This window comes from Marinomonas sp. KMM3893, assembly GCF_004352855.1.
GTDB lineage: Bacteria > Pseudomonadota > Gammaproteobacteria > Pseudomonadales > Marinomonadaceae > Marinomonas > Marinomonas arenicola.
Genome location: NZ_SJSC01000002.1, coordinates 690,873 through 741,717 on the forward strand (window position 1 = coordinate 690,873; position 50,845 = coordinate 741,717).

General features: G+C 45.7%; 42 protein-coding genes and 4 tRNA genes. 34 read left to right on the top strand and 12 right to left on the bottom strand.

Annotated features, from left to right (window positions below):
- Positions 1-47 precede the first annotated feature (47 nt).
- The gene (gene ccsA / locus E0D71_RS07670) at positions 48-815 is read right to left on the bottom strand and encodes a cytochrome c biogenesis protein CcsA (protein ID WP_133002709.1); all 768 of its coding nucleotides are present in this window, start codon (positions 813-815) and stop codon (positions 48-50) included.
- Positions 816-945: 130 nt separating this feature from the next.
- Between ccsA and ffh the strand changes: the two genes are divergently transcribed.
- The 10 genes from ffh (at position 946) to E0D71_RS07720 (ending at position 10,210) form a co-directional block, all read left to right on the top strand.
- Positions 946-2,328, top strand: a complete 1,383-nt coding sequence (ffh, locus tag E0D71_RS07675) for a signal recognition particle protein (RefSeq protein ID WP_133002710.1) — start codon at positions 946-948, stop codon at positions 2,326-2,328.
- A gap of 177 nt (positions 2,329-2,505) precedes the next feature.
- Positions 2,506-2,754, top strand: coding sequence for a 30S ribosomal protein S16 (gene rpsP, locus E0D71_RS07680; protein WP_012071436.1), 249 nt, complete (start codon positions 2,506-2,508; stop codon positions 2,752-2,754).
- Between the two features lie 15 nt (positions 2,755-2,769).
- Complete coding sequence (gene rimM, locus E0D71_RS07685; protein ID WP_133002711.1) at positions 2,770-3,315, top strand: ribosome maturation factor RimM; 546 nt, start codon at positions 2,770-2,772, stop codon at positions 3,313-3,315.
- 21 nt (positions 3,316-3,336) lie between these two features.
- Entirely contained in the window at positions 3,337-4,089 is a 753-nt protein-coding gene (gene trmD, locus E0D71_RS07690; protein WP_133002712.1) for a tRNA (guanosine(37)-N1)-methyltransferase TrmD, read from the top strand.
- Positions 4,090-4,157: 68 nt separating this feature from the next.
- On the top strand, positions 4,158-4,520 hold the full coding sequence (gene rplS, locus E0D71_RS07695; RefSeq protein ID WP_133002713.1) for a 50S ribosomal protein L19: 363 nt from the start codon (positions 4,158-4,160) through the stop codon (positions 4,518-4,520).
- Between the two features lie 104 nt (positions 4,521-4,624).
- A complete protein-coding gene (locus tag E0D71_RS07700; protein ID WP_133002714.1) occupies positions 4,625-5,344 on the top strand; it encodes a thioredoxin fold domain-containing protein in 720 nt (239 codons plus the stop codon).
- 146 nt (positions 5,345-5,490) lie between these two features.
- Positions 5,491-6,792, top strand: a complete 1,302-nt coding sequence (locus tag E0D71_RS07705) for a homoserine dehydrogenase (RefSeq protein ID WP_133002715.1) — start codon at positions 5,491-5,493, stop codon at positions 6,790-6,792.
- Positions 6,793-6,804: 12 nt separating this feature from the next.
- Positions 6,805-8,190: a threonine synthase gene (gene thrC / locus E0D71_RS07710; RefSeq protein WP_133002716.1), complete on the top strand. Its 1,386-nt coding sequence runs from the start codon at positions 6,805-6,807 to the stop codon at positions 8,188-8,190.
- 88 nt (positions 8,191-8,278) lie between these two features.
- Positions 8,279-9,004, top strand: coding sequence for a 16S rRNA (uracil(1498)-N(3))-methyltransferase (locus tag E0D71_RS07715; RefSeq protein WP_133002717.1), 726 nt, complete (start codon positions 8,279-8,281; stop codon positions 9,002-9,004).
- 93 nt (positions 9,005-9,097) lie between these two features.
- Positions 9,098-10,210, top strand: coding sequence for a GGDEF domain-containing protein (locus E0D71_RS07720; RefSeq protein ID WP_165942967.1), 1,113 nt, complete (start codon positions 9,098-9,100; stop codon positions 10,208-10,210).
- 53 nt (positions 10,211-10,263) lie between these two features.
- Here E0D71_RS07720 and E0D71_RS07725 read toward each other — a convergent pair whose 3' ends face one another.
- Positions 10,264-11,496 (bottom strand): sugar MFS transporter, encoded by a 1,233-nt coding sequence (locus E0D71_RS07725; RefSeq protein ID WP_133002719.1) that lies wholly within the window; start codon positions 11,494-11,496, stop codon positions 10,264-10,266.
- A gap of 248 nt (positions 11,497-11,744) precedes the next feature.
- Positions 11,745-14,129, bottom strand: coding sequence for a methyl-accepting chemotaxis protein (locus tag E0D71_RS07730; protein WP_133002720.1), 2,385 nt, complete (start codon positions 14,127-14,129; stop codon positions 11,745-11,747).
- Between the two features lie 185 nt (positions 14,130-14,314).
- On the opposite strand from E0D71_RS07730, the gene recJ reads away from it, so the two are divergent.
- The 7 genes from recJ (at position 14,315) to E0D71_RS07765 (ending at position 22,697) form a co-directional block, all read left to right on the top strand.
- On the top strand, positions 14,315-16,039 hold the full coding sequence (recJ, locus tag E0D71_RS07735) for a single-stranded-DNA-specific exonuclease RecJ (RefSeq protein ID WP_133002721.1): 1,725 nt from the start codon (positions 14,315-14,317) through the stop codon (positions 16,037-16,039).
- Between the two features lie 114 nt (positions 16,040-16,153).
- Complete coding sequence (gene folD / locus E0D71_RS07740) at positions 16,154-16,996, top strand: bifunctional methylenetetrahydrofolate dehydrogenase/methenyltetrahydrofolate cyclohydrolase FolD (protein WP_133002722.1); 843 nt, start codon at positions 16,154-16,156, stop codon at positions 16,994-16,996.
- Positions 16,997-17,183: 187 nt separating this feature from the next.
- Positions 17,184-17,774, top strand: a complete 591-nt coding sequence (locus E0D71_RS07745) for a UPF0149 family protein (RefSeq protein WP_133002723.1) — start codon at positions 17,184-17,186, stop codon at positions 17,772-17,774.
- A gap of 77 nt (positions 17,775-17,851) precedes the next feature.
- Positions 17,852-19,165, top strand: a complete 1,314-nt coding sequence (locus E0D71_RS07750; protein WP_133002724.1) for an aminopeptidase P N-terminal domain-containing protein — start codon at positions 17,852-17,854, stop codon at positions 19,163-19,165.
- Positions 19,166-19,201: 36 nt separating this feature from the next.
- The gene (locus E0D71_RS07755) at positions 19,202-20,407 is read left to right on the top strand and encodes a UbiH/UbiF/VisC/COQ6 family ubiquinone biosynthesis hydroxylase (protein WP_133002725.1); all 1,206 of its coding nucleotides are present in this window, start codon (positions 19,202-19,204) and stop codon (positions 20,405-20,407) included.
- Positions 20,408-20,535: 128 nt separating this feature from the next.
- The gene (locus E0D71_RS07760; RefSeq protein ID WP_133002726.1) at positions 20,536-21,363 is read left to right on the top strand and encodes an HDOD domain-containing protein; all 828 of its coding nucleotides are present in this window, start codon (positions 20,536-20,538) and stop codon (positions 21,361-21,363) included.
- A 137-nt stretch (positions 21,364-21,500) separates the two neighbouring features.
- On the top strand, positions 21,501-22,697 hold the full coding sequence (locus tag E0D71_RS07765) for a class I SAM-dependent rRNA methyltransferase (protein WP_133002727.1): 1,197 nt from the start codon (positions 21,501-21,503) through the stop codon (positions 22,695-22,697).
- Positions 22,698-22,803: 106 nt separating this feature from the next.
- Here the strand turns inward: E0D71_RS07765 and E0D71_RS07770 are convergent, their stop codons facing one another.
- Positions 22,804-23,460: an HAD family hydrolase gene (locus tag E0D71_RS07770; protein WP_133002728.1), complete on the bottom strand. Its 657-nt coding sequence runs from the start codon at positions 23,458-23,460 to the stop codon at positions 22,804-22,806.
- Positions 23,461-23,595: 135 nt separating this feature from the next.
- Between E0D71_RS07770 and E0D71_RS07775 the strand changes: the two genes are divergently transcribed.
- Genes E0D71_RS07775 through lgt form a run of 3 tightly spaced genes read left to right on the top strand, consistent with a single transcriptional unit; the run spans position 23,596 to position 27,245 of the window.
- Positions 23,596-24,099, top strand: a complete 504-nt coding sequence (locus tag E0D71_RS07775; RefSeq protein ID WP_133002729.1) for an RNA pyrophosphohydrolase — start codon at positions 23,596-23,598, stop codon at positions 24,097-24,099.
- A gap of 30 nt (positions 24,100-24,129) precedes the next feature.
- Positions 24,130-26,418 (top strand): phosphoenolpyruvate--protein phosphotransferase, encoded by a 2,289-nt coding sequence (gene ptsP, locus E0D71_RS07780; RefSeq protein WP_133002730.1) that lies wholly within the window; start codon positions 24,130-24,132, stop codon positions 26,416-26,418.
- A gap of 29 nt (positions 26,419-26,447) precedes the next feature.
- The gene (gene lgt / locus E0D71_RS07785; protein WP_133002731.1) at positions 26,448-27,245 is read left to right on the top strand and encodes a prolipoprotein diacylglyceryl transferase; all 798 of its coding nucleotides are present in this window, start codon (positions 26,448-26,450) and stop codon (positions 27,243-27,245) included.
- 124 nt (positions 27,246-27,369) lie between these two features.
- On the opposite strand, the gene E0D71_RS07790 is transcribed toward lgt, so the two are convergent.
- Positions 27,370-28,221 carry a thymidylate synthase gene (locus E0D71_RS07790; protein WP_133002732.1) on the bottom strand — a complete coding sequence of 284 codons (852 nt, stop codon included), beginning with the start codon at positions 28,219-28,221 and terminating at the stop codon, positions 27,370-27,372.
- Between the two features lie 165 nt (positions 28,222-28,386).
- On the opposite strand from E0D71_RS07790, the gene folA reads away from it, so the two are divergent.
- Positions 28,387-28,896 (top strand): type 3 dihydrofolate reductase, encoded by a 510-nt coding sequence (gene folA, locus E0D71_RS07795; RefSeq protein ID WP_133002733.1) that lies wholly within the window; start codon positions 28,387-28,389, stop codon positions 28,894-28,896.
- A gap of 353 nt (positions 28,897-29,249) precedes the next feature.
- Positions 29,250-30,527 carry a sodium:proton antiporter gene (locus tag E0D71_RS07800; RefSeq protein ID WP_133002734.1) on the top strand — a complete coding sequence of 426 codons (1,278 nt, stop codon included), beginning with the start codon at positions 29,250-29,252 and terminating at the stop codon, positions 30,525-30,527.
- 157 nt (positions 30,528-30,684) lie between these two features.
- On the opposite strand, the gene E0D71_RS07805 is transcribed toward E0D71_RS07800, so the two are convergent.
- The 3 genes from E0D71_RS07805 to ilvD all read right to left on the bottom strand — a co-directional run bounded on the left by E0D71_RS07805 (position 30,685) and on the right by ilvD (position 34,705).
- Positions 30,685-31,917 carry a sensor domain-containing diguanylate cyclase gene (locus tag E0D71_RS07805; protein WP_133002735.1) on the bottom strand — a complete coding sequence of 411 codons (1,233 nt, stop codon included), beginning with the start codon at positions 31,915-31,917 and terminating at the stop codon, positions 30,685-30,687.
- 22 nt (positions 31,918-31,939) lie between these two features.
- A complete protein-coding gene (gene rlmJ, locus E0D71_RS07810) occupies positions 31,940-32,782 on the bottom strand; it encodes a 23S rRNA (adenine(2030)-N(6))-methyltransferase RlmJ (protein WP_133002736.1) in 843 nt (280 codons plus the stop codon).
- Between the two features lie 78 nt (positions 32,783-32,860).
- Positions 32,861-34,705, bottom strand: a complete 1,845-nt coding sequence (gene ilvD / locus E0D71_RS07815; RefSeq protein WP_133002737.1) for a dihydroxy-acid dehydratase — start codon at positions 34,703-34,705, stop codon at positions 32,861-32,863.
- Here ilvD and E0D71_RS07820 point away from each other — a divergent pair.
- The gene (locus tag E0D71_RS07820; RefSeq protein ID WP_243711977.1) at positions 34,696-36,057 is read left to right on the top strand and encodes an HDOD domain-containing protein; all 1,362 of its coding nucleotides are present in this window, start codon (positions 34,696-34,698) and stop codon (positions 36,055-36,057) included. The genes ilvD and E0D71_RS07820 overlap by 10 nt on opposite strands.
- Positions 36,058-36,586: 529 nt before the next feature.
- Here E0D71_RS07820 and fdxA read toward each other — a convergent pair.
- A complete protein-coding gene (gene fdxA, locus E0D71_RS07825; RefSeq protein ID WP_115898851.1) occupies positions 36,587-36,910 on the bottom strand; it encodes a ferredoxin FdxA in 324 nt (107 codons plus the stop codon).
- A gap of 124 nt (positions 36,911-37,034) precedes the next feature.
- Complete coding sequence (gene mutS / locus E0D71_RS07830; RefSeq protein WP_133002738.1) at positions 37,035-39,650, bottom strand: DNA mismatch repair protein MutS; 2,616 nt, start codon at positions 39,648-39,650, stop codon at positions 37,035-37,037.
- Positions 39,651-39,729: 79 nt separating this feature from the next.
- Here mutS and E0D71_RS07835 point away from each other — a divergent pair, with 79 nt between their 5' ends.
- Both E0D71_RS07835 and recA read left to right on the top strand, forming a co-directional pair.
- The gene (locus E0D71_RS07835; protein WP_133002739.1) at positions 39,730-40,230 is read left to right on the top strand and encodes a CinA family protein; all 501 of its coding nucleotides are present in this window, start codon (positions 39,730-39,732) and stop codon (positions 40,228-40,230) included.
- An 88-nt stretch (positions 40,231-40,318) separates the two neighbouring features.
- Positions 40,319-41,368, top strand: a complete 1,050-nt coding sequence (gene recA, locus E0D71_RS07840; RefSeq protein WP_243711970.1) for a recombinase RecA — start codon at positions 40,319-40,321, stop codon at positions 41,366-41,368.
- A gap of 104 nt (positions 41,369-41,472) precedes the next feature.
- Here recA and recX read toward each other — a convergent pair whose 3' ends face one another.
- Positions 41,473-41,925 carry a recombination regulator RecX gene (recX, locus tag E0D71_RS07845; protein WP_133002740.1) on the bottom strand — a complete coding sequence of 151 codons (453 nt, stop codon included), beginning with the start codon at positions 41,923-41,925 and terminating at the stop codon, positions 41,473-41,475.
- Between the two features lie 203 nt (positions 41,926-42,128).
- Between recX and E0D71_RS07850 the strand changes: the two genes are divergently transcribed.
- The 9 genes from E0D71_RS07850 to E0D71_RS07890 all read left to right on the top strand — a co-directional run bounded on the left by E0D71_RS07850 (position 42,129) and on the right by E0D71_RS07890 (position 49,508).
- Positions 42,129-43,382 (top strand): D-amino acid dehydrogenase, encoded by a 1,254-nt coding sequence (locus E0D71_RS07850; protein WP_133002741.1) that lies wholly within the window; start codon positions 42,129-42,131, stop codon positions 43,380-43,382.
- Between the two features lie 12 nt (positions 43,383-43,394).
- A complete protein-coding gene (gene alr, locus E0D71_RS07855) occupies positions 43,395-44,492 on the top strand; it encodes an alanine racemase (RefSeq protein WP_133002742.1) in 1,098 nt (365 codons plus the stop codon).
- 213 nt (positions 44,493-44,705) lie between these two features.
- Positions 44,706-47,324, top strand: a complete 2,619-nt coding sequence (gene alaS, locus E0D71_RS07860; protein WP_133002743.1) for an alanine--tRNA ligase — start codon at positions 44,706-44,708, stop codon at positions 47,322-47,324.
- Positions 47,325-47,368: 44 nt separating this feature from the next.
- A complete protein-coding gene (locus tag E0D71_RS07865; RefSeq protein WP_133002744.1) occupies positions 47,369-48,610 on the top strand; it encodes an aspartate kinase in 1,242 nt (413 codons plus the stop codon).
- Positions 48,611-48,770: 160 nt separating this feature from the next.
- Positions 48,771-48,959, top strand: a complete 189-nt coding sequence (gene csrA, locus E0D71_RS07870; RefSeq protein WP_133002745.1) for a carbon storage regulator CsrA — start codon at positions 48,771-48,773, stop codon at positions 48,957-48,959.
- A gap of 57 nt (positions 48,960-49,016) precedes the next feature.
- Positions 49,017-49,106, top strand: a tRNA-Ser gene (locus E0D71_RS07875).
- Positions 49,107-49,166: 60 nt separating this feature from the next.
- Positions 49,167-49,243 (top strand) — tRNA-Arg (locus tag E0D71_RS07880).
- Between the two features lie 54 nt (positions 49,244-49,297).
- Positions 49,298-49,374, top strand: a tRNA-Arg gene (locus E0D71_RS07885).
- Between the two features lie 57 nt (positions 49,375-49,431).
- Positions 49,432-49,508 (top strand) — tRNA-Arg (locus tag E0D71_RS07890).
- 100 nt (positions 49,509-49,608) lie between these two features.
- Here the strand turns inward: E0D71_RS07890 and E0D71_RS07895 are convergent.
- Positions 49,609-50,601 (bottom strand): tRNA-dihydrouridine synthase family protein, encoded by a 993-nt coding sequence (locus E0D71_RS07895; protein ID WP_243711972.1) that lies wholly within the window; start codon positions 50,599-50,601, stop codon positions 49,609-49,611.
- Positions 50,602-50,845 lie beyond the last annotated feature (244 nt).

Below are 50,845 nucleotides of genomic sequence, written 5' to 3' on the forward strand. Positions count from 1 at the left end.
ATTAGTGCTTAAAAAGTCGCTGTCAAACGACTTTCATGCATCATGAATTAATGGAGTAAAATTTGTAAGACAATCTTGCTACCAAAATAGGCAAGCATCAACAAAAAGAATCCGCTGATGGTCAGTTTAACCGCCAATTGGCCGCGCCAACCAGCAAAATGACGTCCTAACAAAAGCCCTGCAAACACAAACCAGGATGCGATAGTGAAAAATGTCTTATGCACAAGGTGCTGAGCAAACATATCTTCAATAAAGTAGAAGCCAGTTGCAATGGTTACGGTTAAAAGAATGAAGGCGGCCCAAATGAATTCGAACATCAGGCGCTCCAGTACTTGTAATGGTGGTACTCGTAGCAGCTGTTTTAGGCGGTGGTGTTTGAGTTGGTACTCTTGGATTGCGAGCAGTATGCCGACGCCGCAGGCCGCGGTAAATAAACTATAAGCGACCGACGCAATAAGGATGTGAACGCTGGTCCCCCACGATTCACTGTGCAGCTGTTTTAGGTTCCAAGGCTCAATGGCATTGAGTGCAATAATGATGGCGGTTAAAGGAAAGGCAATGGCAATGAGCAGTGATAAGTCTTTGTCTCTATTGCTTAACCAAAGAAAAGCATTACCAATAGCGGCAATCAATAACCCAATGGTAAGAAAGTTAAAACCATCTTGGCTAAATAATGTCTGGCTCAAAGACAGGGTGTGCAATGCTATCGCTGCGGCACCGAACAGTTGTGTTGAGCGGGCTTGAGGGCGGAAGTAGTAGGCTAAACTAGCCACTATACAAGCAAAACAAGCGAGCCAAAGCGATAATTGAGTCATGAAACTAAAGGATCCATAGAGTAAAGGTATAGGGTGACAATCATTTATCCGTTATAATAGGGGGAATTTCACCTTGGATAAACCGTGAAAGTCGGTTTTTTCCATATAGGACAAAAAATTTGAGGGCAATATGTTCGACAATTTATCGAATCGCTTAACTTCCTCGCTTGATCGTATTCGAGGTCGCGCCAAATTAACAGAAGACAATATTAAAGATGTGCTTCGTGATGTGCGTATGGCACTTCTTGAAGCCGATGTTGCGCTGCCTGTTGTTAAGGATTTCATCGCCGCTGTCAAAGAGCGCGCGGTTGGAACCGAAGTTACAAAAAGCTTAAGCCCTGGCCAAGTTTTCTTAAAAATCGTTAAGCAAGAACTTGAAAAAGTCATGGGTGAAGCAAACGATGGGTTAAACCTTCGTGTGGCTCGTCCAGCGGTTATCTTGCTTGCTGGTCTGCAAGGGGCGGGTAAAACCACTTCGGCGGCGAAACTGGCGAAATACTTAACGGAGCGTGAGAAAAAATCCGTCTCGGTTGTCAGTGCGGATGTGTATCGTCCAGCGGCGATTAAACAGCTTGAGACGTTGGCGGGTGAAGTCGGCGTTGACTTTATTCCTAGTGATATTTCTCAAAAGCCAATCGACATCGCGAACAACGCGATCGATTATGCGCGTAAAGCACATAAAGATGTATTGATTGTCGATACGGCAGGCCGTTTGGCCATTGATGATGCCATGATGGCAGAAATCAAAGCGCTTCATGGTGCGATTAATCCGATTGAAACCTTGTTCGTTGTCGATGCAATGACAGGTCAGGATGCGGCGAACACGGCGAAAGCGTTTGGTGATGTATTGCCTTTAACGGGTGTCATCCTAACCAAAACAGACGGTGATGCTCGCGGTGGTGCAGCACTATCGGTTCGTCACATTACCGGTAAGCCAATTAAGTTCTTGGGTGTGGGTGAAAAAACCGACGCGCTTGAACCTTTCCATCCAGATCGTTTGGCGTCTCGTATTCTTGGTATGGGCGACATGCTTTCCCTAATTGAGGAAGCTGAGCAAAAGATCGATAAAGAAAAAGCCGAGAAGCTTGCAGGCAAGCTGAAAAAAGGCAAAGGCTTCGATCTAGAAGATTTTAAAGAACAGCTTCAGCAAATGAAAAACATGGGCGGCATGAGTTCCATGTTAGATAAGCTTCCTGGAATGGGGCAGCTGGGCAATATTCAAGACAAGGTGAACGACAATATGTTCGTTCAAATGGAATCATTGATTAATTCAATGACGCCAGCGGAGCGTCGTAATCCGGATGTGATTAACGGTTCTCGTAAAAAACGTATTAGCAAGGGTGCCGGTTTACAGATTCAAGATTTGAATCGTCTTTTGAAGCAGCATAAGCAAATGCAGAAGATGATGAAAAAAATGACGGCCAAAGGCGGAATGAAAAAAATGATGCGTGGTTTAGGTGGAATGATGCCGGGTGGTGGTATGCCAGGTGGCGGTGGATTCCCTAAGCTATAGCCGTATCTTGTTGTTTTTATTAACGGCAGTTAAAAAACTGTCGTTTTTAATGTCTGGGCGAGCAATTCGCCCTTTTGTTTTTCTGGTTAATCGACTAGAATATGCCGCCCTCTTGTAGTATGAGTCAAAAATCGACTCGGCAAGAGGCGTTTCGTTAAGCAATAAGGAACCAATAATATGGTAACTATTCGTCTTTCTCGTGGTGGCTCTAAAAAGCGCCCATTCTATCATTTGAACGTGGCTGATAGCCGTCGTGCACGTGATGGTCGTTACATCGAGCGTTTGGGTTTCTTTAACCCTGTAGCTCGTGGTCAAGAAGAACGTCTACGCATCGATCTAGATCGCGTAAACCACTGGGTTAGCCAAGGCGCTCAACTTTCTGACCGTGCTGCGCAGCTTGTAAAAGATGCTAGCAAAAACGCTTAATACTGAGGTAATGCTATGTCTGAATTAAAACAAGCGGCCGCTCCTGAGCAAGCCCTTGTGGTTGGACGCATTACATCGGTTTACGGTGTTAAAGGGTGGGTGAAGTTATATTCACACACCGACCCAATGCAAGGAATCTTTGATTACAAGCATTGGTGGTTGAAAACTCCTAGTGGGTGGAAGACCGTTGAATTAAGCCAAGGACGACTGCAAGGTCGTGGTTTGGTGGCATCAGTGAAAGGTTATAGCGACAGAGATCTTGTAAAAGAAATCTGCGGTATGGACATCTACATTGATGGCAAAGAGCTCCCAGCGTTAGAGGAAGGTGATTACTACTGGAGTCAGCTGGAAGGTCTTAGGGTTATTACCAAAGAGGGTGTCCTCTTGGGGAAGGTTTCTCAGCTTATGGAAACCGGTGCGAATGATGTTGTCGTTGTCCGTGCGTGTGAAGGCAGTTTTGATCGCGAAGAACGCTTGATCCCCTATGCGCCAGGGTCTTATGTTGTAGATATTAATCTAGAACAGCAGGAAATGGTGGTTGATTGGGATCCAGAATTTTAAGCGTAAAGCTGGAGTCATAACGTGAAGGTCAGTGTTATATCGCTTTTTCCGGAGATGTTTCAAGCCATTACCCAATATGGAGTAACGGGCAGAGCCATTAAGTCTGGTTTAGTGTCGATGGATTTTATTAATCCTCGAGATTTCACCCATGACAGACATAAAACTGTGGATGATCGACCTTATGGTGGTGGTCCTGGGATGCTGATGAAAGTTCAGCCTCTCAAAGATGCGATTACAAGTGCCAAGTTATTGGTGCCGAACGCAAAAGTTATTTATCTATCCCCTCAAGGGCGTACGCTGACGCAAGAAGGTGTGCAACAGCTTGCTAAACAAGCAGAATTTATTCTGGTAGCAGGTCGTTATGAAGGCGTTGATGAGCGTTTAATTCAATCTGAGATTGATGAAGAATGGTCGATTGGCGACTTTGTTCTAAGTGGTGGCGAGTTGCCGGCTATGGTGCTGATGGATGCCGTACTTCGTATGGTTCCTGGAGTGCTAGGAAAGCAGGCTTCTGCGGACGAAGATTCGTTTGCAGACGGTTTGTTAGATTGCCCGCATTATACTCGACCAGAAGTGTTGGATGGCGAATCTGTCCCTTCTGTACTGCTTAGTGGCAACCATGAGGAGATTAGACGCTGGCGATTAAAGCAAAAGCTCGGAAGAACTTTGCAACGCCGGCCAGACCTTCTGCAAGACCTTGAGTTGGACAAGGAACAGCAGAAGCTGTTAGAAGAGTTTATTCGTGAAACTGAAGATTCAACCTCGGCAGAGTAGGAATTACGAGCTTGTCAAAGAGAAGAACCTTCGCTTGGCAAGAAACCATATCATTAGGAGTCACATCCATGAGTAATAAAACTAAACTGATTCAGCAAATTGAAGCTGAACAGATGACAAAAGAAGTCCCAGCCTTCGGTCCTGGTGACACTGTTGTTGTTCAAGTTAAAGTTAAAGAAGGTTCACGCGAGCGTCTACAGGCCTATGAAGGTGTTGTAATTGCTAAGCGTAATCGCGGTCTTAACTCAGCATTTACCGTTCGTAAAATCTCTAGCGGTATCGGTGTTGAGCGTGCTTTTCAAACATATAGCCCAATTGTTGAAAGCATCGAAGTTAAACGTCGCGGTGACGTGCGTCAGGCTAAGATCTACTACCTACGCGAGCGTTCTGGTAAATCAGCACGTATTAAAGAGAAATTGGCTAAACGTTAATTTTTCTGTGTTAAAAAAAGGCGACGAAAGTCGCCTTTTTTTATGGAACTTCCTCCTAGGGTTGTGGCCTAATGTTGATTACTCTTATTTGCTTGAGGTTATCAATGACGCCCTTCTTTCAGCTCTTTTCTCGATACGCAATAATCACTTCCCTCCCTGTTTTATTTTCCTCTCTTGCTTTTGCTGGTAAAGCGGAAGTAGATGCCGCTGTGCAACAGGCGCTACCTCAATACAGTATAGAAAATATTGAACTTCATTCTGGTTCAGGCTTATACACGGTGACCTTAAAAGATGGACCGGCTTTGCACGTTACTGCCGATGGAAAATATTTCACTACGGGGGATATTTATCATATCAATGGCACGGCCGTAGAAAACGAAACCCAGAAAGCGAAGCTTGCCGAGATAGAGGCGTTACCTGTTTCTAGAATGATTGTCTTTAAAGCCGCTAAGGAAAAAGCGCATATCACAGTGTTTACGGATGTCGATTGTGCCTATTGCCGTATGCTGCACAAAGAAGTTCCTAAGCTAAATGAAATGGGCATTACGGTGCGTTATTTGGCTTACCCTCGTGCTGGGCTTGGTTCTGACTCCTACAAAAAAATGGTTAGCATCTGGTGTTCTGATGATCCTAAAGGTTGGTTAACGAAAGCCAAAGAAGGTGACGCGATACCAGAAAACACCTGTGTAAACCCAGTTGCAGATGACTATAACCTAGGGAATTCCATTGGCGTTCGCGGTACTCCAACGATTGTCTTGCAAGACGGTCAGTTGATTCCTGGCTATTTGCCTGCGAATGAATTAGCGAAAGAGCTTGGGTTATAGCTTTATCGCGAAATATTCCACTAAACATGAGCCGTGTTCAGGGTATTCTTCGTTGGGTTTAATTCACTCTGACGCTATAATGGCAAGGCTTAGATGTTGGAAATGAACATCGTATAAAAATTAAATTATCTCTGTGGGGTATTGTTTTGAAACCGGTAAAAGTCGGAATTTGTGGGCTGGGAACGGTAGGTTCTGGCAGTTTTAATATTCTGCGTAAAAACGCAGAAGAAATTACACGACGTGTCGGCCGTTCAATCGTAATTGAGCAAGTAGGGGCACGTCGCGATAACGATGCATGCGACACCACCGGAGTGAACATGACCCGCGACATTTTTGATGTCGTGAATAATCCAGAGATTGATATTGTTCTTGAGCTTATTGGTGGCACATCCGTCGCGAAAGAGCTCGTGCTAACCGCCATCAAAAATGGCAAACATGTGGTAACTGCTAACAAAGCACTCATTGCAGAACACGGCAATGAGATATTCGCAAGAGCACAAGAAAAAGGCGTTATTGTTGCCTTTGAGGCCGCTGTGGCTGGCGGTATTCCTATTATCAAATCTCTTCGTGAAGGTTTGTCTGCAAATCGCATTGATTGGTTGGCGGGTATCATTAATGGTACGGGCAACTTTATTCTGACTGAGATGAGTGAAAAAGGTCGGAATTTTGATGATGTGCTAAAAGAAGCGCAAGCATTAGGTTATGCCGAAGCAGATCCTACATTTGATGTAGAAGGTATTGATGCCGCTCATAAATTGACTATTTTAGCCTCTATTGCATTTGGTATTCCTTTGCAGTTTGAGAAAACCTATACCGAAGGCATCAGTCGTATTACCTCTGAAGACGTCGCTTTTGCGCGTGATCTAGGTTATGCCATCAAACATTTGGGCATTGCTAACCGCACTAAAAATGGCATTGAGCTGCGCGTCCATCCGACGTTGATCTCGAATAAGCAGTTATTGGCCAATGTGAATGGTGTGATGAATGCGGTCATGGTAAAAGGCGACGCGGTCGGTCCTACTTTGACTTATGGTGCGGGCGCTGGCGCTATGCCAACAGGCTCATCGGTTGTGGCTGATGTCATTGATGTTGCGCGTACTTTGACGTCAGATCCTACCAACAGAGTGCCGCATTTGGCCTTCCAAGCGGATGCCTTGTCTGATGTTAATATTCTACCTATTGAAGAAATTGAATGTGGTTTCTTCTTGAATATGACGATCCAAGACCGCGCTGGTGTGTTGGCGAATATCACTCAGATCTTATCCAAAAATGGCATTAGCATTGAGTCTTTGATTCAGCGTGAGCGTGAAGGCAGCGACCTTGTGCCGCTGGTAGTCATGACCCATGACGTGAAAGAGCGTTCTATGAATGCAGCCATTGCTGAAATTGAAGCCTTGCCAGATGTTGCGGGTACTGTTCAACGTATTCGTGTCGAAACATTGGCTTAAGGGGAAACAATCATGAAATATATTTCAACTCGTGGTAAAGCACCTGCCTTGTCTTTTGGCGATGTGCTATTGGCTGGTTTGGCGAATGATGGCGGTTTGTATGTGCCAGAAACCTTACCTCATTATAGTAAAGAAGACATTGCCTCCTGGGCGAATCTAAGTTACCAAGAACTTGCTTTTAAAGTGATGTGGCCTTTTGTGGAAGGCGACATTCCTGCGGATGCGTTTAAGCGTATGATCGATGAAGCGTACTCGAGCTTCAATCATTCGTCTGTAGCGCCTATGGTTCAAGTTGGCAATAACGAATGGATACTTGAGTTATTCCGTGGACCTACCTTGGCATTTAAAGATTTTGCACTGCAATTGCTCGGGCGTTTGATGGATTATGTTCTGTCTGAGCGTAAAGAGAAGCTTGTGATTCTTGGTGCGACATCAGGTGACACAGGTTCAGCCGCTATTGAAGGTTGCCGTCATTCTGAGCATTTAGATATTTTTATCCTGCACCCATATGAACGAGTGTCTGAAGTGCAACGTCGCCAAATGACGACGGTTATTGATGACAATGTTTTCAATATCGCAGTGAAAGGTAACTTTGACGATTGCCAAGGTATGGTGAAGTCTAGCTTTGCGGATCAATCTTTCTTGAAAGGCGCCAAGCTGGGCGCGGTGAATTCAATCAACTGGGCACGCATCATGGCTCAAGTTGTTTACTACTTTTCATCGGCTTTGTCTGTTGGTGCGCCACATCGTAAGGTGTCTTTCTCTGTGCCAACCGGTAACTTTGGTGATATTTTCGCGGGTTACCTTGCTAAACAAATGGGCTTGCCGATCGATCAATTGGTTGTTGCGACGAACCAGAATGACATTTTGCACCGTGTAATTTCAGAAAACGACATGAGTCGCCAGTCACTAAACGTTACCTTGTCGCCAAGCATGGATATTATGGTATCGAGTAACTTTGAGCGCTTGTTGTTTGATGCTCATGGCCGCGATGGCGTCGCAATCGATGACTTGATGGCACGCTTTAACAAGGGGGATGTATCCCTTAATGATCAAGCTTGGTCATTTGTTAAAGATAATTTCGACAGTTACAAAGTGGATGACAAGAAAACCTGTGATGTGATTGCTGATGTGTTTGCATCTACTCAGTATCTTCTTGATCCTCATACGGCAATTGGTTTGGAAGCCGCACGTCAGTGTTGGAAAGACAAATCTGTGCCTATGATTACTCTAGCAACAGCGCATCCGGTGAAGTTCCCAGAAGCGGTTGAAAAGGCCGGTTGCCAATCGCCAAGTTTGCCTGAGCATATGAAGGATCTTTTTGAGCGAGAAGAGTCTTACACTGTGCTAGACAACAGCTTAGACGAGGTTCAATCATTTGTTGCCGAGCGTATTTAGCCGCGCAATAGTGAGTTAATGATAAATAAAGCCGGCTCTCTGTGAGGGCCGGCTTTTCTTCTTTTACCTTTCCTACCAGTTACTTTCTATGAACTTAATTTTACTTGATCCAAATAATGAGCCCAGTAGCGGGCAATATGCGTTAACTGAGCGTCAACAATTGCATGTGTCAAAGGTTATCAAGGCGGTCACTGGCGATGTATTACGTGTGGGCTTGCTCAACGGCGGAATCGGTGAAGGTGTTTATCAGGCGCCAGAAAACTCAAACCCTGGTGTTATTCATTCATTGACCTTGCATTCTGAACCGCCCGCTGCCTTGCCTATGGTGTTAGTGATGGCCTTACCAAGGCCTAATATGCTCAAGCGAACGTTGCAAAATATCAGTGCGATGGGGGTAAAGGAAATCTATCTGATTCATTCTGCAAAAGTGGAAAAAAGCTATTGGCAGAGCCCTGTGCTGCAGCAGGATTCTATCCAGCAGTCGTTATTGGAAGGGCTGGAGCAAGCGAAAGACACCATTATGCCTGTGTGTCACATGATCCCGCGTTTTCGTCCCTTTGTAGAAGACCAATTGCCTGCGATTGTCGCGGATAAGCGAGGGCTACTTGCTCACCCATATCAAGCGAAGGCGTGCCCTGTGGCGATCAAAGAGCCTTGCGTGTTGGCTTTGGGGCCAGAAGGTGGCTGGAATGAGTTTGAAGTAGAAAAATGGCTCGAAGCTGGGATGGAGTCTGTGCACCTAGGGGATCGTATTCTTAGAGTAGAAACCGTCGTACCTGTGTTGTTGTCGAGACTGTATCCTGCTGGTTGTTAATGTCCCCTAATCTCTGTTAATTTCTCTTAATACTGCTCAGTAGGGAAACTCTACGTATTTTCAGAGTGTAGTAAGCAAATGAAGGAGAGAGGAATGAGCGAAGTAGCTCGTGGTTGCCGGCCTGATGCTCAGCGCGATAATAAAAACTTGATGCAGCGTTGTGTTCATCACGTTTTTTATTTCGGCCTGTCTGGTGAGATATTTTCCGAGCAAATTCGTCGCACCTTGCTCGTTAATCTGTTTTCCATCGTCGGTATAGTCTTTACCTTCCCACTGGGTATTGCGGCGCTATACCGTTCTAATACTTGGCTTGCCCTTGTTTTGCTGTGTTTCGCATTCATCTTTTGTATCAACCAGTTTTATCTTAGGCGAACTAGAAACCATGAGATCTGCGCTAATATAATCATCTATCCTCTGTATTTTCTCATGCTGTATCTCGTTTTCACCGGTGGTGTTAATGGCACAGGGTATGTATGGATTTTTTGTGTTCCTGCTGTGTCTTTGTTTATCCAAGGGATAAAGCGAGGCGTGATCGAGATGGTCATTTTTACCTTGCTGCTTATCGTCATTCTGTATTTTTTTGCGAGTGTTTATGGTTTTGCTTTTCACTATGATGAAGACCTAAGGTTTCGTGTAATCGCATCTTTTATCGTGGTATTTTTCTTGTCGACTATTTATGAATATTCCATGTCGCGTTTTAATAAAGCTTTGCATGAATCGTCAAAGCAGCTTAAGGAACAGGCTGAAACAGACCCTTTAACGCAGCTATTGAATAGGCGAGGGATGCAGCAACGCTTAGAGGAGGCTGAAGGCGCTGAGCTGCGTTTGGTGTTAATTGACGTGGATTATTTTAAAAACATAAATGATCAATACGGCCATGATTGTGGTGATTTTATTCTCCGTTCGCTTGCCAGACTAATACAAAAAGAGCTGCCTGAAGGCGCTTGGTTATCTCGCTGGGGAGGAGAAGAATTTTTACTGGCACTTAATGACGCTTACTTAGGCCAAGCGATAGAAGTCGCCGAGAAAATTCGTCAGGCTATAGAAGGGTATGATTTTAATTACGATGAGCAAGAGATACGCATCACCGCCAGCTTTGGTATCGTTCCATTAGGAACTGATCACCCTTTGGCTCTGGCCTTGAAGGCGGCTGATAGCTTGCTATATAAAGCAAAAGACGCTGGTAGAAACAATATCTGCGTGTGATTGGTTGGCTTGAAAGTCCTCCTTAAAATATTTTAAGGAGGACTTTTTGCTATTTAGTGAGTGCGAACTTTGGAGCCGATAGCCCCATAGTACGCAATGTATAGGTAGCAAATAACAGGCATAACAAAGGAGATCTGTAGGCCAATAGAGTCAGCCAGAGAGCCTTGAATGACGGGTAAAATTGCACCACCTACAATGGCCAAACAAAGTAAGCCAGAGCCGCGACTGGTCTGTGCGCCTAAGCCGCTAAGGGCGAGGCTGAAAATCGTCGGGAACATAATTGAGTTAAAGAAACCCACTAATAAGATAGACCACATGGCAATGTGACCGTCATTTAAGATCGTGCTTACAATCAAGACAATGGCCAATAAAGCGTTCATGGTAAGCAGTTTGCTTGCCGACATTCGCTGCATCAGCGCTGCCCCGATAAAGCGCCCAACCATAGCGCCTCCCCAGTAATACGCAACGTAGTGAGCGGCATCTGCTTCGGCCAGCCCTGCAATATTATCAAGGCCAAAGAAGTTAACGAGTAGGCTCCCAATAGAGACCTCCGCGCCAACGTACATAAAGATAGCCACAGCACCTAACACCAAATGGCGGTAACTTAAGATACTGATGTCTGGTGCTGCTGTGCTTTCTTCTTCGACATTCGAGGGCGTTGGCAGACTAATGCGAGTGAAGATAATCGCCAAAATAACAAGCGCTGCGGCTAACCCTATATAAGGGAAGATCACGCTTTCTGCTTCTTGCGCTTTGGACGCATATTGACCTGCAGCGGTAAACAGTAGTGCGCCACCAACTAAAGGAGCAAGGGTTGTTCCTAACGAGTTGAATGCTTGTGAAAGCGTTAAGCGACTGGATGCGGTCTCGGAAGGCCCCATAATGGTGACAAGAGGGTTAGCGGCGACTTGTAAAATAGTGATGCCGGACGCTAAGACAAAAAGAGCGCCTAGAAAAATGATATAAAGTTGCGCTTTTGCGGCGGCAATAAAGAGTAAACAGCCCGCTGCTGCAATCATTAATCCGATGCCTATGCCGCGTTGGAAGCCAATTTTCTTAACAAGGTTACCGGCTGGAACAGAAACAATAAAATAGGCGCCGAAAAAGCAGAATTGAATTAGCATCGCCTGTGTATAGGAAAGGTCAAAAACGCCTTTTAAGTGTGGGATTAGAATGTCATTAAGCGATGTAATAAACCCCCACATAAAAAACAAGGATGTGAGAGCAACGAACGCAAAGCGTTGATTTAACTGTGGCTTTTCAGCCATAGATGACGTGTTTTTCATAATTTTTCCGATCAGTTTAAACGAGGATTGTTCGTTTTTTATCTTTAGAATAGTTATCCAAATCAAAAAATCACGGCATCATAGCACCGTAAAGGCGCTTAAGTGTGTCGGGGGGCGTTGTGTGACATAAGTGTCCTAATAAATTCCTAAATAGGCACTCTACTGTAAGGAAATATTACCTAGCCGTATTTTATGTAACATACTCCAGCCTCGTTTGTGAGCTGGCTGGAGTAGGTTATTTGGCGGGATTATTTATCTTGTGGGTCAACGTGACGAGTGAAGTCGCGACGATCGGTAGACCATTGCTTATCGGTTACTTGGAATTGGTTGATATTCACAATGATGCTGTCGGCGAGTTTGATGACATCGTAGCCAACCAAAGTGGAATGTTCGGTTTGTTGGTTGATCGCCACAAAGCTTTGCTTCATCTCGTCATAATGGGCGGTGACATCAAGGAAGTTGTTTTGTTGGCTTTTTATCGCATGGGAAATTTGCTCGACTTTATGTGAGATGGTTTCCATCGCGGCTTGTACTTGGGACAAAGAATCCGTGGCGTCCCCGGTGTTTTTCGACGACTGCTCAGCATTAATTTTGCTTTTCTCCATGCGTTTCACAACTTCTAGCGTACCGCTTTGAATGGCTTCAACCATGCTGGCGACTTCGTCGGTGGATTGGCGCGTTTTGGATGCCAATGAACGAACTTCGTCAGCCACGACCGCAAACCCACGACCGGTTTCACCCGCTCGTGCCGCTTCAATCGCCGCGTTGAGCGCCAACAGATTGGTTTGTTCTGAAATGCCATTAATCACATCAATAATGCCAGCGATTCTATCGGTATCGTCTTTGAGCTTTGAAAGCGCGTCGACGGCGAGACTAATGTCTTTGGACAGCTCGTCCATTGTTTGAGCGACGTTATTAACCACCTGACTGCTCGAATGAACTATCTTGTTGCCTTCTATCGTGGCTTCGCTAATTTGCTCCAGTTCGGCTTTTACTTGCAAAGTGGAATCATTGGTATCAGATAAGCAAATGTTAACTTGCTCAGCTTGGTTCTTCTGTTGTTGTGTGGCGATAGACAGTTGGCCGTTTACATCGGCCATGTCTTCTGAAATGGGCTTCAGGCGAGTGACGGATGCCAAAACCGAAGAAAATGTTTTATCGATGTGGGCGATAAATAAATTGATGCCTGCTGCTAAATACGCGAGTTCGTCTTTGCGTTTTATGGGTAAACGCTGAGTTAGATCGCCTTCGCCCATGGCGATGTCGTGCATCATTTCACCCATTGCTTTAATTGGGCGAACTATGATGTTGGCAACCAGTAAGCCTAGAAGAGCGCCAACAATGAGGGCTATGACAGAGACAATGGCCAGCGTGGTGTAAATCCTTGCTTGTAATTGATAGACGGATTTGAGGGCTTCGGCTTCGCTGATTTCACTGATAATGGCCCAATTCATGCCTTGGATATTTAAGGGTTTGTAGGCAAACAGGGCAGGGACGCCCAAATAGTTGGTTTCTTGAATGAAGCCTGTTTCGCCATTAATTGCTTTTTTCACACCTTCTCCGGTTACCTTAAGAAGGTTGATGCTTGTGCCTCGATGGGCAATTTCATCCAACGTTTTTGGCGGTAGCTTGATGGCTTTTACTTTTTCTAAAAAGGCCGTTTTATTTTCCAGTAATAAACGCTCGTTACTGCGCATTAGATAGTCGCTACCCACCAGGTAGGTTTGCCCTGTTTCCCCTAATCCACTGGCAGCCCAGTTTTGATGGTGAGACATCACTGAGCTGATGCGGTCAATAGGCATTTGGAAAATCAACACCGCAATGGTTTTGCCATTATCAATCACTGGCGTAGAGATAAAAGACGCCGCGGCATTATAGGATGGACCATAAGGAGAAAAATCTGTGAGATAGGTGGTGTCTTTTGGCGCTTTAACCGCGTGTTTGAACGCTTGCGCTAAACCGGTATTTTTATAAGGTCCAGAGAGCAGCGAGGTGGCAAAATCGAGTTCTTTAAAAACGCTATACACGACATGACCGCTGTTTGCGTCGACCAGAAACACATCATAGAAACCAAAGCGCTGTTGGAACTCATGAAACATAGGGTGGAATTCTTGGTGAACTTTATCGTATGCAGAATCATTGCCTGCGCTGTTTAAGCTGTCTTTTTGACCTAATTGGGCTGGATTATTGCTGATGTAGGCTTCTTGCATGGCTTTGGCAATAGGACTTAATGCGGTTAACAATGCGTCTGGGTTGCTGGATTCACCCGCATTAAGTGTTTGATAATTCTTATCGAATTGCTGCTGATAGTAGTCGTTTAGTTTTTCATCGTCTGCGGCGGTGGTCGTAGTTGGAAAGGCGTTAAAAGCGCTTGAGAAAGCCTTGGCGGCCGCTAAGGTGCTGTTGTTATGGGATAAGCTGGCGATTTGTCGATCAATCAATGAAAAATAGGTTTCAACAGACTCTGCGGTTAGATCTCGCGACAGCGCGAGCTGTTTTTGAGCGCTGTCTTGTAAGGCACTCGTTCCTTCGTTTAGGGCATTGTTGCTTAATATTAATCCCACAACAATAGTAGGAACGACTGCTAGCAAGGTGCCCATTAGAACCAAACGCATCTTAATTGATAAAGCCATTTTTCATCCTAAAAATTGATTTAATCTAAATCATATAAAAATATAAACCGTTATTAACGCTTTAGTAAAGAAAGCGCAAAAAAATTGTCTTGATTAAATCCCAGCTGCATAAAAAAGGGTAAAGGATTTATGTTAATCTTTGGTATCAATTTGTTAACTACTTCCCCTGATTTTAGAGTATTTGTATGCGTATAGAACGTCGCTCCTACCAGACTACAGATGAGCACTTTTCTGCGGACATGCCGCCGAGTTTACAGCGTATATTTTTAGCTCGAGGTGTCTCTTCTAGCCAAGAATTGGATTACCGTCTGCCCTTGTTGTTGAGGCCCGAGCCATTGTTTGGGCTGCAAGCGGCGGCGAGCATTCTTGCTGATGCCATTATGGGGGAGCAAAAAATTCTAATTGTCGGTGACTTTGATGTCGATGGCGCGACCAGTACCAGCTTGGGGATACTTGCCTTAGAAGCGATGGGGGCCATTGCTCCCGATTACTTGGTGCCCAATCGTTTTGAATTTGGTTATGGCTTAACCCCAGAAATAGTCGAAGTGGCGAAAGAGAAACAGCCCGATGTGTTGGTAACCGTCGATAACGGTATCGCCAGTTTAGATGGGGTGCGCGCGGCAAAATCCTATGGCATGAAAGTGGTCGTGACGGACCATCATTTACCTGGTGATGAGCTACCAGAAGCGGATGCAATCGTTAACCCGAACCACCCCGCTTGTGGCTTCGACAGTAAAAACCTTGCAGGCGTAGGGGTGATTTTTTATGTGATGAGCGCTTTGCGAGCTGAATTAAAACGACGAAACTGGTTCGAAGATCAGCATATTCCTGAGCCGAAAATGGCGGACTATTTAGACCTGGTAGCATTGGGGACTGTGGCCGATGTGGTGTCGTTAGATACCAATAACCGGATTCTCGTGCAGCAGGGGATTAAGCGCATCCAAGCAGGGTTGGCACGCCCTGGTATCCTCGCATTATTGGAGATAGGTCGTCGTGACTACTCACGATTGAAAGCGTCTGACCTTGGTTTTGTGGTTGGTCCTAGGTTAAATGCAGCAGGGCGTCTTGATGATATGTCTGTCGGCATTGAATGTTTATTGACTCCTCACCCGCATCAAGCAAAGCAATATGCCCAGCAATTGGATCAGTTTAATCGCGAGCGCAAGGCGATTGAATCCGACATGAAAGATCAGGCTGAAGAGGTCTTATCTAGCTTGTTAGATGAAGATCAAGATATGCCCAATGGCATGTGTTTCTACGACCCTGACTGGCATCAAGGTGTGATAGGTATCTTGGCTTCTCGTATGAAAGAAAAGTGCCACCGTCCGGTGATTGCGTTTGCGCGTGTCGGCGACGATGAATTAAAAGGCTCTGCGCGTTCTATTGCTGGCGTGCATATTCGAGACGCATTGGATTTATTGGCAAAACGCTACCCTCAATTACTGAGTAAATTTGGTGGGCATGCAATGGCGGCTGGCATGAGCATTAAAGAGTCTCATTACGACGCCTTCCGTTTGGCGTTCGACGCTATTATTAGCGACTGGGTGACACCGGAGCAGCTCGAAGCTACGGTTTGGACGGATGGGCCTCTCGCCCCCGAAGATTTTAGTTTGAGTTTTGCTGAGCAGGTGCGTTTATCTGGACCTTGGGGGCAAGCGTTTCCTGAACCTTGTTTTGATGGTGTATTTGAGGTGTTGCAACAACGCTTGGTGGGTGAGAAGCATTTGAAGTTGATGGTAAGGGAGCCGCAAAGTGGGCTCTTGCTCGATGCGATTTGTTTCTTTGTGGATTTGGAAAAATGGCCGAACGAGTCCTGTACGAAAATTCGCTTAGTCTACAAGCTCGATATCAACGAATTTAGAGGGCAAAAAAACCTCCAATTGATGGTGGACTATTTAGAAGCGGCTTAGTTTTGAACGCTGTTTTTCTTGAATAAAATACCGCGAGGGCGCCTATCTATTCCTAACTTAGGTTACAATAGCCCTCCCTCAATCCACTACATTATTTAATGCAGGAGTCCATCCATGACTGCACAGGTTCTTGACGGCAAGCTTTGCGCCAAAGAAACCGAAACCCGCCTTCAAGCTCAAGTCGCTGAGTTAAAACAGCGTACTGGCGGTACTCCCATTCTAGCAACCATCCTCGTTGGCGCCGATCCAGCGTCTGCGACTTATGTCAAAATGAAAGGCAATGCCTGTCGTCGTGTTGGTATGGATTCTATGGCTATCGAATTGCCAGATACCACAACCACAGAAGAGTTGCTGGACACCATCAATGGTTTGAATGAAAACCCTGATGTTCATGGTATTTTGTTGCAGCACCCTGTGCCAGAGCAAATCGATGAGCGTCTGTGTTTTGATGCTATTGAAGCACGCAAAGATGTTGACGGTGTCACCTGTCTTGGTTTTGGTCGTATGGCGATGCAAGAGCCGGCATACGGTGCGGCGACTCCTGCTGGCATTATGCGTCTGCTAGAAGCGTACGATGTTGCCCTAGAAGGCAAACATGTTGTTGTGGTTGGTCGTAGCCCGATTTTGGGCAAACCAATGGCGATGATGATGTTGAATGCAAATGCAACAGTGACCATCTGTCATTCTCGTACGCAAAATTTACCTGACTTGATCAAACAAGCTGACGTCATTGTTGGTGCGGTTGGTAAGCCTGAGTTTATTAAAGCAGAATGGATCAAAGACGGTGCCGTTGTGGTAGACGCCGGTTACCATCCAGGTGGTGCTGGCGACATTGAATTAGCGCCATTAGTTGATCGTGTTTCGGCATACACACCAGTACCTGGTGGCGTTGGCCCGATGACCATCAACACCTTGATTTTGCAAACCTTAGAATCTGGCTTAAAGCAGCTGGGTTAATATCAAGCATTGAAAGCGGCGCGACCTTGCCCCATATAGAGTCTATAGGGTAGCAAAGAGAAGAACGCGACGCCTTTATGATTGATAAGAAGCCGTGCCGACAGGTGCGGCTTCTTGCTTTGCACGATTTAGTGAAGACAGCACGCTCCATTATTTAGATAACATAACAGAAATAGGTAGATGGCCCATGTCCACAGAAATGTTAAAAGATGCGCTTGATTTTGATTTGATCGCCGATGTGTTTGTCTCTGAGTCTATCAGTGCATCCCCTGCAGAATTGCATGGTCAGCTTTGTGGTTATCTGGCGTCAGGGGTGACCTTACCATTGGAAGATTGGCTGACCATGGTGGCGGAATTTTGCGACATTGAAAGCTGGAAAGAAGACGCCAGTCGTGCCGCTATTGTTGAGTTATACACGGCGACTTTGACCTTATTTCAAAATGGCGAGTACGCATTAGTACCGTGCATTTCGGATGAGGATGCGGAACTGTGCGAACGAGGGGTTACTTTATCCCAGTGGGCGCACGGGTTTTTAGCGGGTTACGGTTTGTCTGGTCAGAAAAAAGAACTGAACGACGAAATCAAGCAAGTGTTGCGTGACTTCGCCAATATTTCTGCAATGCAAGCGGATATGCGCTCGCTTGAAAGCAACAATGATAACGAAACAGATCTGACTGAATTGGTTGAGTATGTTCGCTTGTCTGCCATGATGCTCTATTCAGAACACCATCAAGTCAATCCGAATGTAGATCACACGAAACAAAACTCCTTGCACTAATAATGGGCCCTTTGTTGTCCATCCAGCGAATCGAGCTGAGTGGTTATGGCCATCACCTTATATAAGAGAGAGTGAGCATGAAAATCGAAAGTCAAACTTACCAAGCTCGACGTGAGCGTTTGATCCAGTCGCTACCTGACAACACGGTTGCTGTGATTCGCACCGGCGACCTCTGCACACGTAACAATGATTGTGAGTATGAGTTTCGACCGAACAGCCGCTTCTTTTATTTAACCGGTTTTCCTGAGCCCAGTGCCTATGCTTTGATTAATGGGAAAGGTGAAACCGTATTGGTGACCTTGCCGAAAGACCCTGAAAAAGAGCAATGGGAAGGTTTTCGTTATGGCACAGAGGGGACGATTAGCACCTTTGGTGTGCACGATGCGGTGCCACTAGATGCGCTGGATAGCGTGGCGATCGCTGTGTTGGATGGCGCTCAACAGGTGGCCTTTCCGTTTGATGATGAGCCGCTTCGTCAGCAAGTTTTACAGTGGCGAGACGATTTGGCATCACGAGCTCGGGCGGGGGCGATTGCTCCAACTCAGCTTTTGGATTTGTCTCCTGCTATTTCAGAAATGCGTTTACGCAAAGACGATGAAGAAATTGCCCTGATGGAAAAAGCCGCGCAAATCAGTGTGGCGGCGCACAAGCAAGCAATGCGAACCGTGCGCCCAGGGATGAAAGAATATGAACTGGAAGCAGAACTAAATTACGTTTTTATGAAATCGGGATCGCGTCAGCCCGCGTATAACAATATTGTCGCCTCTGGTCACAATGCCTGTGTTCTGCATTACATCAAGAATGACGACACCATTGATGATGGCGATCTAGTATTGATTGATGCCGGGGCGGAGTTTGGTTGTTACGCTGGCGACATCACACGAACCTTTCCGGCGAATGGCAAGTTTTCTGAACCGCAGGCCGCTTTGTACCAAGTCGTATTGGACGCTCATACCGCTGGGCTAAAAGAGCTAAACGTTGGTGCGCCTTATGAGGCATGCCATAACGCAGCAGTGAAAACCCTAACTCAAGGTCTAGTGACGCTGGGTTTATTGACTGGAAACGTCGAATCGCTGATTGAAAGCAAGGCATACCGAGATTTTTATATGCACAATACCGGACACTGGCTTGGCCTTGATGTCCATGATTGTGGGGCGTATCGAGTCGATGGCGCCTCTCGGCCCCTCGAAGCTGGCATGGTATTAACCATAGAGCCTGGCTTGTATGTGTCGTTAGACAATGAGACGGTGGATGAAAAGTGGCGTGGTATTGGTATTCGTATTGAAGACGATGTCTTAATTCGTACGGATGGCCCTTATATTCTAACGCATGGCTTGCCACGAGAAATCGCAGAAATAGAAGCCTTTATGGCACAGGGTCGTGAACTTTAATGTAGTAATCAGGCGTTTGTCGCCGGAGATGAGTAAATGGCAAAGCAATACGATTTAATCATAGTGGGCGCAGGCATGGTGGGCTCTTTAGCGTCTTTATTACTGGCCAATTCGTCGTTACGAATTGCTCTGGTAGATAGGCACAACGGGGATTACGCTTTGTCAGTGCCACCTAGCTATGATGCTCGTGTTAGCGCTATTTCGTGCCAATCTAAAGCCTTGTTAGAAGCGGCAGGCGCTTGGCAATCGATCCCTCAAAACCGCCTCGCTGCCTATAATAATATGGTGGTTTGGGACGGTTTAGGGGAAGGTTACATCGACTTTAATGCGCGTAAAACTCAGTTACCAGAATTGGGGCATTTGGTTGAAAACGCGATTTTGTGCACTAGCTTAATGACAGAAGTTAAGCAGTCTTCGAACATTGATTTGTACCTTGCTGATGAAGTGGAAAACCATGAATTGAGTGAGTCAGGGGTGACGGTTTCTTTGCTGTCAGGCCGCCAATTAGAAGCGCAAGCCATTATTGCGGCAGACGGTGCTCTGTCTAAGCTACGTACCGAAAATGCCTTTGAGACCGTCGAGTGGGATTATGGTCATCAAGCCATGGTGGCAACCATTGAAATTGATCGCGCCCATGAAAATACGGCATGGCAAAGTTTTGGCGAAGAAGGCATTTTGGCCTTTTTGCCGCTGCCGAGTGTCGATGATCGTCATTTTGTATCCATTGTTTGGTCTGTGCCTCCACAAGAGGCCGACAGCTTGATGGCGCTGGATGATCAGGCATTTTGCAAACGACTAGGCTACGCCATCAGTCAGCGCTTTAGCGTGCTGGATATCACCACGGCTCGTCAGTCGATTCCACTGCGTCAACGTCATGCAAAGCAGTATGTGAAAGCAGGCATTGCTCTGATTGGAGATGCGGCTCATACGATACATCCGCTGGCAGGTCAGGGCGCTAATTTAGGCTTTGGTGATGTGAAAGCGCTGGTGGACGTATTGTCGAAAGCCCATCGACGTGGTGAGTTTTTAGGCGCGAGTCGAGTCTTGCGTCGCTACCAAAGGGCTCGCATGCTGGACAATATCGCCATGGCGGCGGGCATGGAAGGCTTTAAGCGTTTGTTTGGTACACAGCAACCTTTGCTGGTTCAGCTACGCAATCAAGGCATGGCCCATTTTCATAACAACACATCATTAAAAGAGAAACTCGTCGCCCGAGCGGCTGGCTTGTCTTCTTTTTCTTAATATTGAATCGAGTCTCTTGTTCCTTAATGAGCAAGAGGTCCACGGCTAGGCCGTGAGAGTTTTGCAATTCTTGAGATCTGCTTTATGCTCAAGAGAAAGATTATTGATAGGGTTTAAGGCTGCCGCATATGCAAGTACAAGATTTGTTGAAAAAAACGGATAAGCTCCCTAATGTCCCGGATGTGGTTAGAGAGTTGATCGTTCTGCTGAACGACCCTAATGCCAATTATTTTGATATCTCCCAAAAGGTCGCCCATGACCAAACCATGTCGCTTAAAGTGTTGCGAGTGGTTAATTCGGCGTATTTTGGCTTGTCTCGAAAAGTGTATTCGATTGATGAGGCTACGGTGATTTTGGGTATTAATAAACTCAAAACATTGGTGATAGCATCTGGGTTTGCTAATTCGGTAAAAAGTGTAGAAGGGATTGATTTAAAAGCGTTTTGGCAGGACTCTTTTCGTGTCGCTATTTTGGCGCAATGGCTTGGTAAACGCACCGACCTTGTTGACGCAGAAGAGGCCTTTACTGCTGGTATTGTGCATAACCTTGGGCGCTTATTGTTGCATTTGACAGAGCCCACTATCGCTCAAGAAATTCGAACGCGAACGAAAGAAAACTTTATCAGTCGTACGAAAGCGGAGTTAGATGCGCTGGGGTTTACCACTCAAGACGCCAGCAAAGCCTTAATGGATTTGTGGAAGTTTCCGCCAGAGTTGGGGGAAGCGGTGCGAATGCACAAACGCCCCTTTAGCGAGGAAGACCCACAGCCATTAGCGTGCGTTTTGAACTTGGCTTGTTACCTAAATGCTTGTATTCGCAGTGAGCGCGACGAAGAATTGGTCGTCGATGGCTTCCCTAAAACGGTGGCCAAAGGCGCGGGCTTGCCAGAGCAGATTATTTATCAGCTTGGTGAGGCTCTGTTGATCGGCGATGATTTAGACTTGTTGTTGTCTTAGTATTTCATCTGACTGAGTAATGGCTGAGCAAGCGCAGCGTTGGCGTCAGCTAAGATACCGAATTCAACGACGTAATTCATGGCAATTGCGTGTATAGCATTTATAATAGGTTTTTTTAAAATCACTGGGTGAAGAAATTGAGCGTTATTCGACTAAAAGGGCAAGCTGATCGACGTCTACGAGCAGGTCATCAATGGATCTACAGCAATGAAGTAGATACAAATAAGACGCCATTAAAGCAATTTACTCCAGGCGATCAGGTTGTAGTTGAAACGGCACAAGGAAAACCACTTGGTATTGCAATGGTTAACCCTAACACTTTGATTTGTGGTCGTTTAATCAGTCGTAGTGTTGACACTGTGATGAACAAATCTACCTTGGTTCATCGTCTTAAAATAGCCTTGTCATTGCGTGAAATTGCCTATAAAGGGCCTTATTACCGCCTCGTTTTTGGTGATTCCGATGGTTTGTCTGGTTTGGTTGTCGACCGTTTTGCCGACATCCTTGTGGTGCAAATCTCCACAGCCGGCATGGAGCGTATTAAGGGTGAAATAGTTGAAGCCTTGCAAGACGTGATCAAGCCAAGTGCCATCTTAATGAAAAACGATGGCAAGATGCGTCAAATTGAAGGACTGGACAGCTATGTTGAAGAAGCCTTCGGTACTGTGCCTGAGTTAGTTTATCTACAAGAAAATGATGTGCTTTTCCAAGCGCCAGTGTGGGATGGGCAAAAAACAGGTTGGTTTTATGACCACCGTGAAAACCGCAAAACCATGCAGAACTATTGTGATGGCAAGCGTGTTCTTGATGTGTTCTCTTATGTGGGTGGTTGGGGTGTTCAAGCCGCTGCCGCAGGGGCGACGGATGTGACCTTTATTGACGCCTCAGAAAGTGCGTTGAGTCATGTGGACGCCAATCTTAAATTGAATCAATACGAAGGCGGCTCTGAGCTCATGCACGGCGATGCATTTGAAGCAATGCAGTCTTTGATTGAAGACAAACAGCGTTTTGATGTGGTTGTTATGGACCCGCCAGCCTTTATTGCACGTCGTAAAGACATCAAGGCAGGGGAAGGCGCTTATCATCGTGCTAACCAATTGGCGATGCGTTTGGTGGCAAAAGGGGGCATTCTTGTGTCGGGCTCTTGCTCTATGCACCTAGAAACCAACCGTTTGCATGACATAGTGCGCAGTAACAGCCGTCAATTAGAGCGTTTTTCTCAATTGATTTATCGTGGTACCCAAGCACCAGATCATCCGGTTCATCCGGCGATTGAAGAAACAGAATACTTGAAAGCGCTATTTTACCGCATCCATAACAACATGGGTCTGTAAGACGGCGTTGATCGCGCGTTATTAGCGATTTAAAAAAGCCTCTTTACTGTCATAAGTAAAGAGGCTTTTTATGGTCTAAACGACGGAGTAAACAAGGTGGTTTTGATTAATCTCGTAACGAGATATGAGGCCAGCCGCGTTCTTTAGCGATGTCAGTTAAGGTTGGGTCGGCGTCGACCGCAACAGGGTGAGTCACCAGTTCTAAAAGGGGTAAGTCGTTACGAGAGTCGCTATAGAAGTAGCTGCCTTCCATTGAGTGCCCTGTTTCGGCTAACCAGTCATTTAACCGTGTTACCTTGCCTTCTTGGAAACTAGGAATGCCAACAATATTACCTGTGTAGCGATCCTCGATGATTTCGGGAACGGGGGCAATGATATGGTCCATGCCCATCGCTTCTGCAATTGGACCGGTAACAAACTGATTGGTGGCGGTGATCATCAATAAAAAGTGTCCTTGCTTTTTATGATGCTCTAGTAACGCCTTGGCTTTCTCTTGCATCATGGGGGCGATTTTTTCTGCCATAAAAGTGCGATGCAATTGGGTAAGCTCTTCATTATTGAATAATGCGAGAGGCGCTAAGCTGAAGGCCAGGTATTCATGAATATCCAATGTGCCTGATTGATATTGCTGAAAGAAGCGGTCATTGGCTTTGGCATAGGCTTGTGTATCGACTAAGCCTTTCTCGACTAAAAATTGTCCCCAAGTGTAGTCACTGTCACCGCTTAATAAGGTGCCGTCTAAATCAAATATTGCGAGCGTCACGATCAATCCTTAGTTCTTTTAATGTATACAAAGTATAGCGATGGGAGAGATAAATAACACCTGTCTTAATTGTGCAATAAGGCGAATTGTGGAACAATGAATTCAATTTATTTTTATGTTAAAAGGTGATAGCTCGTGATTGATGCAGACGGATATAGGCCGAATGTGGGCATCATACTGATGAACGAGCGTGGCCAACTTCTTTGGGCGAGGCGTGTAGGGCAAAATGCATGGCAATTCCCCCAAGGCGGTATTAAACCTGATGAAACACCAGAAGACGCTTTGTACCGAGAATTAAAGGAAGAAGTAGGACTGGAACCTCATCAAGTAGAAATCGTGGGGAAAACCCGAGGATGGTTGCGTTACCGACTTCCCAAACGCATGTTAAGACACAATAGCAAGCCTTTGTGTATCGGGCAAAAACAGAAATGGTTTTTGTTGTCGATTCGTTGTGCTGACGCTTGTGTCTGTGTAGATGCAACAGATTGTCCGGAATTTGATGGTTGGAGATGGGTGAGTTACTGGTACCCACTTGGCCAAGTAGTGGCGTTTAAAAAGGATGTTTATCGCCGTGCATTAAAAGAGTTGATACCTAATGCACACCGAAAGTTAGAAAATATCATTAAAGCAACTCACTAAATTTACATTATTTAGGGTGCAAGGAGAACGATGCTAAGTTTGCTCAGACGTATAACCCAAGAAGTGACTGCTGCGCAGTCTTTGCCGACCGCGTTGGACATTATTGTTCGGCGTGTGCGCAGAGCAATGCGGGCAGAAGTCTGTTCAATTTACTTAGTTGATCCTAATACTAGCGAGTATATTTTAATGGCAACACGAGGCTTAAATGCTGGTGTTGCTGGCAGCGCTAGCCTTAAGTCCGATGAAGGGTTGGTGAGTTTGGTTGGGCGTCGTGCTGAGCCTGTTAACCTAGAAGACGCCCATGTCCATCCGTCATTCCATTATCTCAGTGGAACCGGTGAAGAGCGTTACCGTTCTTTTCTAGGGGTGCCCATTATTCATCACCGACAAGTGCTGGGTGTCTTGGTGGTTCAACACGAAGACAAGCGTCGATTTGATGAGGGAGAAGAAGCCTTTCTTATTACGCTTTCGGCGCAGTTAGCGGGGGTTATTGCTCACGCAGAAGCGACAGGCGCCATGACTAGCCTAAGCGCAACGTCTGCACCGGTTGGAGCAGATTTTCGCTATAAAGGTGTCTCTGGGAGTTCGGGGGTCGCCATTGGGCGAGGGGTGGTGGTGTATCCACTGGCCGATTTAGATGTGATACCTGATCGCACGATTACCGACACTGCTTCAGAGATTGCTGATTTTTATCAGGCACTTGAAGCCGTACGTGAAGATATCCGGCGTGCAAGTAATCGCCTTAGCCAGCATTTATCCACGGATGAAAAAGCGTTGTTTGATGTCTATTTGAAGATTTTGAATGATAACTCGCTGGTGGTTGAGGTCGAGAAGAAAATCAAAAAAGGCAATTGGGCTCAAGGGGCAATCAGGCAGGTTATTCAAGCCCATATTGCGCATTTCAATCGAATGGATGACCCTTATTTGCGCGAAAGAGCGACCGATATTCGGGATCTCGGACGCCGCATTCTTTCTCATCTGCAAGAAAAAGCCCCTAATTTAGCAGAACGTTTCAGCGAACCGAGTATTATCATCGGTGAAGAGCTGACGGCGTCTATGTTGGGTGAAATTCCCATTGATAAGATCAAAGGCCTGGTGTCGGTGATGGGGTCCAGCAACTCTCATGTGGCGATTCTTGCCCGTGCGATGGGGATTCCTACTGTCATGGGGGCGCTGGATTTACCTTACGCCCAGTTAGATAAAGTCGACATGATTGTCGATGGTTACTTGGGGCATGTTTTTACTTATCCTTCTGAGAATCTAATCCAAGTCTACACTCAGATTGTTGATGAAGAGCGCCAGTTAGAAGAAGAATACGAAACACTAAAAGACCTGCCATGTGAAACGACGGATGGTTATCGTCTCTCGTTATTTGTGAATACAGGATTAACCGCCGATATTGCGCGTTCTTTGGATCGCGGTGCTGAGGGGATTGGTCTGTATCGTACAGAAGTGCCCTTCATGGTGCGTGATCGTTTTCCCACAGAGGCAGAGCAAGAGCACATTTATCGCCAGCAGTTGGAAGGTTTTGCGCCCGCGCCAGTGACAGTACGTACATTGGACATAGGCGGCGACAAAGCGCTGCCATATTTTCCGATTGCCGAGGAAAACCCCTTTCTTGGTTGGCGTGGCATTCGAGTAACACTCGATCATTTGGAAATCTTCATGGCGCAAATACGTGCCATGATTAAAGCCAGTGCCGGTCTGCACAATTTAAAAATCATGTTGCCAATGGTGTCCAACGTAGCCGAAGTGGAAGATGCTTTGGCGCTTATTCGCCGTGCTTATGCCGAGGTGAAAGAAGAGGGTTACGATGTCAAAATGCCACAAGTGGGCGTGATGATAGAAATTCCTGCGGCGGTTTACCAAGTCAAAGAGTTGGCGGCATTGGTCGACTTTATGTCTGTTGGAAGCAACGATTTAACGCAATATTTGTTGGCGGTGGATCGTAATAACCCGCGTGTAGCAGACTTATATAACTGTTTTCATCCTTCGGTTTTGCGAGCTTTATACTCGATTGTAAAGCAAGTGAAAAGCGAAGGGATAAACCTAAGTGTTTGTGGTGAAATGGCGGGTGATCCTATGGGAGCGATTATTCTCATGGCAATGGGTTACGACGTGCTGTCGATGAGTTCGACCAGTTTACCCAAAGTGAAGGCGGTTATTCGCAATATCTCGATGGAACAAGCGCAAGATATGCTGGATCAAGTGATTCATTTAGCGCATGCCGACGCCGTCACTCAGACGATGACGAGATTAATGCGTGAAGCTAACATCGAGCGTTTAGTTCGCCCTTCTAAAACAACAACCGTGAATTAACACCCCCTTTAGAGGTTTTTCTTACCGTTATGATAGCTTATCCAACGATAGACCCTGTCGCTATTTCGATAGGGCCGCTTGCTGTGCATTGGTATGGCATTATGTATTTAATCGGTTTTGCTGGCGCGTATTTATTAGGCAACTATCGAGCAAAAATGTCCAATGGCTTGTGGACGAAAGATATGGTCAGCGACATGATCTTTTATGGCGCCTTAGGCGTTATATTAGGCGGCCGTATTGGTTATATTCTGTTCTATCAATTTCCTGTTTTTGTCGACGATCCCTTAGTAATCTTTAGAATTTGGGATGGCGGTATGTCATTCCACGGTGGGTTACTGGGCGTGATTGTGGCGATGGCCATATTTGCTCGTCGTTATAATAAACACGTTATTGATGTGACCGATTTTGCCGCGCCTTTTGTGCCGATTGGCTTGGGTGCGGGACGAATTGGTAACTTTATTAATGGTGAATTGTGGGGCAAGCCAACGGATGTGCCTTGGGCCATGGTGTTTCCCAAAGATGTGTTGCAATTAGCGCGTCATCCATCGCAGTTATATCAGTTTGCATTAGAAGGCGTCGCTCTGTTTTGCATACTGTGGTTCTTTTCGAAAAAGAGTAAGCCACGCTGGTGTGTATCGGGCCTCTTTTTGTTGTGCTACGGCGTGTTTCGAATTTTGTCTGAGTTTGTTCGAGAACCGGACCCGCAAATCGGATATTTAGCGTTTGGTTGGGTAACAGAAGGGCAGGTTTTATCGCTGCCTATGGTGATTATTGGCATCATGCTGATTGTGTTTGGCTTTAAAATGAAGAAGTTCCCACAATCCTAGATAACGCCTTTTTTGTGATAGGCCAGTTACTGAGAATCGTACCAAAAAAGCCAGTTACTCAAGTAACTGGCTTTTTTGGTTTAGGCTGCAAGAGCGCTTTGCGGCGGCTTGCAAAAAAGCCTCGTTAGACAGAAAACGGGTAGGCGATAGGCTCGTGGAATTGGTACCCTTCAACAGAAAAATCATCCATAGTCACCCAAGTTTCAATGTCTTCTAGGGACTTGATGTCGGGGTTGATCTTAAGTGTTGGCAAAGCATAAGGTTCACGTTGTAATTGCACGTCACGCATCAGCTCTAGCTGGTCTTCATAAATGTGAGCATTGACTATCTTATGGAATGCTTGCCCCGCTTTGTGCCCTGTAATTTGCGCCACAATCGCAAGCAGTACATAGACCTGCACCATGTTGAAGTTAAGGCCAAGTGGGACATCACAGCTGCGTTGAGTGCTGTTTAGATATAGGGTGTCGCCTAACAAAGAAAAGTGGTGGCTATACATGCAAGGGCGCAGGCAGGCCATGTGAAATGCCCCCGGGTGATAAAAAGTGAGGATTTCCCCACGGTTATCCACACCCTTGGTTAAATCTTCAATGATTTGCTTAAGCAAATCAATGTGACCGCCATCTGGTTTGGGAAAAGCACGACCGATTGCGCCGTAGCACAAGCCCATGTCGTCTTCGCCTTTACGATGTACGTTATTTAACCATGCGGGGTTGTTGTTTGCATTGGCATCCCATGTTTTGGTGCCAAGGGCTCGAAAATCAGCGGCGTTATCATAACCTCTTAAATAACCAAGAATTTCTGCGATAGCCGACTTCCAATAACTCTTCCGAGTCGTAACCAAGGGGAATTCGCCCTTACTCACATCGTAAGTCAAATCCGCATTAATAACGGTTAAGCAGCGTTTGCCGGTGCGTTCGTTTTCTACCCATACGCCTTCATCAACGATGCGCTGGCAAAGATCTAAATATTGTTTCATGAAGAGAGCCTTGTATTTATTGTCTGGCAGCGACTTAAATCTTTTTAGAAATGCATTCTGGTCTGCCATGAGTATAATAGTTTTCATCGATTATATCAGAACCCCTACCTACTAAGATGCCGCATTTACGATTTCTGTCTAGGGGCTTAAAACAAGGTTTATTATATGTTGTCTTTAATTGTTGCCATGTCATCTAACCGAGTTATCGGGATCAATAATTCATTGCCTTGGCACCTTCCTAATGATCTTAAATACTTCAAACAAGCCACGATGGGAAAGCCGATTGTCATGGGTCGTAAGACCTTTGAGTCTATTGGTAAGCCGTTGCCAGGCCGACGTAATATTGTCATTACTCGCGACAGTGATTATCAGGCAGAGGGCATTGATGTAGTGACTTCGTTAGAGGCGGCAATTTCGTTAGGTGAAGACATTTGTTTAGTGAATGGCCAAGAAGAAGTGATGGTTATTGGCGGCGCACAGATTTATCAGTTGGCGTTAGAAAAAGCGGATCGTTTATACGTGACTCATGTGGACGCTGACATTGATGGGGATGCGTATTTTCCTGAAGTGGAATGGCCTTCTTTTACCTTGATAGCGGAAGAAGCGTTTGCGGCAGAAGGCCCTAATCCTTACGATTATCGCTTCTCAATTTATCAAAGAACCAGCGCAAAATAGTAGAAGAAGTGGTGGGTGCTTATTGCGATAATAATAGACTAAACCATAGTCAGTATTGATTTAACGTATTGTACTGGGCTCTTTAGAGTCTTATATTTACCGCTCCGATGATGGCTTGAAAACTCTTTATTGGTTGCCCTTATTGTTTAGGCAGCCAAATACCTTTTCAATTGAGTCACCACATTTTGTTTTCTGCTTTGCCTGAGGGTTTAAAGCCGAGGACTATGATTGAGCTTAGCGTTGTCAGCTACACCTAAGCCGATGCATTTTCAGATTCAGGAATCGTTCTTGATCAAAGAGCATTCCAAAAGATTTCTTATTTCAAATAATTATCTTACTAGCTTGGAGAAAAAATGAACGCTTGGTATTTCCTCTGTTTATTATCAGTGGTGGCGATTTTTATCGCCTTCACTAACCAGTATGTTCTGAAATTGCAAACAACCATCGCAATTACCACAGGTTCTGTGGTTATTTCATTGCTGTTGATGGTGCTAGCATCGGTGTCAGGTGGCGGTATTACAGCATCGATTGCCCAAGCCGTTGATGGGCTTAACTTTAATATGCTGCTATTAAAGGGGATGCTTGGCTTCCTCCTATTTGCAGGGGCGTTGGAGATTGATCTTCATCTACTGCGTAATCAGCGTTGGGAAATTGCCATCATGGCATTAGGGTCAACGTTAATTTCAACCATCATTATTGGTTACTTCAGTTACTGGGCGTTGGCGCTGTGTGGTTGGGATCTGCCGCTTATTTACTGCATGTTGTTTGGTGCCTTGATTAGCCCAACTGACCCCATTGCGGTCTTGGCAATCATTAAAAAAATGAACGCCCCAGATAAAATTTCGGTACAAGTTGAAGGGGAATCACTCTTTAACGATGGTGTTGGCTTGGTTGTTTTCTCAACGATCTTTGCATTGATTTTCACCGGCCAAGAGCCAACGTTTACCGGCGTTGTTGAGCTGTTCCTTGTCGATGCAGTTGGCGGGATTTTATTCGGTGTGGTCTTAGCATTGGTGGCTCACTGGCTGATTTGTCGCAGTAATGACAGCAGCATCGAATTGTTGATTACCTTGTGTATTCCTAGTGCGGGTTATGCATTAGCAAACTTGCTCGACATTTCAGGGCCTTTGGCCATGGTGGTCAGTGGTATCTTCATTGGTAATGTGACCCGTACCGTTGGTTTTTCTGAGCATAGCCAGCAAACTTTGTCGCATTTCTGGCATACAGTGGATGCCTTCCTTAACTCCTTGCTGTTTATCTTGATTGGTCTTTTGTTGGTGGTATTGCCTGTCACTTGGACAGAAGCAGCGTTGGGCTTATTGATGGTGCCTCTTGTGTTGTTGGCGCGCTTTATTAGTGTCTCTTTGCCGTATCTTGGCTTCCGCCGTTTTCGTACATACGATGCGCACTCCATTAAAATACTCACTTGGGGTGGATTACGAGGAGGGCTGGCGTTGGCTATGGCGGCCTCTATTCCCCACGGTAAGTTGATTATTAATGGTGTGGATTACCATACCTTGATGGTTATGATGACTTATGTTGTGGTGATTTTCTCGATTGTTGTTCAAGGAATGACGATCTCTCCGATCATCGAACGGAGTATTGAAGAAGGGAAAAACGAACAGGCGTAATGGTTATGCCTTGATTTGGTCGTTGTGCAAGCCGTATCGGCGCATCGGCCAAATAGGAGAAAGCTTGTTTTAAAAGCACAGATATAAAAAAAGGCGCTTGATGGCTGGATTGTTTTATCCAGTTATCAAGCGCCTTTTTTATGACGGAAGAAAAGGCTTAGTTAATGACGACTCTAAGTTGTTTTTGGCGACCAATTTCAACGGCCTCGTTTGCGCTTTGTGCTAATTCTTCAATCGTCTCACCGTCTTCAGGAAACGCCGCAATCCCGACACAGAAGTCGAGAGGGTCAGATTTTCCTTCGATTAATGTGGTGATCTCATTATCGGTTGGATTGATGATGTTCGTCAGCAAGGTTTGCGCGTCTCTAATGCTGGTATTAGGCAGCAGAAGCAGCAGTTTATCGGGTTCTACTCGAGCCAGTACGTCCGCTTCACGTACTTTTTTATAGATATGTCGCGCTGAGGTCTGGATGGCCAAATTGCGTATTTCCATAGGCAAGGCGGCCAAGCGGTTTGTTGCGTCCAGGTTTATTTTCGCCATGGTCAAGGGAGTGTATTGACGTTTGGCAAGCCCCAGTTGCTTCTTAAAGTGCGTAACAGCAGCGCCACGGTTTAATAATCCGGTCAGTTCATCGAACGTTGCTTGGTTGCGTAGGTGCTCTTCAAGGGTTTTCTGTGGGCTAATGTCTTCAACAAAACCAATGATCTTCTTGATGCTGCCATCGATGTGCTTTGTGTAGGTACGACCGCGCTCTTTTACCCACATGTATTCATTGTCGGATTTACGAATGCGGTATTCCGCCTCGTAATAATTTTGGCAATGGTTGACGTGTTCGGTAACAACCGTAGACAGCTTTTTGACATCGTCAGGATGAACAAGAGCATGCCACTCCGTGGTGGAACGTGGTGTTTTGTCTTGTGGTAATCCCAGTAACGCACCAATCGATTGAGAACACGAAATCAGATCCGAATCAGTTTCCCAAATCCAAAGGCCTGCCGATGACTCTGTTAGGGCAAATTTAAGCAGAGTGTTTTCTGCATCAACCAGATCCATGTGATCTGTGTTGTAAACACAAGCGAGCACAAAGCCGCCCATGGCTTGAAATTCAAGTTGAGTGTTGACCTGTTTATTGCCAATGCGCAATAGATTTTCACAGCGATCAATATGGCCATTATGAATCTTTTTGTACAAGTCTTGCCAATCTTCTAGGCTGTTTGCTTCTTCGCACAGCTCGACCCAGGAGTCGCCTGGTGTCGCGTTAAAGCTTTCAAATAAGAGTGCGAAACTATGGTTAATAGAATGCAGCTTCCCTGTTTGGCTTTCTATAATGAAGGCCGGTGTTGGCATGTGCTTAAAGGCCAACTCAAAAGGGTCTATCACGGTATTCATTGTGCCGCTCCTTTTAAACAATTTATTCCGGGGTGATCCAACTTACTTGGAAGTCAGCGTGTGCGTCTTCGGCTAACAGCTTAGTCAAAACAGGAAGAAACTCATTGGCTTCTTTTTCCAATGTCCAAGGAGGATTGACTATGATCATGCCGCTACCGGCCATACCGCGCTCTTTTTCAGAGTCCCTAATGGTCATTTCTACCAATAGCACATTTCGTATTTTGGTTGTTTCTACCGCTCTTAGCAAATTATCCGCCTGTTTGCGGTTTAATACTGGATACCAGATGGCGTAGCTGCCTTGAGGAAAGCGCTTGTGGCCATCCTGCAATGCCTGCACAACATACTGATAATCTTTTTTCACTTCATAAGGCGGGTCCATCAGAACAAAACCGCGTTTTTGAGGAGGGGGTAGCATAGACTTCACGGCATCAAAGCCGTTGTCTTTGACCACATTGGCTTTTCGTTTATTCGGAAATAGCGCTGCCAAAACAGGGTAATCGTTTGGGTGCAACTCACAAAGGTGAAGTTTGTCTTTTTGGCGTACATAGTAGTCGACAATTTTTGGGCTGCCCGGATAAAAGGCCAACTTATTGTCTGGGTTCATGTCCCGCACGATATCGAGTAAGGACTCAATCGCATCCGGTAAGTTCTCTTCTTCTAATAAACGCGCGATGCCGCTTTGGAATTCTTTGTTCTTTTGTGCTTGGGCTGAATCTAGAGGATATTGACCAATGCCTGCGTGGGTATCTAGATAGAAAAAAGGCGCATCCTTTTTAATCAGATGTTTGCAGATCTCACTGACGATGATGTGTTTTAAAATATCAGCGTGATTGCCAGCGTGATAAATATGGCGATAGCTAAGCATGTCGTTTCCTGTGTTCAATGAAAAAAGGCCGCAACGCCTAAGATGACGCTATGCGGCCTTTTGGGTTTCTTTTATTAATTATTTAAGCTGATCAAGATCGCGCACTGCGCCTTTGTCGGCACTGGTCGCAAAATGAGCATACACTTTTAATGATGTAGAGACTTTACGAGGACGGTCTTCAACCGGTCTCCAAGCATCGGCACCTTTCGCGTTCATTGTATCACGGCGTTTTTGCAATTCTTCGTCGCTAAGCAGAACATTGATGGTGCGGTTTGGAATGTCGATACGAATAATATCGCCACTTTCTACCAAACCAATAGCGCCACCGGCAGCCGCTTCAGGAGAAACGTGACCAATAGACAAACCAGACGTACCGCCAGAGAAGCGACCATCAGTCAATAGAGCACAGGCTTTGCCCAAGCCTTTTGATTTGATGTAAGACGTTGGGTAAAGCATTTCTTGCATGCCCGGGCCGCCTTTTGGTCCTTCGTAACGTACGATAACCACTTCACCTGATTTTACTTTGTCATCAAGGATGTTTTTAACCGCTTCGTCTTGAGATTCTGTGATGTGAGCAGGGCCTTCAAAGACAAGGCAAGACTCGTCAACACCGGCGCTTTTCACGACACAACCATCTAGTGCGATGTTGCCGTAAAGTACGGCCAAGCCGCCTTCAAGGGAAAAGGCATTTTCAATCGAGCGAATACAGCCTTCCGCACGATCGCCATCCAGTGATGGCCAGCGAGTGGACTGACTAAAGGCCGTTTGTGTCGGAATACCAGCAGGACCCGCTTTGAAAAACTCGATGATTTCAGGCGTTGGAGAGCGCATGATATCCCATGTTTTCAGAGCTTCAAGCATGGTGTTAGAGTGCACAGTGTGACATTGATTATGCAGTAGACCAGCGCGATCCAGTTCACCTAATAAGGCAAAAATACCACCCGCACGGTGCACGTCTTCTACGTGATATTTCGGTGAGTTAGGCGCTACTTTACATAACTGAGGAACACGACGAGACAAGCGGTCGATGTCTTCCATTGTAAAGTCCACACCCGCTTCGCGAGCAATGGCCAATAGGTGAAGAATCGTATTGGTTGACCCACCCATGGCAATGTCGAGCGTCATGGCGTTTTCAAAGGCTTCAAAGGTAGCGATGGCACGAGGAGACCATTGTGGTTCATCGTTGTCGTAGAAGCGTTTTGTGATATCGACAATGCGACGGCCTGCTTCTAGGAATAGGCGATGACGGTCAGAGTGGGTGGCAAGCGTTGTGCCGTTACCCGGTAAACTTAAACCTAGTGCTTCGGTTAGACAGTTCATTGAGTTGGCAGTAAACATCCCAGAACAAGAGCCACAAGTAGGACAAGCAGAACGCTCGTACTCTTCGACTTTCTCATCTGAGGCGGTTGGGTCTGCCGCGATGACCATGGCATCAACCAAATCCAGTTTGTTTTCTGAAAGCTTGGTTTTACCTGCTTCCATTGGGCCACCAGAAACAAAAATCACCGGAATGTCTAGACGCATTGCTGCCATTAACATGCCAGGGGTGATTTTGTCACAGTTAGAAATACACACCAGTGCATCGGCACAGTGAGCATTGACCATGTATTCAACAGAGTCGGCAATCAAATCGCGAGAAGGTAAGCTGTAAAGCATGCCATCATGGCCCATTGCAATACCGTCATCGACAGCAATGGTATTGAATTCTTTTGCCACGCCGCCAGCTTCTTCGATTTCTCGACAAACTAACTGGCCAAGGTCTTTAAGATGTACGTGACCTGGTACAAATTGCGTAAAAGAGTTCGCGACGGCAATGATTGGTTTATGAAAGTCATCGTCTTTCATACCAGTTGCACGCCATAAAGCGCGCGCGCCGGCCATGTTGCGGCCTGAAGTCGTTGTTTTTGAGCGATATGCTGGCATTGCTTTCCCCACAGATTTTTTTGCTTTATATAGGCACTCATGTTACCAAGTTTATTGTCTCTGCCCAATGGCAATTTTCAGTGAACTGGGTACAGATTAAGAAAGTTATTTTTCAACGGAGCGAAGTGAAAGACATGGACACCTCTTTAGATAAGACTCATCACCAGGTGGTGCTGGCTCGACAGCCGATTGTAAACACCAGTCTTGCTCCTATGGGGTATGAGTTACTTTATCGCAAAAATAGCGATGCTTTGTATGCTGAAGTCATTGATGAGGTTGGTGCTACGGCACAAGTTGTGGCCGCCAGCTTACTAGAATTGGGCATGTTGAACCTTGTTGGTGATAAAAAGGCCTTTATTAACTTTCCTCGAGCCTATTTGCTTAATCCTAATGGTGTGCCGATAGACCCTAACGTGGTGGTGATTGAGGTGCTTGAAAATGCCCAGTTTGATCCCGTGTTATTAGCCGCTTTACGCCGTTGGAAAAAAGCAGGGTATACCATTGCGTTAGACGATTTTGTTTTTGATATTAAGCTCGTGCCGTTTATTGAGCTGGCGGATTACATAAAACTAGACATTATGGCGTTAGGGCAGGATGCGTTTCATCGCCAGGTTGAGGCACTACGAGGCTTTAAGGTTGAGATTATTGCTGAGAAAGTGGAAACCTGGGAGGAATACCAGTTTTGTCGCTTATTGGATATTAAGTACTTACAAGGTTACTTTTTTGAAAAGCCTGAGTTAATGGCGAGCAAATCGTCCCGAGTAAATAGTATGACATTGCTGCGCTTGATGGCGGCGATGCTCAATTCATCGGAAATGGATGTGGCTGAGTTGGAGCGTCTTATCGGTCAAGATGCTGGGCTTGTTCACAAATTATTGCGCTTTCTAAATTCTCCTGTTACCGGCTTGATGGCTTCTGTCGATTCTCTCCGCTTGGCCATTACTTTGATCGGTATGGAAAAACTGAAGTCATTGGTTAACTTGCTACTCATGTCGGAAATGACGGGGGATCGTCATGTTTTACTGCAAAGCATTATGATACGAGCCAAGCATGCAGAGCTTTTGGCGCGCCGCAGAGCTTACGATAATGAAGACAAATATTTTCTAGCGGGCATGCTGTCGATGATCGATGTTTGTGTTGGCATACGGTTAGACAAAGCACTCAGTGAGTTACCACTTCCCCATGAGTTTATTAATGCCATTGTTCATCGTTCTGGTCGCGTCGGCCAAACACTCAATCAAGTGGAACAGTATCGTCGTGATCACGCCGTAGAAAGCAGTGAGCAAAATGAGCTTTATGAAACTTACCTAGATGCGATTAAGTGGTCAGATGGTTTTATTTCTTGTGTGTGATGACGCTTTTTTGTAGGGGAAATCTGACATTCTTGTAGTCCTTAACCTATTGTTATGTAGTAAAAAAGGAGAGAATGTGTGTTTTTATTATAAGTTATTGATTTATAAGTATTTTGCATTTGTTTTTTAGCTTATTTTCTGTTTTTTCTTTGCTTGTTATTTACTTATTTCGTGTTACATTTAACTCATCCAAAGGGAATTCACGGATGATTGGCATAGGAAGTGCACCAAACAGGATGTTGGTGGATAAATGGAGAGGACTAGGATGGTCTTTGCTATGGATGAGCGAAACGGATTTAACAAGGCTCAATGGATTGTGTCGGATTAACAGGGAATGGTTGATAGCTTCTGGAAGAAGCAAGCAGGGATGTTAACTCATTGGATGAGTCGCTTAACAGGATGTGAAGCGATAATAGGGCGACTTAGGTCGCCCTTTTTTGTGCCTGCTATTTTGCGTAGCACACTCAAAAACAAAAAAAAGCGACATCCGCCGCTTTTATATTGTCATCCTAAGTGCCGAGAAACGTGATTAACGCTCTAGGTACTCAAGCTTATCTTCAACACCATCCCAGGTTGCTGCGTCAGCCATAGCGTCTTTCTTTTCAGTGATGTTTGGCCAAATCAAAGCAAGATCTTGGTTTAGTTCAACAAACACTTCTTGATCTGCTGGCAGCTCATCTTCAGAGAAAATGGCATTAGCTGGACATTCAGGTTCACAAAGCGCGCAATCAATACACTCATCTGGGTTGATGGCTAAGAAATTAGGACCTTCGTAGAAACAGTCAACAGGGCAGACTTCTACACAGTCAGTGTATTTGCAGCGAATGCAGTTATCGGTAACGATGAAAGCCATTCGACTTCTCCTCACAAGCTAGTAAATATAATTGTTCGTCATTTTAGAGGCATAGGCGGTTTGGCATCAAGCAGCAATCGCCTATCCTCTACATTTATCCGCTATTAGCTTATTCATCTGGTGCTTAAAAGTCAGATTTTAAGCGATACAACTCATTGATTGCCTGTTGGGGCGTCATATTGTCTAGGTCCAACTCGCTGATAGCGTCTTTCAGCGCATTTTGATCCGCTTGGGCAAATAAATCAGGTTGTTGCGGTGAATAGAGCTCGCTTTTTTCTTTTACTTTTGGCGCCGTTGCTATCTCCACCGTGGAGGCGTCCACTCCCGTGGTCACTTCTAGCTGAACAAGCTTTTGCTTTGCATGGCTGATGACGTTTCTTGGAACGCCTGCGAGTTGCGCGACTTGTAACCCATAAGATTGGCTAGCGGGACCGGCATGAACCTTGTGCAAAAAGACGATTTCATCATCGTACTCTGTGGCGGTTAGATGAACGTTTGCCGCGTTTTCAAGTTGCTCAGCAAGTGTTGTCAGCTCGAAATAATGGGTGGCAAACAATACATAGCATTTTAATTGATTCGCTAAGTAATCAACCGCAGCCCATGCCAATGATAAGCCGTCAAAGGTACTGGTACCACGCCCAACTTCATCCATTAATACTAGGCTTTGTTGGCTGGCATTATTGAGTATATTGGCAGTTTCTGTCATTTCTACCATGAAGGTAGAGCGGCCACCGGCCAAATCGTCTGAAGAGCCCATGCGGGTAAAAATACGATCGACCACTGAGATGGACGCGGCTTCTGCAGGGACAAAAGACCCAGTGTGCGCTAATAACGCGATCAAGGCGATTTGGCGCATATAGGTCGATTTACCACCCATGTTAGGGCCTGTGATCATCAACAGCGAGCGCTTCTCATGCATATCTAAATCATTGGGAACAAACGGTTCTGAAATAACCGCTTCGACAACAGGGTGGCGACCGCCTTGGATTTGAATGCCGCCGCGATTATGCAGCTCAGGGCAAGCCAAGTTTAAGGTCTCTGCGCGCTCGCTAAAGTTACTTAACACATCCAGTTGGGCTAATGCTTGGCTTGTCGTTTGCAACTCAGTCAGGGAGTTATTTAACTGATCAAGTAGGTCTTCATAAAGCTCTTTTTCACGCGCAAGTGCTTTTGACTTGGCGCTTAACGCCTTGTCTTCAAATGTTTTTAATTCTGGGGTAATAAAACGTTCGGCATTTTTAAGTGTCTGGCGGCGAATGTATTCCACAGGAGCTTGATCGGAATGCAAACGGCTGATTTCAATGTAGTAGCCATGCACACGGTTAAAGCCAACTTTTAGCGAGCTGATGCCTGTGCGTTCTTTTTCACTGCGTTCCATTTCGGCTAGGTAGTCAGTCGCGTTCGTGGACAGAGATAACAACTCATCCAGTTCTGCATCATAGCCTTTTGCAAAGACGCCACCGTCACGCACCACAGAAGGAGGGTTTTCGACTAACGCACTGATCAGTGTGTTTGTCATCTCTGGTTGGGCAATAATACGGCTGTTAAGTTGCGCTAAGCGCTCAGCTTGCGTGTCAGCAATAAGTTGGTTGATTTCTGGAACGGCTTCTAACGCCAGTCTTAATCTGAGTAAATCCCGCGGACGTGCAGAGCGCAGCGCGACACGAGACAAAATACGCTCGAGATCGCCTACTTTTTTAAGTGGCGCTTCCAGCATTGAAAACAAGCGCTGATCTTTGAGTTCAGCCACAACTTGTTGGCGTGCCAGTATTTCGCCTAAGTCACGAATAGGGGTGTGCAACCAACGTTTCAATAAGCGGCTGCCCATGGGGGTCGCACATTCATCCAACACGCTGATTAACGTGTTGCTTGTGCCACCGGCAAGATTGATATCAATTTCCAAGTTGCGTCGTGTTGCGCCGTCGATCAGCACCGAATCGTCTTTATGTTCGACTGTGATCGATTGAATATGGGGCAACGCGGAGCGCTGAGTGTCCTTGGCGTATTGCAACAGAGCGCCAGCCGATGCCACAGCAGCAGTCAGTGCCTCGCAACCAAAGCCAGATAAGTCTTTGGTATTGAATTGTTGGATTAATTGGCGATAGCTGGATTCATAATCAAAGTGCCAAGGACCGAGTTCAGAGACGCCTTTTTCTAGATTGATCGTTTTGCGTGCTGGAAAGTCTTCAGAAATAAGAATCTCTCTGGGTGTCAGACGTTGCAATTCGCTTGCTAGAGCGTCATAGCCATCGACTTCGAATACGCAAAAGCGGCCACTTGCCATGTCGAGATAAGAAAAACCAAAAACATCTAGGCCTTTTCGGCTTTGGTGAGCAATAGACAGTAATAAGTTTTCGCGTTTTTCTTCTAAATAGGCTTCATCACTGATGGTACCAGGAGTCACAATGCGTGCGACCTGGCGCTCGACTGGGCCTTTGCTGGTGGCTGGGTCGCCAATTTGCTCAACAACAACAACGGATTCGCCAAGGCGAACAAGGCGAGCAATGTAATTTTCTGCGGCGTGGAATGGAATGCCGGCCATCGGAATAGGTTGGCCGGCAGAGGAGCCTCGTGCCGTTAACGTAATATCGAGCAATTGTGCCGCGCGTTTTGCATCGTCATAGAATAGCTCATAAAAATCACCCATTCGATAAAACAGTAATTGTTTAGGGTGCTGAGACTTTAAACTAAAGTATTGGCGCATCATGGGCGTGTGATTGTCTGGTGACGTTTTACTCATGCGATTTGCTCGATTGTGATCCAAAAATAAGAGCGCTATTCTACGGGAAATTGAATCAGGATTTAAGGTGTGAAATAACATGAGTCGAATGCAAGAAATGACGCAAGCAGCACAGCGGGCTGCGACCGCATTGCAAGACTGTGATTGGCAGCTAGTGACGGCGGAGTCCTGCACGGGAGGATTAATTGGCGCGGTTTGTACTGAGTTGTCGGGCAGTTCTGCTTGGTTTTTTGGTGGCGTGATCAGTTATGCCAATGAGGCGAAAGAAAACGCCTTGTCTGTGCAGCACAGCACCTTGGAAAGCGAAGGGGCTGTATCGGCGCAGACGGTGAAGGAGATGTGCGCCGGCGCTTTATTATTAGGAGGCGATATGGCCGTCGCAGTCAGTGGCGTGGCTGGACCAACAGGAGGGTCTAAAGAAAAACCTGTCGGTTGTGTTTATATTGCTTGGAAAATAAGAGATCAAGACGCTGAGGCGGTGCGTTTTCAGTTCTCTGGTGATCGTCAAAGCGTCCGAGAAGCCACCGTCATTACCGCCTTAGAAGGTGTGGTAGAGAGGATTTTGCAGCAAGAAAAATAATACTGTTTTTATATACAGTATTTCTTGAGCTTCTTAATAAAAACCGCTAGAGTTAGCCACAACGAAAATTAGCCACAAGGATTCCACTATGTCATCTATTGCAGACAATAAGAAAAAAGCGCTAGACGCAGCGCTGTCTCAAATCGAGCGTCAATTTGGTAAAGGCGCCATCATGAAGATGGGCGAAGGTGCTAAGCTTGATATTGATACGGTTTCTACTGGATCGCTCGGTCTGGATATTGCGCTAGGTGCTGGTGGACTTCCTTATGGTCGTATTTGTGAAATATACGGCCCTGAGTCTTCAGGTAAAACGACACTAACGCTAAGCGTGATTGCCGAAGCTCAGAAACAAGGTAAAACCTGTGCTTTTATTGATGCCGAGCACGCTCTTGATCCTTCATACGCTGAAAAACTAGGCGTTAACATCGCTGACTTATTGATCTCGCAACCTGATACCGGTGAGCAAGCGCTTGAAATCGTAGACATGTTGGTTCGCTCTAACAGTGTTGACGTGATCATTGTTGACTCGGTAGCGGCGTTGGTACCTAAGTCTGAAATCGAAGGCGAAATGGGCAGCTCTTCTGTTGGTGTACAGGCGCGTTTACTGTCACAAGCAATGCGTAAGCTAACAGGCTCGATCAAAAATGCGAACTGCTTGGTTGTCTTTATTAACCAGATTCGTATGAAAATTGGCGTCATGTTCGGATCACCAGAAACAACGACTGGTGGTAACGCACTGAAATTCTACTCTTCTGTTCGTTTGGATATCCGCCGTATCGGATCGGTTAAACAGGGCGAGGAAGTGGTAGGTAATGAGACACGAGTTAAAGTCGTTAAAAACAAAATCGCTCCTCCGTTTAAACAAGCAGAATTCCAAATCCACTACGGTGCAGGTATTTACCGCATGGGTGAGATTATTGACTTGGGTGTGAAACAAGGTTTTGTCGACAAAGCCGGCGCCTGGTATGCCTATGCAGGCAATAAAATTGGCCAAGGTAAAGCCAATGCCGCTCAATTCTTAGCGGAAAACCCAGACATGGCGAAAGAAATCGAAGCTAAGATCCGTGAAGATTTGTTGCCAAAGGGATCGCCTGTTGCTGACGCCGCGAAAGATGTTGAAGCTGAAGCAGAAGAGTAATTAGACGCTGAACTGTCATCTTGGTGTTTTTTGAAAGAAGCAGGCTTTAAGCCTGCTTTTTTTATGACTGTTTTCTAGCGGGTAATAGGGTTATGACGGCATCTTTATGCGTCTGAGTTTGGCGCTAGGGCGTAGTTAATTTGGTCAAAATTAAAGCCTCGGTATTGTAGGTAGCGCATTTGTTTGGCCTTTTCTTTGAAGTCTTTCGTCTGACCGTCACCAAATTTTCTTTCTTTTAATTCTTTGGCTAACTCAAACCAATCGGCATCACTGTCTTGGATGGCTTGATTAGCAAGCGCCTCTTTAATTCCTTTTCTCATAAGCTCTTGTTTGATTCTTAAGGCGCCAAGAGGTTTGTTTATTCGGCTGCGCACAAACATCTCTGCAAAGCGTTGGTCGTTCAGGTAGTTCATTTCAATAAGAGACTGGATCGTAGTGGCAATGTCTTCTGCGCTATGTCCACGTTGTTTTAACTTACTTTGTATTTCTTTGACGGCGTGCTCTCGACCACCTAGTAGAATAAGCGCGTGGTCCATGGTGGAAGGGGATGTGTACATTAGGGGGTGTCTCTTTATGCTAGCGTTTCTGTATTTTAGCATTGATCAGAATGAGAGGATTCTATATTTTCTTTTATAATAATCTCATTTTTTTCATTTAAGCAGTTGTTTAAACTGCTTGGTGTTTTTAAATAAGATGAAAAAACTATATATCTTATGAAAGAATGCCCATATCGACTTTGATTAATTTTGGGTGTGTTCTTATGCAGGTATGTGTATTAGGTGCTGGTATCGTTGGGTTAACCTCAGCTTACTATTTGGCAAAGAAAGGCTATCAAGTGACGGTTATTGATCGTCAGCCTGGTGTAGCACTAGAGACTAGCTTTGCGAATGCTGGGCAAATCTCTCCTGGTTATTCTGCCCCTTGGGCTGCGCCGGGTGTGCCATTGAAAGCCATTAAATGGCTGATGCAAAAACACGCTCCTTTTAAAATCAGTGCTGAACCTGAAATGAAGAAGCTTATCTGGATGGGTCAAATGCTGGCCAACTGTACAGAGAAGGCTTATGACGTGAATAAATCACGCATGATGGCGCTGGCTGAATACAGTCGAGATCAATTCATTGAAATCCGCAAAGAAATTGGAATTCAATACGATGGCGGTCAAGGCGGCACGACTCAATTGTTCCGTAAAGACGCTCAAGTAGAAGCTTCTGAAAAAGACATAAAAGTACTGCAGGCGTTGAATGTGCCGCATCAAGTACTGACGCCTGCCGACATTTTAAAAGTGGAGCCAGGATTGGCGCCTGTCATCGATCAGTTTAAAGGCGGGTTGCGCCTACTGGGCGATGAAACAGGCGATTGCTTTATGTTTTGTCAGGAATTGAAGAAGCATTGTGATGACATGGGCGTCACATTTAAATTCAATACCTCAATTGATAAATTGGTGGTTGAAAGTGGCAAGCTGCGTGCGGTGAAAACAGACCAAGGTGATTTAACCTTTGATAAAGTATTGGTTTGCATGGGCAGCTACTCTAAAGAGTTGTTAAAAGCGATCGACATTTCTGTGCCCATTTACCCAGTAAAAGGCTACTCCTTAACCGTACCAATCACAGACAGCCAGTTTGCTCCAACATCCACCGTAATGGATGAAACCTATAAGGTGGCAGTGACGCGTTTAGGCGGCCGAATTCGTGCGGCAGGAACGGCTGAGTTGAATGGCTTCAATTTAGAGTTGCCAAAAGTACGAACGGAAACCATTACCCACGTGGTACGTGAGCTGTTTAACCAAGGCTGTGATCTTGCAGAAGCGGAATACTGGACTGGTTTGCGTCCAAACACACCAGACGGTACGCCGATTGTTGGTGCCAGTGGTATTGCTGGTCTGTATTTGAATACAGGTCACGGAACACTAGGCTGGACAATGAGTTGCGGCTCAGCTGCAGTGATTGCTGATATCATGTCAGATGACAAAACAGCTATCGATTCACAAGACCTATCTATTAAACGTTATAAGTAATAAGGGATAAAGATGGCAAGGCCACTGACTGCAACGATTAATTTAGATGCCATTCTAAACAACTATCGTTATGCAAAAAAACTACAGCCAACTTGTAAAGCGTTTGCGGTAGTTAAAAGTAATGCTTATGGGCATGGTGCGGTGGAAGTTGCGCGCTTTTTAGACAAAGAAGTGGATGCCTTTGCCGTGGCTGCAATTGAAGAAGCGTTGGCGCTTCGAGACGCGGGCGTAGAATCTCCAATCATGTTGCTTGAAGGTGTCTTCGAAGCAGATGAATGGGCGCTATGTGAGCAGCATGGCTTTTGGGCGGCGCTGGAAAACGCTCAACAATTGTCTGAACTATTAAGCAGCCAGGTGAACATCGAAAAGGTGTTTGTTAAGCTGGATACCGGAATGCACCGTTTGGGTGTGGACATGGATGGCGCTAACGATTTTGTTGATCAATTACGATCATCAGGTCAGGTGGGTGAAGTGTTGTTAATGACACACTTTGCCTGTGCGGACGATTTGTCCGATATGGCGACCATGGAACAATTGGCGTATTTCGAACGCACTCGACAATTGATTGGTGATATACCTGCCAGTGTGGCGAATTCTGCGGCTATCATGAAATGGAGTGTGCCTGAAGGTGGGTGGATTCGTCCTGGTATCATGCTATACGGTATTTCTCCGTTTGCTGAAGTCACAGGAACACAGCTTGGTTTGCAACCAGCGATGACCTTGTCTTCTAAAGTGATGTCGGTACGCAGTCTCAAAAAAGGCGATACCGTGGGCTACGGCTATTCTTATGAAGCGCAAGAAGATCATGTGCTAGCCACGGTGGCGGTGGGGTATGGCGATGGATATCCGCGCCATGCAAAAGAAGAGACGCCATTGCAAATCGCAGGGCAATCCGCTTATTTGGCCGGTCGTGTGTCCATGGATATGATCACGGTTAGAATGGCGGATTATCATTCTGCGCCAGAATTAGGCCAAGAAGTGGTGCTCTGGGGTGGTGATGTCCCGGTTGAACAAGTGGCCGAGTATGCCGATACTATTGGCTATGAATTGGTTACTCGAATGACGGCTCGCCCAAAATATCGTTACATTAATAACGACAATTCTCAGTAATTCTACTAAGCAAAAGTGTCTTTTCTGCAGAGAAAGATACTTTTGCTTAAGTTTTGCGCAAAATAAGCTTAAAATCCCCTCGGTTTCTTTTGAAAACACCTATCCTTTGCGTGTACTATTTTGTGCTTTTCATTGCACCGAATGGGCTTTTCTATAGACCATTCACGCATTTCAATTCGCCAGACAAATTAAGAGATAGAGACTCATCCAATTATGAAGAGTTCTGAGTTACGCCAGTCATTTTTATCGTATTTTGAAAACAAGCAGCACCAGATCGTAGAATCAAGCTCGTTGATCCCTGGAAATGATCCGACCTTGTTATTTACCAACGCTGGTATGGTCCAATTTAAAGACGTTTTCCTTGGTGATGATGTTCGTCCATACACACGAGCGACGACTTCTCAGCGTTGTGTGCGAGCCGGTGGTAAGCATAACGACCTTGAAAATGTAGGGTATACCGCACGTCACCATACTTTTTTCGAAATGATGGGTAACTTTAGTTTTGGTGACTACTTTAAGAAAGAAGCCATTAGTTACGCGTGGGAATTCTTAACGGTTGTGTTGAAGCTGCCGCAAGAGAAATTGTTGGTTACCGTTTACGCAGAAGACGATGAAGCCTACGACTACTGGAATAAAGTCATTGGTTTGCCTGAAGAGAAAATCATCCGCATTGGTGATAACAAAGGCGGGCGTTACCAGTCTGATAATTTCTGGGCGATGGGCGATACCGGCCCTTGTGGTCCTTGTTCTGAAGTTTTCTATGATCACGGTGAGCATATTTGGGGTGGGCCTCCAGGTTCTCCAGAAGAAGATGGCGACCGATTCATCGAAATTTGGAACGTTGTTTTCATGCAGTTTAATCGATCTGCGGACGGCACTATGGCGCCATTGCCAAAACCATCCGTTGATACCGGTATGGGACTAGAGCGTATTGCGGCGATTTTGCAAGGCGTTCACAGTAACTACGAAATTGATTTGTTCCAAAATTTGATCGCTGCATCTGCGAAAGCCGTTGGTACGGAAGATCTTTCTTCTAAATCTTTGCAAGTTATTGCCGACCACATTCGCTCATGTTCCTTTATGATCGTGGATGGCGTTATTCCTTCTAACGAAGGTCGCGGTTATGTGCTGCGTCGTATTATTCGTCGTGCTATTCGTCACGGGAATAAATTGGGTCAAAGTGGTGTCTTTTTCCATACCCTAGTAGAAGCGCTTGATAAAGAGATGGGCGATGCTTACCCAGAACTTCGTAAGCTAAAAGAGCGTGTTGCTTCTATTTTGCTAAAAGAAGAAGAGCAATTTGCTAAAACGCTTGATCAGGGTATGAAAATTTTAGAAGACGCGATTGCGAACTTGGGCGATACGAAAGTCATCCCAGGTGAGACCGTATTCAAATTGTACGATACCTTTGGTTTCCCTGCGGATCTGACAAATGATGTCGCTCGTGAAAATGGTCTGGAAATCGATGAAGAAGGTTTTGATGCTGCGATGGATGCGCAACGTGCCAGAGCGCGTTCGGCGAGCAACTTTACGATGGATATGTCGGGCAGTGTGCAGTTAGATGCGGTGACGGAATTTACTGGTTACAACCAGCTTGAAGATCAGTGTGAAGTGGAAGCAATTTTGCTTGACGGTGAGTCTGTTGCGTCGATTGAAGCCGGTCAATCTGCTGTGATCGTATTGAAAACAACGCCTTTTTATGGCGAATCCGGTGGCCAGGTTGGCGATCAGGGTTGGTTGCGTGGACCTGCGGCCTTTAAGGTCTCTAATACAACTAAATTGGCTAAAGCGCACCTTCACCATGGTGAAGTGAAAGAAGGACGTTTGTCTGTTGGCGATAAGGTCACTGCAGAAGTGGATCGTTCTTTGCGTAATGCAACTACCTTGAACCATTCTGCAACGCATTTGATGCACGAAGCGTTACGTCGTGTGTTGGGTGATCATGTTACGCAAAAAGGTTCCTTGGTTGATCCTGAGCGCTTGCGTTTCGACTTTTCTCATTTTGAAGGGGTGACCGCCGCTGAGATTGAGCAAATCGAAGACATGGTAAACGAGCAGATTCGTTTAAATCGTCCTGTTGAAACCGACATCATGGACATAGAGTCGGCGAAAGCCAAAGGGGCGATGGCCTTGTTTGGTGAGAAGTATGACGCCGAAGTGCGCGTGCTGACCATGGGGGCGGATTACTCTATTGAATTGTGTGGCGGTACGCATGTTAGTCGTACTGGCGATATCGGTTTGTTCAAAATCTTAGTTGAGAGTGGTATTGCTGCTGGCGTTCGCCGTATCGAAGCGGTGACAGGCAAGGCGGCTATCGACACCACTCGTCAAACAGAAGCGGCGTTGTTAAAAGTAGCGTCCTTAGTGAAGGGCAATAAAGAAAATGCTCTAGATAAGGTGGTTGCGTTAAATGAACATGCTCGCGCGCTGCAAAAAGAGCTGGATGTGTTGAAGGGTAAAATGGCGGCCTTAGCGGGTGCGGATTTAGCCTCTCAAGCTGTGGATATTAACGGTGGTAAGCTGCTGGTTGCGCAAGTGGATGTGAATGATCCAAAAGAATTGCGTGATTTGCTCGACGAGCTTAAAAGTAAGCTTGAGTCGGCAGTGGTGCTATTGGCATCGGTCAATGACGGCAAAGTAAGCCTAATTGCTGGTGTCACGAAAGAGTTAACGAAAAAAGTCAAAGCGGGTGACTTGATTAAAATGATAGCGCCTTTGGTTGATGGTAAAGGGGGCGGTCGCCCTGATATGGCTCAAGCTGGCGGGAATAATCCTGATGCTCTGCCTAGTGCTTTAGCTGCAGTCCCTGAGTGGGTTGCTGAAAGAGTGTAAGTAATATTCGCCCATTGGGCATTTATGTAGGTAAATGAAAGACTATGGCGTTGTTAGTTCAAAAATACGGTGGCACTTCAGTCGGCACAATAGAGCGGATTGAAGCGGTTGCAGATAGGGTGCATAGGCATAAACAGAATGGCGACGACATTGTAGTAGTCGTTTCTGCTATGAGTGGCGAAACCAATCGGCTTATTGAGCTTGCAAAAAGCATTGAGTCAGCACCAAGTGCGAGAGAGATGGATGTGCTGCTTTCTACTGGTGAGCAGGTGACCATCGCATTGTTGTCTATGGCCTTAATGAAGCGCGGAGTTGATGCCCGTTCCTATACTGGATCGCAGGTGCGCATTACAACTGACAACGCTCATGGTAAAGCGCGTATTCAAGAGATTGATACAGACGCAATGCGAACGGATTTAGACGCTGGGCGTGTCATTGTTGTGGCCGGTTTTCAAGGCGCGGATCAATATGGCAACATAACGACATTAGGTCGAGGTGGTTCTGATACGACTGGCGTGGCGCTTGCTGCGGCGCTAAAAGCGGATGAGTGCCAAATCTATACCGATGTTGATGGCGTTTATACAACGGATCCACGTGTGGTAGATAGTGCGCGTCGATTAGAAAAGATTACCTTTGAGGAAATGCTTGAAATGGCAAGCTTAGGCTCAAAGGTGCTGCAAATTCGTGCGGTTGAATTTGCTGGAAAATACCAAGTGCCCCTTAGGGTTTTGTCTAGTTTTGTTGAGGGTGAAGGTACATTGATTACGACTGAAGGGAATAAGAACATGGAGCAGCCAGCTGTCTCTGGTATTGCATTTAATCGTGATGAAGCCAAGCTGACATTGAAAGGGGTGCCTGATACTCCAGGTATCGCTGCCCGTATTTTAGGGCCGATCAGTGATGCAAACATCGAAGTTGATATGATTGTGCAGAATGTTTCTGCGGATGGTACAACGGATTTCACTTTCACGGCACACCGTAATGACTTTGATAAAGCCTTAGCCATTCTAGAAGGTATTGAGGGTGAATTAGGCGCTCGTGGGATTCTGACCGATGGGAAGATCGCGAAAGTCTCGATTGTTGGGGTAGGTATGCGCTCTCATGCTGGTGTGGCCAGCACTATGTTTAGAGCATTAGCAGGTGAATCTATTAATATTCAGCTGATCTCAACGTCTGAAATCAAAGTCTCTGTGATAATCAATGAGAAATACATGGAATTGGCGGTTCGAGCGTTACATTCTGCGTTTAAATTGAGTGATAGTGCAGCCGGTATTAGCGAAGCGTGACATTTAGTCACGCTTTAGTCACAAAGTGATCGCAATATAACCACAAAGTGGGGATGGCTTAATGTGCACCTAAAAGCTACAATTCTTTTGTAGGATTTTCCCTACAGCTTGTGTAGGTTAAATCTAGATAAATTATAAAGGAATTACAGGGAGAAATATTATGCTTATTCTTACTCGACGTGTTGGTGAAGCTTTGATGGTTGGTGATGACGTGTCAGTCACTGTTCTGGGTGTTAAAGGTAATCAGGTTCGCATTGGTATCAATGCGCCTAAAGATGTCTCTGTGCATCGTGAAGAAATCTACCTTAGAATCCAAAAAGAACAGGGCGAACAAGATTTAGAAGAATAATTTTAAAAAAAGGGTTTACAAAACAAATAAGGCGTATATACTACGCCGCACTTGTTTGGAGAGTTGGCCGAGTGGCTGAAGGCGCGCCCCTGCTAAGGGTGTATGGGTTAACACTCATCTAGGGTTCGAATCCCTAACTCTCCGCCATTTCAAGTTTGTCCTCTTAAAGACTATCCTTTTTAAGAAAGACAAGGTTATTTGTAGTGAGCACCCGTAGCTCAGCTGGATAGAGTACTCGGCTACGAACCGAGCGGTCAGAGGTTCGAATCCTCTCGGGTGCACCATTACAGAAAGAGATTTAAAGCTATCCTTTTAAATGTCTTAGAAAAAAGTTTTGAGCACCCGTAGCTCAGCTGGATAGAGTACTCGGCTACGAACCGAGCGGTCAGAGGTTCGAATCCTCTCGGGTGCACCATTACTTAAAAGTGTTTAAAGATTTCTTCTTTAAGTTCTTTATGAAAAAAACGATTGAGCACCCGTAGCTCAGCTGGATAGAGTACTCGGCTACGAACCGAGCGGTCAGAGGTTCGAATCCTCTCGGGTGCACCATTCTCTTGTTTCCCTTCTTGTTCTCATAATTTCTTTTCCATTTCTGTTTTTTCCCATCGCATTTCTCTATTAAAATTTCTATGCGAAACAGTCTTCCTTGCTAAAATATCTCATCCAGTCTTTCTATTAGTTCGTTTGTGCTCTTGCTTCTTCTTAGTGTTTGTAGATTTTCTTTTATCGTTGGGTATTCGAAGCGTAAGTGTCCGCACCATTGTTTTAGTCTTCCTAGGCTTGCTACTTCATCATAATGCGCTTTTAGCTGATTACAGTAACTATTGAATAGATTTAATAGGGCGTCATTGTCTGTAGGAAGAGTCGCTCCAGAGAGTTGCGCTCTTATTTGTTGGAAAACGAATGGGTTATTCAATGAGCCTCGACCGATCATAAAATGCTGGCACCCAGTGATGGCTTGGCAGCGCAGTAAAGAGTCCATATCTGTAATGTCACCGTTGGCAACGACCGTCATTTTTGTCTGGTCTTGGATTAGTCCAATTTTTTCCCATCGAGCGGGTGGCTTATAGCCGTCTTTTTTTGTTCTGCCATGTATGGTTAAGGTGCCTACGCCGGCATTTTCAATAGCAGCGACATTATCAAGCAATAGCTCTTCATCTTCATAACCTAAGCGGATCTTTGCAGACACTAGTATGTGTTTGGGAAGCTGTTGTCGGATATTGCTCATGATGTCATATAGCGCCCTCGGTGTTTGTAATAGTACTGAGCCGCCACCATGGCCGTTAACGCGCTTTGCTGGGCAGCCAAAATTCACATCTATGTGTGTGGCGCCAGATTGCACTGCATTAAATGCGCTTTCAGCCATTAACTCTGCATTGCTGCCTAGTAGCTGAGTGTGCACTGGGTGGTTGTGTTTGGTTTTTGCGTGATTGGCGTTTTCTGGCACAAGACGCTTAAAGGTGTGTGCAGGTATTGCATATTGAGTGACTCGAATGAATTCCGAGACAAGATAGTCCATACCGCCTACTTCTGATAATAGATTGCGCATGGTGTGATCCATAACGCCCTCCATTGGAGCAACCGCTAGTGTTACTGGTAGATGTAATGCATTGGAGCCAGAAGAAGTAGAAGGTTGAGTCACTATTGTTACGCCGTGGTGTGTTGATAAGAAAGGGGAGTTTACCCTAGCTAAGCAATAGGGTGTAAGTAGGGAGTCTTGTAAAGCCTCTTTTGTGGTTGAAAATTGAACAAAAACACCCTTTTTTGTTGGTTAATTGATCGCTTTTGCGATTCTTTTAAATTAATTGGATTAAATGGCACTTTTTCTCAGAAAAGGGTTGCACTAAATCTGTAGATCCTTAATATACGCCCTCGCTGACACGGAC

Excerpts from the sequence above, each read along its gene's own strand:
- E0D71_RS07800 (WP_133002734.1), top strand. The coding sequence starts at position 29,250 with ATGAACGCTTGGTATTTCCTCTGTTTATTATCAGTGGTGGCGATTTTT.
- ilvD (WP_133002737.1), bottom strand. The coding sequence starts at position 34,705 with ATGCCAGCATATCGCTCAAAAACAACGACTTCAGGCCGCAACATGGCC.
- rplS (WP_133002713.1), top strand. The coding sequence starts at position 4,158 with ATGAGTAATAAAACTAAACTGATTCAGCAAATTGAAGCTGAACAGATG.
- ccsA (WP_133002709.1), bottom strand. The coding sequence starts at position 815 with ATGACTCAATTATCGCTTTGGCTCGCTTGTTTTGCTTGTATAGTGGCT.
- E0D71_RS07720 (WP_165942967.1), top strand. The coding sequence starts at position 9,098 with ATGAGCGAAGTAGCTCGTGGTTGCCGGCCTGATGCTCAGCGCGATAAT.
- folD (WP_133002722.1), top strand. The coding sequence starts at position 16,154 with ATGACTGCACAGGTTCTTGACGGCAAGCTTTGCGCCAAAGAAACCGAA.
- ptsP (WP_133002730.1), top strand. The coding sequence starts at position 24,130 with ATGCTAAGTTTGCTCAGACGTATAACCCAAGAAGTGACTGCTGCGCAG.
- recA (WP_243711970.1), top strand. The coding sequence starts at position 40,319 with ATGTCATCTATTGCAGACAATAAGAAAAAAGCGCTAGACGCAGCGCTG.
- recJ (WP_133002721.1), top strand. The coding sequence starts at position 14,315 with ATGCGTATAGAACGTCGCTCCTACCAGACTACAGATGAGCACTTTTCT.
- E0D71_RS07715 (WP_133002717.1), top strand. The coding sequence starts at position 8,279 with ATGAACTTAATTTTACTTGATCCAAATAATGAGCCCAGTAGCGGGCAA.
- E0D71_RS07755 (WP_133002725.1), top strand. The coding sequence starts at position 19,202 with ATGGCAAAGCAATACGATTTAATCATAGTGGGCGCAGGCATGGTGGGC.
- E0D71_RS07865 (WP_133002744.1), top strand. The coding sequence starts at position 47,369 with ATGGCGTTGTTAGTTCAAAAATACGGTGGCACTTCAGTCGGCACAATA.
- rpsP (WP_012071436.1), top strand. The coding sequence starts at position 2,506 with ATGGTAACTATTCGTCTTTCTCGTGGTGGCTCTAAAAAGCGCCCATTC.
- mutS (WP_133002738.1), bottom strand. The coding sequence starts at position 39,650 with ATGAGTAAAACGTCACCAGACAATCACACGCCCATGATGCGCCAATAC.
- E0D71_RS07725 (WP_133002719.1), bottom strand. The coding sequence starts at position 11,496 with ATGAAAAACACGTCATCTATGGCTGAAAAGCCACAGTTAAATCAACGC.
- E0D71_RS07700 (WP_133002714.1), top strand. The coding sequence starts at position 4,625 with ATGACGCCCTTCTTTCAGCTCTTTTCTCGATACGCAATAATCACTTCC.
- fdxA (WP_115898851.1), bottom strand. The coding sequence starts at position 36,910 with ATGGCTTTCATCGTTACCGATAACTGCATTCGCTGCAAATACACTGAC.
- rimM (WP_133002711.1), top strand. The coding sequence starts at position 2,770 with ATGTCTGAATTAAAACAAGCGGCCGCTCCTGAGCAAGCCCTTGTGGTT.
- E0D71_RS07850 (WP_133002741.1), top strand. The coding sequence starts at position 42,129 with ATGCAGGTATGTGTATTAGGTGCTGGTATCGTTGGGTTAACCTCAGCT.
- E0D71_RS07835 (WP_133002739.1), top strand. The coding sequence starts at position 39,730 with ATGAGTCGAATGCAAGAAATGACGCAAGCAGCACAGCGGGCTGCGACC.
- E0D71_RS07745 (WP_133002723.1), top strand. The coding sequence starts at position 17,184 with ATGTCCACAGAAATGTTAAAAGATGCGCTTGATTTTGATTTGATCGCC.
- E0D71_RS07820 (WP_243711977.1), top strand. The coding sequence starts at position 34,696 with ATGCTGGCATTGCTTTCCCCACAGATTTTTTTGCTTTATATAGGCACT.
- E0D71_RS07805 (WP_133002735.1), bottom strand. The coding sequence starts at position 31,917 with ATGAATACCGTGATAGACCCTTTTGAGTTGGCCTTTAAGCACATGCCA.
- rlmJ (WP_133002736.1), bottom strand. The coding sequence starts at position 32,782 with ATGCTTAGCTATCGCCATATTTATCACGCTGGCAATCACGCTGATATT.
- E0D71_RS07750 (WP_133002724.1), top strand. The coding sequence starts at position 17,852 with ATGAAAATCGAAAGTCAAACTTACCAAGCTCGACGTGAGCGTTTGATC.
- alr (WP_133002742.1), top strand. The coding sequence starts at position 43,395 with ATGGCAAGGCCACTGACTGCAACGATTAATTTAGATGCCATTCTAAAC.
- csrA (WP_133002745.1), top strand. The coding sequence starts at position 48,771 with ATGCTTATTCTTACTCGACGTGTTGGTGAAGCTTTGATGGTTGGTGAT.
- alaS (WP_133002743.1), top strand. The coding sequence starts at position 44,706 with ATGAAGAGTTCTGAGTTACGCCAGTCATTTTTATCGTATTTTGAAAAC.
- recX (WP_133002740.1), bottom strand. The coding sequence starts at position 41,925 with ATGTACACATCCCCTTCCACCATGGACCACGCGCTTATTCTACTAGGT.
- E0D71_RS07760 (WP_133002726.1), top strand. The coding sequence starts at position 20,536 with ATGCAAGTACAAGATTTGTTGAAAAAAACGGATAAGCTCCCTAATGTC.
- lgt (WP_133002731.1), top strand. The coding sequence starts at position 26,448 with ATGATAGCTTATCCAACGATAGACCCTGTCGCTATTTCGATAGGGCCG.
- E0D71_RS07730 (WP_133002720.1), bottom strand. The coding sequence starts at position 14,129 with ATGGCTTTATCAATTAAGATGCGTTTGGTTCTAATGGGCACCTTGCTA.
- E0D71_RS07790 (WP_133002732.1), bottom strand. The coding sequence starts at position 28,221 with ATGAAACAATATTTAGATCTTTGCCAGCGCATCGTTGATGAAGGCGTA.
- ffh (WP_133002710.1), top strand. The coding sequence starts at position 946 with ATGTTCGACAATTTATCGAATCGCTTAACTTCCTCGCTTGATCGTATT.
- thrC (WP_133002716.1), top strand. The coding sequence starts at position 6,805 with ATGAAATATATTTCAACTCGTGGTAAAGCACCTGCCTTGTCTTTTGGC.
- folA (WP_133002733.1), top strand. The coding sequence starts at position 28,387 with ATGTTGTCTTTAATTGTTGCCATGTCATCTAACCGAGTTATCGGGATC.